We start from the raw sequence: 57,671 nt of genomic DNA on the forward strand, positions 1-57,671 counted from the left end.
AGGTGGTGGCCGTTTGGCGCGAGGCCTATCAGCAGTTCAAGACGAAGAAGGGCGCCCGCTGCTCCATCGAGAACCTGCTCAAGCGCGTGCTAAAGGGCAACCCCGTGGGGGCCATCACGCCGTCGGTGGACATCTACAACACCGTGTCGCTTACCTACGCGCTGCCCGTGGGCGGCGAGGATATCGATGCCATGGACGGCGACATTCGCCTGGGCATCACCGAGGGCGGCGACAGCTTCCTGGCTCTGGGCGACGAGGAGGAGTCGCCCACGCTGGAGGGGGAGCTGTGCTACCGCGACAACGCCGGCGCCATCTGCCGTTGCTGGAACTGGCGCGATGGCGTGCGCACGGCGCTCACCGATGACTCGAGCAAGGCCTTCCTTATCATCGAGTCGGTGGATCCGGCCCGTGCCGCTGATCTGGCCGCCGCCACCGATCAGCTGTCCGATATGGTGCAGCGCTATTTGGGCGCCGACATTTTCGCCAAGCAGATCATCACCCGCGAGAACCCCACCATGGTCATCGACGAGTAGGCTCGTCGTGAATTGGCTCGTTTTAGTAGCCTCGGGGGTCATGGAATCGGTGTGGGCTATCGCGTTGGGGAAGTCGGAGGGCTTCTCCCACGCGGTGCCCACGGTGGTGTTTGCGGTGGCGCTGGTGTTGTCCATGCTGGGGCTGTCGTATGCGGTGAAGACGCTGCCCACCGGTACCGCTTATGCCGTCTGGGTGGGCATCGGCGCAGCGCTGACGGTTGTCTACGGCATGGTTTCGGGCGCTGAGCCGGCCAATTGGCCGCGCATTCTGCTTATTGCCGGTCTGGTCGGCTGCATCATTGGCCTTAAGTTGGTAAGCGGAAACGAGGCGGGATAGCCGCTGTTGAAGGGGACTTGCTCAATCCTGAGTAAAACGATCAGATACGGTTTTGCTGTCTTGTCAACTTACCGTAACAAAGCTGACACATTTTCGGCTGTTTTTGGCGGCAAGTGGTAGACTAGAAAGGTCGCTTTACTCAGGGAGGAAGAATGAATCAACAAGCATCGAAGGACTTGACGGCCACGACGATCGAGAAGCCCCCGTATATGCAAAATCGCGAGCTGTCCTGGCTCGACTTCAACAAGCGCGTCCTTGACCAAGGTGCCGACCCCACGGTGCCGTTGCTGGAGCGCTTGAACTTCATCTCCATCTTCTGGAGCAACCTGCAGGAGTTCTTTATGGTGCGCGTCGGCTCGCTGACCGACCTCTCGCTGCTGAAGAAGTCCATCATCGACCCGAAGTCCGGCATGACGCCGGCTCAGCAGCTCGACGCCATCTACACGCGCTGCCACGAGCTGTATCCCTACTACGAGGAAACCTACCAGAACCTGCGTGGCCTGCTGGCCGACGAGGGCATCCGCAGCGTGCGCAAGGACGACTTGAGCGACGAGCAGCGCACCTACCTGCGTGCCCATATGGAATCGAACGTGCTGCCGTTCCTCTCGCCGCAGATCATCAACACGCGCCATCCCTTCCCACACTTGGAGAACGGGGGGCTCTACATCGTGGTGCGCCTGGACGAGCAGGCCCAAAAGGGAAAGAAGTCCAAGGAGGAGAAGGCCCGCGACAAGGCCGAGGCCAAGGCGGCCAAGAACATGGGCGCCGCCGGGGTTACCCTGGGCATCATTCCGCTGCCGCGTCAGACCGACCGCGTTATCGCGCTGCCCGGCGATGGTCTTACGTTCATGTTGGTCGAGCATGCTATCGAGATGTTCGCCGCTGAAATCTTCTCGATGTACACGGTGAAGCACACCAACGTCATCTGCGTCACGCGCAACGCCGACCTGGACGCCACCGAAGGCGCCGAGGAGCAGGGCGAGGACTACCGCGAGCACATGAAGCGCATTCTGAAGAAGCGCAGCCGCCTGGCGCCAGTCCGCCTGGAAAGCGAGCGCCCGCTGTCTCGCACGGTGAAGTCGCTGCTGCTGGAGAAGCTGGAGCTGCAGGAGCATCAGATTTTCGTCACCAGCGTGCCGCTGAACATGGGCTACACCTGGGGCCTGGCTTCGCGCCTACCTGCCGCCAAGCGCGCGGGCCTCACCCAGGCACCCTTCACGCCCCAGTGGCCGGCCTGCTTGGAGCGCGGCCGCTCCATCATCGAGCAGGTGTCCGAGCGCGAGGTGCTGCTGTCTTACCCCTACCAGTCCATGGACGCCTTCGTGCAGCTGCTGCACGAGGCCGCCTTCGATCCGTCGGTCATCTCCATCAAGATCACCCTTTATCGCCTGGCCAGCCAGTCGCGTTTGGCCGAGGCGCTGATTGCTGCGGCGGAGAACGGCAAAGAGGTAACAGCGCTCTTCGAGTTGCGTGCCCGCTTCGACGAGTCCAACAACATCGAGTGGTCCCAGCGCTTCGAGCAGGCCGGCTGCCACGTCATCTACGGCTTCCGCGATTTCAAGGTGCACTCGAAGATCTGCACCATCACGCGCCAGACGCCCCAGGGCCTCCAGCACATCACCCAGCTGGGCACGGGCAACTACAACGAGAAGACGGCCAAGCTCTACACCGACTTCTCGTTCATTACCACCGATCCCACCATCGGCACCGACGCCGCCGACTTCTTCCGCAACATGGCGCTGGAGAACACCTCGGACAATTACGACATCCTCTGGGTGGCGCCGCTCATGATCAAGCAGAACATCATGAAGAACATCGACGAGCAAATTGCCCGGGCGAAACGCGGCGAGTCCTGCGGCCTGTTCTTCAAGACGAACTCCATCACCGACAAGGAAGTTATCGAGAAGATTGTCGAGGCGTCCCAGGCCGGCGTGCCTACGCACCTGTTCGTGCGCGGCATTTCCTGCCTGCTGCCCGGCGTGGAGGGCTATACCGACAACGTGCGCGAGGTGTCCATTGTGGGGCAGCTGCTGGAGCACAGCCGCGTCTACGGGTTCGGCGATCGAGAGCACTGCAAGATCTACCTGTCCAGTGCCGACCTGATGACGCGCAATATGGACAAGCGCATTGAGATTGCCTGGCCTATCTTGAACGACACCCTGCGCGAGCAGGTGCTGGGCTATCTGGACATCTGCTTCTCGGATACGGCGAAGCTGCGCGAGCTTCTGGCCGATGGCTCCTACACGCCCCTGGGCTTCTTTGCCGAGCGTGATGCCGACGGCGAGGTGGAGCTGTTCGACTCCCAGAAGTACCTCATCGCCGAGGCTCAGCGCATGCACCTGGCCGCCGCCGAGCTGGCGGCGCGCCGCGAGGCCAACGGTCCTGCCGCTCATGTGGTGTTCCCCTTGGGCGTGGTAGACGCCGATGAGGCGGCCGGCCGGGTCACCGAGGAGGAGTCCGAGTACGTGGCCCACGAGCCAGCGGCCCACGCCGAGCGCGACGAGGCCGAGCGCAACGCCGCTGCGGCCCTGGCCGAAGCGGCTACAGCTACGGCGGCCTCGGTGCAGGAGTCGGTGGCGCGCGGCATGGTGCGGGATGACCGCCCCGTGGACGCCGTGGCCGAGCGTGCCCAGATGGACGCCGCCCAGGCGCGGGCGGTCGCCGAGGGGGCAGCGGCGCCGGCTGTGGTGGAGGCGGCTAGTGGGGTAACGCCGGCGGCCGGTGCTGAGGCGTCGGCCGAAGCGGCTGGCGAGGTATCGTCGCGCATGGGAGACGATGCTCCGACGGCGCCTGACGCAGCTGCCCCTGTGGCCCCTGCAGCGCCGACGGAAGCCCCGAGCGAGGCCCCGGTTGCGGCGCCCCAGGCCGAAGCCCCGGCTGCCCAGGTGGTTGACCCCGCGGCTCCGGCCGCCGCCGCTACCAGCCAGTTGGTGCCGGCCGAGGTAGTGGGCGAGAAGCCGCGGGGAAATTTCCTCACGCGCTTCTTCCGCAAGCTGTTCAAGTAAGACGGCGCGCGAGCGAGGGCGACGGAGCGCAGGGGAGCAGGTCCGCATGGCCCGTGGGGGACCGTGCGGACGACGGTGCCTGCGGGCACTCGCGGGCGAAGGCGCCCGCATGGTCGCGGATGAACGGGTGAAGGCGCCCGCATGAATACGGACGAGTTTCGGAGAAGAAGGAGAGATCCATGCTGGAGACCGTGGATTTCGGCAAGAAGAAGATGAAGAAGGCCGCTTACAAGGCCCAGCACGACGAGCTTATTGCGAAACTGGTGGTGCTGCAGCAGCAGGCGCACAACGCCGGCGTGGGCCTGGTGGTGCTGTTCGAGGGATGGAACGGTGCCGGCAAGGGCAGCCGCATCTCGGATTTGATGTACAACTTGGATGCGCGCTCCACCGGGGTGTACGTGGGGCTCGATCTAGACCCGGAGGAGGCCCGCGAGTTCCCGGGGCGCGAAAGCGGCGTGACGGGCTACTATCCCATCATGCAGGATTTCTGGAAGGCTCTGGGCGAGCGCAACTCCATTACCTTCTACGATCGCGGCTGGTACTCGGCGGTTATCCAGAACATGCTGTACAACGCGCCGGCCAAGCTTTTGCTGCCGAAGGAGGACGAGCGCCACTACCTGGACTCCATTCACGATTTCGAGCAGCAGCTGACGGCCGACGGCTACGTGGTGGTGAAGTTCTTCGTGCATATGACGAAGGAAGCGCAGGTGGAGCGTTTGCGCCGCCTGCACGACGACCCCGTCACCCGCTGGCGCGTCACTGACAAGAAGCTGCACAGCCACCATGGCTACGAGGCGGCCTATGAGCTCTATGACCGTCTGCTGGAGCGCAGCGACTACCCCTTTGCCCCCTGGGTGCTGTTGAACGGCGAGGACAAGCGCCGCTCGAACCTGACCATTGCGCGCACGCTGGTGAACGCGCTGGAGGGAGCGCTCAAGCGCAAGGAGGCCGACGACGTGCTGCGCAGCTCCTTCGCCGTGCAGCAGGCCGAGGCCGAGGCGCTAGCTGAGGAGGCGGTGGCCGAGGCTGCTGCGTCCGCAGCGCCCCTGTCTCCCGCGGCTCCCGCCACCGGCGTCCCCATGGCCGGGGAGGCTTCCGCAGCCGCCGCAGCCGCTGCCGCCGCCCCGCTACCCGGGCGCGGCCTGCTGACCGGTGCGGCGTTGGCCCGTGCCCAGGCCCAGGCCGCCGCGGCCCACGACTTAGCACCGCGCAGCTCGCGCTTCGCCATCGTGCCGGACTACCCGCAGGTGGACACCATCGACCACAGCCTGGCCTGCCCTCCCGAGGAGTACAAGCACACGCTGAAGGCCCTCCAAGCGCGTCTGTTCCGCTTGGAGAACATCATGTACCAGAAGCGCGTGCCCCTCATCCTCATGTATGAGGGCTGGGACGCCGCGGGCAAGGGCGGCAACATCAAGCGCGTGGCCCAGGCCCTCGATGCCCGCGCCTACAACATCTATCCGAGCCCGGCACCCACCAAGCCCGAGCTGGCCCATCCCTTCCTGTGGCGCTACTGGACGCGTCTGCCCAAGGCGGGTCACGTGGGCATGTACGACCGCAGCTGGTACGGGCGCGTGCTGGTGGAGCGCGTGGAGGGCTTCGCCACGCCGGCGGAATGGTCGCGGGCTTACGACGAGATCAATGAGTTCGAGCACGATCTGGTGGACTGGGGCGCCATCCTGCTGAAGTTCTGGGTAGACGTGAGCCCGGAGGAGCAGCTGCACCGTTTCCAAGATCGCGAGATCGATCCGAACAAGCAGTGGAAGATCACCGAGGACGACTGGCGCAACCGCGAGAAGTACCCTCAGTACAAGGCTGCTATCGACGACATGTTCCGCCTGACCTCCACCACCTTCGCGCCGTGGATTGTGCTGGAATCCGACGACAAGAAGTACGCGCGCCTCAAGGCGCTGCGCATCATCGTGGAGGCTTTGGAGAAACGCCTGGGCGAGGCGCCGCTGCAGTAAGGGCGAGGCGCGTCCGCGGCCGTGGCTTTGCTGCCGGCGCCGCCGCCCGCACGGGCGCCTTTCCGTTTGGTTTCCGTCTGCCGACGAGGGGTTCCCTCCCTTGCGAAATGGGGGTGTTCGGGGTACTATGAACCCAACATCAAGCACGTCCGCGGGCGAAATGCGCCCGTTGCATTAGAAGGAGTCCTCATGGAATTGTTCGGTTTTCAGGTGCCTATGGAGGCCATCTGGGCTGTTGTGGCCATCATCGTTATCGTCATCGTGGTGTTCATCGCCAAGGGCTTCATGGACGAGATGAAGAAATAAACGGTAACCCGGCCCCCTTCGGGGGGCTTTTTTCATTTGAGGCGGCGCGGGGAAACCGCCGTCTTGCGCGGGCGCCGGCCGGGGGAGGCCCGCCCGCTCGTTCAAAGTTGTGAGAGAGCAAGGGGAGAACCTATGGCTGAGAGCCCGGCCTCCACGGCGGAGGAAAAGAAAAAGAAGAAGAAAAAAGGCGGCCTGCTGTGGCGCATCGTGTTCTGGCTCGCCCTTATCGTGCTCATCGGATCGCTGGGCACGCTGGGGTACCTGTTCTACACCTACTGGCAGGGCCAACACGATTACGATCAGATTTCCGAGCGCGCCTTTCCCGACCCCGAGGGCAAAACCTTGGCCGATCTTGTGGTCGATTGGGATGCCCTGCGTGAAATCAACCCCGACGTGGTGGCTTGGGTGTACGTGCCCGGCACGGTCATCAACTACCCGGTGGCCCATAAAGAGGGCGATAGCGAGTACTACCTGCATCATAACTTCAGCCTGGGCGAGGGCAAGTTCGGCGCCGAATACGGCTCTATCATGCTCTCGGGCGAGAACAGCGGCGACTTCTCCGACGAGGTGAACATCCTCTACGGCCACCACATGCGCAACGGCTCCATGTTCGCTCCCTTCGCTGAGTTCCGCGAAAGCGAGGTGTTCAACAAGCACCGCACCATTTACCTGCTCACGCCCGACGGTAACTACCGCTTGGAAACCTTTGCGGTGGAGCACGTCCCCATGACCCACGCTTCCATCGCCACGCCCAATTACGCCACCGACGCTGAGTTCGCGGAATTCAAGCAGTGGCTTATCGACAATTCCGTGGTGACGGCCGATCCGGACACTTCCGATACCGTGCCCGACGCCACGAAGCTGTTCGGCTTCTGCACCTGCGATGGTGCCGATAACACGTGGCGCTACATTACTTTTGCCGACATCGCCGAGTTCGTTCCCGCGCAATATGTGGGCACGGGTGAGTACAGCGGCGAAAAGGTAAAGGATAAGACCGTGGACAAGATCGCCGATGCCTCTGATGAGCGCGTCGAATAGCCGCGCGCCCCGCCGCAGGGCGGGTGCGCTCCTGCAGCAGTAATGTTATTGGGCCGGTGCCGCCGGTGCCGGCCCGTCAAGGCCCCTCCTCTATGGAAAGGAACCCCATGGAAAACCAGACCAGCGTCACCTATGCCGAGGCCGGCGTCGATATCGTCGAGGGCGCCCGCGCCGTCGACGCCATCAAGGACACGGTGCACTCCACCTATCGTCCCGAGGTAGTGGGCGACATTGGCGGCTTCGGCGGCCTGTTCTCCATTGCGGCGGCCAAGGCTATGGACGACCCGCTGCTGGTGTCCGGCACCGACGGCGTGGGCACGAAGCTCAAGGTGGCCCAGCGTCTGGGTGTGCACGACACCGTGGGCATCGACCTGGTGGCCATGTGCGTGAACGACATTCTGGCCACGGGCGCCGAGCCCCTGTTCTTCCTGGACTACGTGGCCGTGGGCAAGCTGGATTCCCAGGCCATGGCCAACATTGTGGGGGGTATCGGCGAGGGCTGCCGCCAGTCTGGTTGCGCCCTTATCGGCGGCGAGATGGCCGAGCACCCGGGCGTCATGGACCCGGACGACTACGATCTGTCCGGCTTCTGCGTGGGCATTGTCGACCGTCCGAAGATGCTCGATCCCCAGGCGGTGCGCGAGGGGGACGTGCTTATCGGTCTGGCGTCGTCTGGCCTGCACTCCAACGGCTACTCGTTGGCCCGCAAGGTATGCATCGGCGACCGCTCCGAGGAAGAGCTGCGCGAGGCCCGCGAGGATCTGGGTGGCCAGAGCATCCTGGAGGCCCTGCTTACGCCCACGCGCATCTACGTCAAGCCCGTGCGCGCGGTCATGGAGGAAGTGCCCGGCGGCATTCGCGCCCTGGCCCACATCACCGGCGGCGGCATCACCGAGAATCTGAACCGCGCCCTGCCCGCGGGCGTGAACGCCGAGGTGGACTTGGGCTCCTGGCCCATTCCGCCCGTGGTGCGCTTTGCCTGCGAGCAGGCGCACTTGTCCGAGGCGGAGGCGCTGAAGACGTTCAACATGGGCCTGGGCATGGTGCTTATCGTGGATCCGGCCGCGGCCGAGGCCGTGGAGGCCTCTTTGGCGGCTGCGGGCGAGCGCACGTTCCGCGTGGGTCGCATCGTGGCCGGTCAGGGCGACGTGCAGTACACCAACGAGGGAGCGCTGTTCGCGTAGGAGGAGCCTTTTCGTGGCGCAGGGCTTCGAAATGACTGCGGAATGCCGATTTTGGAACGCGGAGCCGCGAATCTGGTTCCAAATCCGACGTTTTGCAGCCAAAAAGAGGCTCTCGCTAGCGATTGGGCGATGCAGGCGTTCCAAAACCGTGCTTTCGCAGCCAAAAGAGCCACTAATGTATTGAGTTCGCAAGCGAGGGTTCCAAAATCGGCATTCCGCAGCCAAAGGAAGGGGTCGCATGACCGAAAAGCTGAAGATTGGCGTGCTGCTGTCCGGCAGCGGCACGAACCTGCAGGCCATTATCGACGAAATTGCGGCGGGGCTGCCCGTAGAAATCGTGCACGTGCTGTCGTCGCGTCCCGACGCCTACGGCATCGAGCGAGCGCAGGCGGCCGGCATCCCCGTTACCGTGTTCGACCGCAGCTGCTATGAAGATCGCGAGGCTGCCGACGCCCGTATTGCCGCCCTCATGAAGGAAGCGGGCGCGGAGTACCTAGTCATGGCCGGCTACATGCGCAAACTTACCCCGGTGGTGCTCGACGCCTTCCCCGACCATGTGCTGAACCTGCACCCGGCGCTGCTGCCGGCGTTTAAGGGGGCGCACGCCATTCAGGACGCCTGGGACGCGGGCGTGAAGGTGACGGGCGTGACGGTGCACCTGGCCAACGAAGATTACGACAAGGGACCGATTGTGGCCCAGCAGGCGGTACCGGTGCTGGAGGGCGATACCATCGATACGCTGGAGACGCGCATCCACGAGGTGGAACACGTCATCTACCCGAACGTTCTGCGGGCCATTGCCGAAGGTCGCATGACCATGGACGAGCGCCGCATTATTCACATCAGCGAGTAAAGGACTTTCATGAAGCGTGAAGTTATTGAAGCAGTTATTGAGGATTTGAAGACGGGGAAGACCCCGACCATTACGGTGGAAGACGTCCCGGCGTTTTCGGAAGAGGCGACGGCGGGCGATCCCCACATTGGGCCCGAGGCGCTTGCGGCTATCGCTGCGTCTCTCACTGAAGCTGACATTCCCACCTTTGAGCGTGCCCTGCAGGCTATGGACGAGGGCGATTTGGCGTGGCTCGGCTTCAAGGTGGTGTACGACCCTGCGGCGGCTGTGGGCAACGTGGACAACGAAGTGACGAAGAAGTACGGCGAGCAGGGCTCGGCCGACGGGCAGTCGCTCGTGTTCTTCTGCAATGACGCGAAGGAAATCGTCGCCTCGCGCGAGCTCAGCCCCCGCGATGTGTTCCAGGCAAAGGACGTCACCCGCGGTCCTTCCATGCACAACGATCAGTTCGATGGTCTCACCTGGGCCAGCGAGCCCTTGTTCGGCAAGGTGCGCGTGTGGTTGCTGGGCGCGTCCGATGCGGCCGTGGAAGTGGCTTCGTTGGCCGATCACGTGGGCTTCCATGTGATTGCGGTGGACTACGACCCGGCCTTCCTGAACGAGGAGCGCTTCCCGAAGGCCGAGCGCATCATGCTGCACGGCGGCAACTTCAGCGAGCTGCCCAACATGCCGGCGCGTCCCGAAGATTACGTGTGCGTGCTGACGCGCGGCCACATGTTCGACCCGGAAAGCTGCATTTGGGCGCTGCAGAACGGTGTGCACTATGTGGGTATGATGGGCTGCGCGGGCAAGAACTCCACGGTGCACGACCTGGTCATCAACGCCGGCATTACCGAGGCGGACTGGGACCGCGTGAAGCGCCCCATCGGCCTGAAGTTCGGCGCGAAAACCCCGGCCGAGCTGGCCATCGCCATCGTGGCCGAGCTGGTGGACGTGCGCTACCAGCAGCGCTACAGCGACGAGGCCCGCGCCCGCCACGAGAAGAGCCTGGGCCGCGCGTAGTCGCGCATTCCGCATAAGCGGATTCGACGAAGAGCCGCTGCTTGCACGCAGCGGCTCTTTTGCTATTCGCGGGAATAAAAACGCCTCAATGAGCAGGTTATCTCTTAAAAACTTTGCAAAAGTGTCGAAAAGTGATCTGAAAAATTGCGCATTTATGTAAGCAAAACTTTGCAAAAGTGTTAATCTTCTAGAGAAAAAAGTACGCAAAAATGTAGATCGGCTGTTCCGTCGTTAGAGGAGGCCCTGCTTTGTTCGAGCGAAAGGCATACCAAGCACTCCTGCAGTGGCGCAAGAATTGCGATAAGACGGCGCTTCTCGTTACCGGTGCGCGTCAGATAGGAAAGAGCTTTCTGGTCGAGAGGCTTGGCCGCGAGACGTTCGATTCGCTCGTGACAATCAACTTTCTCGAGAACGACGAGGCTAAGCAGGCGCTGTCCCAGGCGCATAACCCCACCGACTTGATAGCCCGCCTGTCCTTCTTTGCTGAAAACAAGCTGGTGCCTGGCAAGACGCTTGTTTTCTTCGATGAGATTCAGGAGTTGCCCGACATTCTCACTATGGCAAAGTTCCTTGTTCAGGATGGCCGCTTCGCCTATGCGTTTTCAGGTTCCATGCTGGGAACAGAGCTGAAGAAGGTTCGCTCCTATCCCGTGGGCTTTGTGTCCGAAATTCGCATGTACCCGATGGATTTCGAGGAGTTCTGCTGGGCCAACGATGTGAGCTCCGAGGCGCTGGGAACGGTGGCAGAATGCTGCCGCAACAAGAAGCCTGTGCCCGACTACATTCACGAAAGTTTGCTCGCTTACTTCCGAACGTACGTAGTGGTGGGAGGTATGCCGGCTGCGGTGCAGGTGTTCGTCGACTCGCAAGATTTTTCCCGCGTGCGCGAGACGCAGGCAGGGCTCGTGGTCAACTATGTGCACGACGTCACGAAATATGCGGGCGCTATGGCTCCTGAAGTACGGGCCATCTTCGAGCAGCTGCCGCTACAGCTTGATGCAAAATCAATGCGATTCAAACTCAACTCCCTCGGCGAGGGCGCGCGCTACGATAAGTACAAGCTCGATTTCTACTGGCTGGTCTCAGCGGGTGTGGCTCTCAAGTGCGATGTGGTACGTGATCCCAAGAGCCCCTTGATGGCAACAGAGGTAGCGAGCAGCTTTAAGCTCTACGAGTCGGATACGGGCATGTTGGTGAGTCGCTATCCTTCGAGCGTCGCGCGGGAGGTATTCCTGGACGATCGCAAGGCGAACTATGGGCACCTTTTCGAGAATGTTTTTGCGCAGCAGCTTGCCGCCCTCGGGTGCGATTTGTTCTACTACATGAACAGAAAGCGCGGGGAGGTCGACTTCTTGGTTGAAGACGGCTTGGGAGGGGTTATTCCCCTGGAAATCAAGTCGGGCTGGTCACCGAAGGCGCACGCCGCGCTCAGCGACTTGCTCTCTCGCCCTGACTATCAGGGCCGCACGGGCTACGTTCTCTCCCGCCTCAACGTGGAGCAAGCGGGCCAGGTAGTGTATCTGCCCTGGTACGCCGCCAGCTGCCTGGCCGCCGCGCTCGGGCTTGAGGCACCCTATGCGGCCGATGAGACAACCTTCAAGGTGACGCTGCCGCCGGTATAGACAAGAGCGCGCATAGTTCGTGCGTTCTCTACTTTCCCTGGGAAGACGGCATCACGCTCGTAGGCTCTTCGCCTTTAATCGCTTCTTCGACCATGTCGATGAGCTGCTGTTGGTTGTGCACGTTTAGACTTACGTAGAGCGTTTTGCGATAAGACTTCACGGTATGAGGCGAGAGAACGAGGGCGTTTGCGATATAGGCCGCGTCTCTTCCTCGGGCGAAGTATCCCAGAAGCTCCCGCTGCCGGGGGCTGAGTTGCTTCTCGCTGGCAATAAGATCACAGGCGAAGTCAATGCGATCTCTGGCGGGAGCTTCTTTCTCGATGCTGGCTATAGGCGAAGGATCGCGCTGCTTCTTTCCCATGGCTGCACGGGATACGAGATAGAACGCGGGCACCATCAAAATGTAGAGTAAAAGAAGAATAGTCATATACTGCATGCCGTCCAGCGCCCCTGATTGGGTCAAACGATTGAGTACGTGCTGCAAGACGTCAGACGAGTATACGCACCCTGCAAAGAGTGCGTAAATGGAAACGGCAGAGCAATGGTGCGCGTGGGCTGTGGTGACACTAGTCGACACCATAAGGATGGAAACCAAGAAGAAGCAGAGATCGCCGACGAACAGGGCGAACCAAAGAAAGCTCGGGGAGAATAAGGAGCTGAAGACAACAAGGCTTACGGTGATGGGGAGAGTAACACCGTAGACCTGTACGAAAGAAAGTTCTCGCTTAAAGACGAACCAAATAAGTGAAAGAAGTGCGAGTCCGCACAGGTGGGCGATAGGGGCGATGTAAGACTGAGCGGGGATTGGCCCCACCCAAAGGGCAAACGTTACGCTGCTGATAGGTGCGACAAGAACAAGGGACATGGCACAGGCCACGGAAGGAAGGAGGCTGCGCAAATTGGATCGCGGCGGCCACGGTGGTGCGCTTGACGCGCCGGCGCCCGTGATGCCCTGGTGGAGACCTTCCGTCGAGAGCCCCCTGTCTTGTTGCGCGGTATTGAGGAAGAGGAAAACGTAGGCGATAGGGCAAAATCCAAAGCAGATGAGATTGCTTATGAGGATTGCGTCGCCAGGCAGCGCGAAAAGAAACATTGTTGCGATGGCCACAAAGGACCCGAGCGCGAGCAAAGCCTTGGCCTCGAATGTGGTGAACTTTGAGAGCAGGCAGACCCATTGGCAATAGCCCGTTGCGCAGCTAAGCCCGAGCGCTGTCACTGCGATATAGGCAAGTGCGTCGAAGGGAGCAAGGTAAGCCTTGATCAATCCCAGGGTAAGGAACGCCAGCAGCGCGGCAAGGGCAATGACGGGCAAGAGGTAACGGTGCTGAGACGCAAATCTCCTTTGAATAAAAGCGGCCAGGGGAAAGGAGAGGCAGAAAGCACCGAGGTAAGCGATGTCAATGGCGGCGACTTGGAACGCAGCATGCGGAAAGACGTCGAGGAGCGCATTGCTCGACGAGAACGCAATCCAAAAACTGATGCCGATAAGAAAAACGATGAAACGACGCATGGTATGCGCTAGCCCTCCCCTTTGTTTTCACTTGAATTATATAGCAAATCATTTTGCGGCGGCTTTGGCTCGCTCCTTGTTTACCTGGGGTTATTTCGATTACCCCCTGGCGAGGGGTAGTCAATAAGACCCTCAACCCTTTGCGGAGGGGTATTTTCTGCGCGAATCGACCGCTAAGGTAGCCCCGTTGTTCTTTCAAACGGAGGAAGGGGATTACCATGAACAACCTTGATCGACGCTCGTTTGTTAAAGGGTCGCTGATTACCGGTGGCTTGGCAGCAGCGGGCATTCTGGGCGCTTGCTCACCGCAGGGATCAGGCGCAAGCGACGACCTTGCTGCTACGGGATCGGGCGATGCAACTCAGGACTGGCTGGGCTCTGCGCCTGCGTTGACGCCCCAAGACTGTGCGCAGACGGTCGAAACCGATGTGGTGGTGGTTGGCTCGGCTCTTGCGGGAATTATTTCTGCGTACTCGGCCATTCAGAATGGCGCTAACGTCATTATGGTCGAGCGCAACGGCGCTCCCCATATCAGCGGTAGCGGTATCGGCTTTTTCGACTCGGAATATCAGAAAGCCGGCGGCCAACCTACCCACGACGCTCAAGTGATGATGCACAAGGTGATCAACGAGGGTAACTTGCGTGTGGATCCAAGCCTGGTGGCTCTTTGGGCCTACCACAGTGGCGAGATTCTCGACGAACTGGAGGAGAACGTGCTGCAGCCGGCGGGGTTGCCGGGCACCATCAGCCTGGGCGAGCCGCTCGATGAGCGCGACCTCGATCAGTACGAGGCTCAGTTCCATGTCGACTTTGACCCCGAGGGCAACGACAGCCTTGAAAAATTCGTCTATATCTTCCATGACTGGATTAAAGAGCACGGCGGCCAGATTCTCTTCAACACGTGCGCCCGCGTGCTGGTGCAGGAAGACGATGGCGCGGTGGCTGGCCTTATCGCTACCAATGAAGATGGCGAGTATGTCTACTACAAGGCGAATAAGGGTGTCATCATGTGTGCCGGCTCCTACGGCGGCAACGAGGCCATGGTCGACCACTTCTGCTATCCCTCCATGGCGGAATTCGTGAAGCGTTACAACTCCTATAACGCGAAGTCGTCCGATACGGCCCCCGTTACCACGAAGGAAAACATGGACGACGGCATTGGGCATAAGATGATGTGCTGGGCTGGTGCTATTATGGAAGAAATCGACCCCTCCTATCAGGCTTGGTCGGTGGATGCCTATTCCTTTGCGGCGCCGTTGGCCGTTAACACGCAGGGACGCCGTTTCATGAACGAGTGCATCTCTTCGCTCTCTACAAGCTTCCATATCATGGAGCAGCCTGACCACAGCAATTACGTGTGGCAGATTGTGGGCTCTGACGACTTCGATATGCCGCCGCTGCTGCCGATTCCGGGCATGAATCGCGAGATCATGGACGCTATCGCCAGCAACGCTGAATACTACGAGGCCGACACGATCGAGGAGCTGGCAACCCTCATCGACGTTGATCCCCAGGTGCTTTCCGAAACGGTGGCGCGCTATAACGAGATTTGTGCCGCGGGGATTGATGAGGACTTCGGCAAGGCGCCGTGGCACCTCAATCCCATCGATGTGCCGCCTTTTAAGGCATTCAAGGAGAACTACCACTTCTATGGTATGAGCAGCGGTGTAAAGGTGAATCGCGATTTGCAGGTAGTGGATCAGAACCACAACCCCATTCCGCATCTGTATGCTGCGGGTAACTGTGTTGGCTGGCGCATGGGCAGCGGATACCAGAACGTTATTCCGGGCTTGTGCAATGCCTATGCTGCGTGTCACGGGTATTTCGCGGGCAAGAACTGCGCTACGGCATAAAACTGCCTGATCGGAAACTATGCCCTCCCTCGAAGGACCGTCGCATTGTTTGTGACGGTCCTTTTCGCGCGCTGCGAGCGAGAGATAGCTGTGTTTTTGAAGCCGGAAATTACGTCTCCGAGAATCTAGGAGGAGGGATGCACTCCGAACGCCACCTGTTGCCGTCAGCGGGAAAAGCCGTGGGGAATGGGGTGCGCGGGTCGCGTGCGGAGCTTGGGCGTGGTACCCTGCAATCAATCGAACGCGTCGTGACTGACGGATTATCGTGGGGAACCACGGGGGAGCGACGCGCATACTACGCCGACCGTCTGGGCAAGCCGAATCGTTGGAGCGGCTTGCCCTTTTTCGTTGGGGAAAGGGCGGTTGAGCGGGTGGCGCTTCGCCGCGGCGGCGCGCAAGGCGCGTGGCTCCCTGGGCGTCGTGGCCGATGGTCATCCGGGGCGCAACGCGCTGGGTTGCTACCGGCGCCGCCGCCAGCGGGTCGGTGTAGGAGAGAGCGGCGCCCGGGCGCCAGAGAGAAAGGGATGTGCATGCAAGATCTCGTCGAACTGCTTTCGAACAACCCCTATCCGGGGCGAGGTATTGTGGTGGGGAAGGGAGCTGACGGCGCACCGGTCATCTACTACTTCATCATGGGCCGCTCGAGCAACAGCCGCAACCGCATCTTCGCTCTGGAGCCCGACGGCATCCGCACCGAGGCCCACGATCCGGCGCTGCTGGAAGACCCCAGCCTCATCATCTACCACCCCGTGCGCACCATGGGCGACGCGCTGGTGGTCACCAACGGCGATCAGACCGACACCATTGTGGAGGCGGGCGATTTCCGCGCTGGCTGCATGCAGCGCGAGTACGAGCCCGACGCGCCGAACTTCACGCCGCGCATCTCGGCCATCGTGAACCCCGACGGCACCTTCGAGATGTCCATCCTGAAGCATGCCGACGGCGACCGCTGCACCCGCGAGTTCTTCGTCTACGAAGGTGCCGAGCCCGGCACCGGTTACTTCATCAGCACCTACCAGGGCGACGGCAACCCGCTGCCCACTTTCGCCGGCGAGCCCATCCCCGTCGCGCTGCCCGAGCCCGATGTCCTGTGGGCCGCCCTGAACGACGACAACAAAGTAAGCCTCTACGCCAACGTCAACGGCGACGTGAAGCTGTTCAACAAGAATCTGGGGGATTAAGGAGAACCATGAACGAACTGGAACTCAAGTACGGCTGCAACCCGAATCAGAAGCCGTCGCGCATCTTCATGAAGGACGGCAGCGATCTGCCCATTCAGGTGCTGAACGGCAAGCCGGGCTACATTAACTTTCTGGATGCCTTCAACTCCTGGCAGCTGGTGAAAGAGCTGAAGGAGGCCACGGGTCTGCCGGCGGCCGCGTCCTTCAAGCACGTGAGCCCCGCCGGGGCGGCCGTGGGCCATCCGCTGTCGGAGACTGATCGCGCCATGTACTTCGTGGAGCAGGAGGGCGAGCTGTCGCCCATCGCCTGCGCCTACATTCGCGCTCGCGGTGCCGACCGCCTGTGCTCCTACGGCGACTGGGCGGCGTTGTCGGACGTGTGCGATGCCGACGTGGCTCGCTATCTGGCCAAAGAGGTGTCCGACGGCATTATCGCTCCGGGCTACACCGATGAGGCGCTGGAGATTCTGAAGACCAAGCGCAAGGGCGGTTTCAACGTGGTGCAGATCGACCCGAACTACGTGCCGGCCGAGGCCGAGTTGAAGGACGTCTTCGGCATCACCTTCGAGCAGGGCCGCAACAATTTCGAGATCAACGAGGAACTGCTGGCCAACGTGGTCACCGAGAACAAGGAGATTCCGGCGGCGGCGAAGATCGACATGATCGTGGCGCTGATCACCCTGAAGTACACGCAGTCGAACTCCGTGTGCTACGTGAAGGACGGCCAGGCCATTGGCGTGGGCGCCGGTCAGCAGAGCCGCATTCACTGCACGCGTCTGGCGGGCAACAAGGCCGACACCTGGTGGCTGCGCCAGCATCCGAAGGTGCTGGGCCTGCCCTTCGTTGAGGGCATCCGCCGTCCCGACCGCGACAACGCCATCGACGTGTACGTGTCCGACGAGTGGGAAGACGTGCTGCGTGACGGCGAGTGGCAGCGCGTGTTTACCGAGCGCCCCGAGCCGCTGACCCGCGAAGAGAAGAAGGAGTGGATTGCGCAGCTCTCCGGTGTGACCGTGGGCTCCGACGCCTTCTTCCCCTTCGGTGACAACGTGGAGCGCGCCCGCAAGTCCGGCGTGGAGTACATCGCCGAGCCCGGCGGCTCCATCCGCGACGATAACGTCATCGAGGTGGCCAACAAGTACGGCATCGCCATGGCGTTTACGGGCATGCGCCTCTTCCACCACTAGGAAGGTTCCGCCGGCCTTCGGGGTCGGTGAACCAGCGAGATTGCATTCGCCTTTCAATCGGCGGCCGTCCTTCGGGGGCGGCCGCTTTTGCGTCATAATGGGAGCGTTGTGCAATGGCTCGTCGGGCCGCGGGGTACGGTGCTGGAAGGCCTTGGGAAATGCGGGTGCGAAGCCTGCGCTCTACCAGGAACCGTAAGCGCGGCGCCGTCATCAGCCGGAAGCGGCCGGGGCGCTGGGAAGTCGGAACACCAAGCCGGGCAACCGAGCCCTGGATGGAAAGGATGCAACTATGAACAAGTTCGATTTGACGAAGGCGCGCCCCCAGTGGCTCGTGGCGCTTTTGGCGCTGGCCCTTACGTTCGCCCTGACGGCGACGGGGTGCGCGGGCGATCAGCAGGCGGCTCAGAACGACGCCGCCGACAACGCCGCCACTGAGCAGCAGGCCCAGGAGGCCCCGGCGGCCGACACGATCGACGTGACGGTGGCCATCGATATGCCCGACAACGGCATGGCCGACAGCAAGGTGGTGGAGACTACCATTCCCGCTGGCGGTACGGCCTTCGACGCGCTGGAGAAGAGCGGTGCTACGGTGCAGTCCGAGGACGGCGAGTACGGCAAGTTCGTTACCTCTATCGACGGTATCGAAAACGGCTCCCAGGGCTCGTCCAGCGGTTGGGTGTACACTGTGAACGACCAGCAGGTTAATGAGAGCTGCGACAAGTGCGTCCTCGCCGAGGGCGACACCGTCACCTGGAGCTTCTACGTCGGGTAGTTTTTCGTCATCAGGAGGTACCCATGGTTATTCTCGATGAGCCCTATGCCTCGCCCGTGCTTCTGCAATGGCTTTCGGCCTCGCAGCAGCCGGTGCTGGACAACGCGTTTGCCCGTTGCCAATCGGAGGCGCTGGCGGTTGACGGAGCCGTGCCGCTCAACTTGGTTGATGATGCCGAGGCAGTTCGGCGTCTCGAAGAGGGGGAGCGCATCTGTACCAATTCCGAGAACGCCCTAGCGTGGATTCTCGATCACGTGGACAACCCGACGCTGACGGATGCCATCGAGCTGTTCAAGGACAAGGCCGCCATGCGCGAGAAACTGGCGCCGCTTAACCCGGGGCTGTTCTACACCACGGTCAGCCGTCGCGAGCTGGAGGCCATCAACGTCGACGACCTGCCCCTGCCCGTGGTGCTGAAGCCGGCCGTGGGGTTCTGCTCCATGGGCGTGTACGTCATCGAGGAGCGCGACGACTGGGCCAACGCCGTGGCCGATATCGCGCGGCGCGAGGACGGCTGGCACGAGCGCTACCCGGAAAGCGTGGTGGGCAGCGAGGTGTACGTCATCGAGGGCTACCTGACCGGCACTGAGTACGCGCTCGACGCCTACTTCGACGAAGAGGGCCAGGCGCACATTCTGAATATCCTGCGCCACGACTTCGCAGGTCCCGAGGACACCTCCGACCGTATGTACCTCACGGATAAGGCCATTGTCGACGAGTGGGAGCCGCGCTTTACTGCGTGGCTGAATCAGGTGAACCAGGTGGTGGGCGCCCGCAGCATCCCCGTTCATGTGGAGCTGCGCGTCGATGGCGATGTCATTGCCCCCATCGAGTTCAATCCGCTGCGCTTTGCGGGCCTGGGTGGCACCGACGTGGCTTACTACGGCGTTGGCCTGCGTACCTATCAGGCGTTTCTCGAGGATGCGCCCGTGGATTTGCCCGCGCTGTACGGTGCGCATCCCGGCAAGGTGTACTCCATGTCGCTGCTGAACCCGGCGCCCCAGGCCGATTTGGATCGCCCCTTCGATGGGCCGGCGCTGTTGGAGCGGTTCAGCCATGTGCTGGCCTATCTGCCCTTCGATCCGGAAACCGTGGGTTTTTACGGCTTTCTCTTTCTGGAAACCGACGCGGAGGGCGCCGGCGCGGCCGAGCGCGACTTCCTGCTGCGCACCGACTTGATGGAGTTTGTGCGCTAGCCATTCCAACGCCACGATGACGAAGCCCCCACCAGGTGCGAACAAACGCCAGGTGGGGGCTTTATCTTTGAGCCTTCGACTTATGATTTTCCTGGTGAAGTCGCCATCGTGGCGGCTTGGCGAGGAGCGAGGTGGTCAAGATGGCGAAGGCTCAAATCATGCGAACGAAAACAGTGCTCTGGTGGGTGGCGGGCTTGCTTGCCGTTGTGGCGGTGATGACCGCTGGCGCCTGGTCGCTGTCGGCCGCCACGGCCTTTGCGGCTGAGCCGGCCCAGACGGATGCGTCTGCGGCAGCCGAGCAGTCTGCGGCGAGCACAGCTGCGTCTTCCAGCAAGTCGGACAACTCCGCCACCGTCGAGAAAACCGCCGACGATCCCGCCGACGATCTGCCCGGACGCTATCAGCTGCCGCTGCAGGCGAAAGCCGCCAACCCCGACTCCATTACGCCGGCCACCTTCACCATTTCCGGCAAGAAGTTCCTCTCCGGTCGTCCCCTCAAGGCTGGCGAGTTCACCTTCGTTATTCGCGAAGCCGGCGCCTATGCGGTGCCCGGGGGCTCGTCGCTGGCAAAGCAGCTGCGCTCCGCTACCGTGTCCGACGCCGAGAAGTTCGAGCTGGTGGCCCACGGGGGCTACGACTATTACCCCAACGCCTTGCAGCCGGTGCCCGACCCGAGCACGGTCACCAATGCGGCCGACGGCACCGTCGCCTTCCCCGCCATCACCTTTTCTGGAAAGACGCTCGGCGAAACGGCTACGGCGCGACACGGGGGTGTGGTGTTCTGCTATACCGTAGCCGAGCAGGCGCCGCGCGATGCGGATGGCAAGCTGCTACCCGGCGTGACTAAGGATGCCCTCGGCCGCTATGTCTATCAGGGCGTTACCTACGACGATGTCGTCAAGCGCATCTATATCTATGCCTACGAGAAAGTAGACGCCGACCATCATTCCTCGGTGGCCCTTGTGCCGCTGGGAGACGCCACCTTCGACGCGCCGCCGGTACGCAGCCAGTCGGGTATCGGCGCCGGCTTCCGCAATGCTTTCGGAGGCGCCTTCCTCGACGATTACGATGGCGCGGTCTACCTGGAGGGTCAGCCCATCGCGCGCGGCGAGTTCAACTTCGAGGTACATGAGGTGACCGAGGATGGCTCGCTGCTGAGCAACCAGCAGGTGGCCTGTGAGGCCGGGGCCGGTGGCGAGGCGGGTGCCGAGGTGCCGGTCATCGACGACAAGGTGTTTGACGAGCCCGGTCGCTTCTTCTTCGCGGTGTCCCAGGGCGCCTGCGCCAAAACCGTGGAGGACCAGGTGCAGCTGGACGACACTTCCTATGTGGTGACCGTTGAGGTGGCGAAGGACGGTCAGAACGGCTTGGACGCCGAAGTGACCTACGTGCGCAAGAAGGCGGCCGACAGCGATCAGTGGGTGGATGTGGACCTTGCCGCCAAGCCCTCGCCGTTGGTGTGGGAGAACAAGGTGGCGAAGGACGAGCCGGCAACGCCCGAGGCGCCCGGGGATACGGGGTCGGACAAACCTGTGACGGGGGACAAACCGGCGACGGGCGATGAACCCGATGCGGCCGACAAGCCCGGAGTGGGCGGCGACGAGAAGCCCGGCGATGCCGCCTCTGGCGATCAGGACGGCGCGACGGATGACGGCGCCGGAGATGCCGTGGCGCCAACGCCGGGAACCGACGCCACCGATGGCGCGGGCGCCTCTGATGAGGGCGCAAAGCCCGAAGAAGGCACCGGCTCGACAACAGCCGATACTGCCGCGGAAAGCGCGGGGGAGAACAAGCGTCCCGCGAGCGACGACGAGACCATCGGCACCTACGACAAAGAAGAGCCTTCTCAAGGCGCAACCGCAGCGGACAAGGACGCGGACGATCGGGGCGGCACGCAGATCGAGAAGGCCTGGCGTGCGATTGCCCAGACAGGCGACCCTCTCATTGTTGGTATCGCAATCTTGATCGTTGGTGTCATTGCCGCTGCGATAGTGCTGGTCATCGCCAAAAAGCGCCAGAAATAGTCTTTGAGCAAATGAGTCAATATAAGAGGGAGAGCGAAAAGTAACAAAACGTTTACGCTGACTTTTTACTCATAATTTGATTCATTTAAATAAGTAATTCACTCATTTTCATTAAAACGGCTCTGTTCTCAAAACTGATAAGAGAACAGAGCCGTTTTTCTTTGACAGGTTATCTAAAAAGAGGTTATTCACTTATAGATATGCTATTGGCATAGCATTAATTGCGCGATGAAAACCCTGTTCTTTTAAAACCGAAATTCCGTTGACTACCAGGCAAAATACGGTCAAGATTGCGTTGAAAAACGACCAGATTTTGGGGCTGAGACCATCGTGGGGATGGCCCATCAACGAAGAGAAGGAGGACGCATGCGAGCAGTGGTAAAGCGCAATGCTCAAGCAGCGCTGGCCCTGGCGGTATCGCTCTTGTGCGCCATCAGTTTGCTTGGCACGCCGCGCGTGGCCCTGGCCGAGGGCGCGGAAGCGTCGAGCCCGGACAATGCGCCGGCGGCTGAGGCGATTGCCGTTACCGGCGTGGACTTCATGGAGCCCACGGCCGAGGGCTGGGAGCTGCTGAAGGTGCAGAACGGTGCCGGCAAGAGCATCTACCTGGATATCCAGAAGAACGGCGCCTATCTGGCCCAGCGCATGGCCTACGCAATTCCCGAGGATAAGGATATCGAGCAGGATCGCGATACCGATTACGCGGGCGAAGGTGCGAAGCTGGCCCATATCGTGGCGCTTCAGATGACCGAGAACCGCGCTGGCGACGAGGGTCAGACAGACACGGTCGCCCTCACGCCGAGCGACGCCTTCGGGGTGTTTGCCGAACGCGACCGCTACGAGATTACCGTCCACGACGCCGCCCGCGAGGGCCAGGTGCTCTACGAGGGCACGGTGTACCCCGTCTACGCCAAGCTAACGGCCAGCGACGGCACGGAATCATACGAGCTTCTGGGCCTGCGCACCCAGGGCAAAACCTTGGTAGACGGCGCCCTGGTGGACGAGCCGACGCGCAGCAACGTCGGTGCGGGCGCCACCTACTACACGGCCCTCGATGAGGGCGCCGACCGCGTGGCCTTCGCGCTGCAGCCGGCAACGGCTCAGGACGCCGAGGGCCAGGACGGGGGCGCCGCTTTGGACAATACTTTCGTGCGTGGCAAGGGCTACTTCGCGGTGGCCTACAAGCAGGTTGCCTCCGACGCGGTTTCCGGAGCCATCAACTACGTGGACACCGAGGGCAACGTCGTGCGCAGCGATTCCGTCAGCGGCATTACCGACGAGGGCGTGCAAGCGACGTTCGAGAAGTCCTTCTTCGTGAAGGGCAAAGCGGACGCCGAGGGCAACACGGCTCCCAGCAAGTACTACCGCGTCATCAAGAATCTGACGGGAACAACGGTGACCCTTACCCCGACGCAGCCCACCTACGTGGTGCGCGTCATGGAGGTGGCGGGGGCTGACGCCAACGCCTACGAGGTGGTTATCAATTACGTCGACCAGGACGGCAAGCAGCTGTGGAGCGACGAGGTGGATATCAAGGGCCTGGGCTACCAGTACACGCTGCCCAACACCTTCTCGATGAAGCAGGCTTCGGGCGTGAACTACTACACGCTCGATCGCGTACAGGCCGATCGCCCCCAGCCCGAGAGCGACGACGAGCCGGCGGCACAGGCCGAGGGAGACAACCCCTGGGCCGATGCCAACCCGGTCATCAAGTTCGACGGTAGCATTGCCGATGCCAGCTACGCGAATTCGTTCGGTTCCGAGAACGGCAAGCGCGTGCTGACGGCGGTGTACCAGAACCAGGACGTCGACAAGACCGTGAAGCTGACCATCGTGGAAGTGGACGGTTCCACCAATACCGAGATCGGGCGCGTGGAGAAGACGGTCACCCCCGACGAGGCCGCCGTGTACACGCCGGCTGCCAAGACGGTGGAGGGCGTCGCTTTGGTGCCGTGGTCGGGCAACCAGCAGGAGATCACCTATACCTGGGCCAGTCTGCAGGAGGGCGTTGACCTGCTGCAGTACGTGTACTACGTGCCCGAGGACTACGTGCCGGGCGCGGCCTACGACATTACCGTGCAGTATCTGAACGTGGCTAACAGCCAGGTGCTGCGCACCGAGACGTTGACGGTGGACCCCGAGATCACCGACTTCGTGGAAATTATCGGCGAGGAACGCTTCACCGCCGAGGGCAACGAGTACGTGCGCCTTGACGGCCAGGAGACGGCCATCCGTCACGCCTACTTCTCGCCCACGCGTACCTACACCATTTACTACCGCGACGTGAACGACGTGCTGAGCTCGAACATCACCATCCAGCGCACGCAGATCATCGACACTGAGCGTGTGGTGACCGTGCCGGGAACGACGGTGGTAACGGCGGCTCCCGCCACTACGACGGTGACTGAGGGCGCCCCCGCAGGCGCTGCGCCGGCTGGTGCGGCCGGAGCGGCCGGGGCCGCCGGAGGTGCCGGAGCTGCGGCTCCCACCACCATCGATGCCGGTGTAGGCGCCGGCGATGGCGCCGCCGTGATTGGCGACGATGCAACGCCGCTGGCGAACAACGAGGGTGTCACCACGGGTGAGGAGCGCATCGCCGATGACGCCAACGCCCTGGCTTCCGGCGTTGAGCCGGGCAGCGAAATGGGCGCGGGCACCGTGGCCGGCATCGTGCTGAGCCTGGTGGCCTTAGCCGCGCTGGGCACCGCCGCGTTTTTGTGGCTGCGCTGGCGCAAGAAGAAGACCGCAACCGATTCGACGATCGCGTAAGGAGGGGAGGACACCATGACAAAGCTTCTGAGTAACAAGACATTCAAGCGTTTCCTGGGCATTGCTCTGACCATCCTGCTTGTGGTCACCCTGATGCCCCACATCCAACCCGCCTACGGCGACGGAGAAGCGGCAGCCACCAACGAGAGCACCACGTTCACCGAGGAATTGTCAGACGCGACCGTGGGGGCGGATGAGCCGCAGGCAGCTGACTCTGACCAGGCCGATACTGGTGTTGTGGAGGCAACTTCGACCTCGACGGGCTCCCTTGATGCCGCCGAGGCGGTTGACCGAGAGGCCCTCGAGGCCATTGCCGGCGCGTCGGTTGGCGAGGGCGACGCCGAGGGCGTCGAGCGTCCCGTGGCCCAAGGCACCGTAAACGCCATGCGCTACATGCTGGCGGCCCGCAATATCAGCACGCACCCCATTCCCGCGGGAACGACGGAGCGGGGAACGCTTTCCTATACGGACGGGGGGACGTACGAGCTGGTGGTGTATGGCACCTTCAAGGGCCATATTGACGTAAGCGGTGGCTCCACTCTTACCATTAAGGGCAACGGCATCATTGATGGCGACGGTGTTGGTACAGTTATCCATGTAAATGGAGGCAACAGCACGTTGATTATCGACGGAGATAAAAGCGATGCCAAGAAGATCCTCACCATCACCGGCGGCAACGGTGGCACCAAGCTTAACGACACGAAGAACTTCCCTAACTATAAAGGCGGCGGCGGCATCTTGGTGCAACGGTCTTATACGAATGGTGAAGATAAAAACTATGGAACGGGTGCGACGCTCGAGTTTCGGTACGGCAAGGTTGACGGCAACAAGGCCGAAGCCGGTGGCGGTATCTACATCGATCGCGGCTGCACTTTCATCATGGAAGACGGCATTATTTCGAACAACGAGACGGTTAAGACCAAGTTCACAGGTTCGGTAGCGGATGCGTCGAGCAACGTCACAGACAACGTTCAAGTGATCAGCGCCGGCGAGGGCGGCGGTATCTATGTGGCCGGCGGCTCGGTGTTCAAGGGCTATAAAGATGCGACCGGCACAATCCATGCCGACAAAGGCAGCGGCCGTAGTGAGGTGTGGGAGCAGGCCACTCCCGCTGAGATCAAGGCGGGCCAAATCATCAACAACAAAACTACCACCACCTACGACTGGGGCGGGGGTGGCATCTTTGTCGAGAGCAAGGGTGTTTTGAAGCTGGGAAATTCCTGGATTACCGACAACACGGCCCAGGGCCTGGGAGGTGGCATTGCCGGCTGTCCCCATGCCAGCATCGGTATCGGCAAGATTGAGGACGGCTTTGCGCTGTACGGCAATACGGCCAATCGCGACAAGTGGCCCACGAATAAGTACCTTGATAACCTGACGGTGAGCTACAACGGCAAAACCTATCAAGCGGGCGACCGCTGGGCTAAGGCCGACGGTAACATGACGGCCGCCAAAGCCATGGATTACTACTGCACAAATGTGAGCTACGTTTCCGGCTACGGCGATCGCGCCATTGCCTGGACGGGCTACGCGACGGGCTCGAAAAAGGCTATCGAGGCCCATACGGGCTCTGCAGCCACGGGTACGCTGCCGCGCGATATCGTAATTCGCAACGGAGAGTCTGCGGTGGTTCCCGGCGAGTCGCTGGGTCTGACCAACACCAAGCCGAAAACCGAAGAGGTGACGGGCCGCTCGGTGATCATCAAGGGCAACCAGAGCTCCACTCATGGCGGCGGCATTGGCTGCAACGGCACTATTCTCATCGGCGACCTCGGCACGGGTGATCAGTGCAATGGGCTTTCGTTGTCCATCAACAAGGAGTTCAAGAACAGCGACGGCGACGCCATCAAGCTGAAGGGCGGCGAATTCACCTTTAAGCTGAAGAAGGACGGTGAGGAGCTGGCTACGGCCACCAATGCGGCTGATGGTTCGGTGACGTTTGTCGTGGATGACGAGACCGCTGTGAAATCCCTCCTAGGGGACGAGGGCGGCACGAAGACGAGCTACTTGACTATTGAAGAAGATCGCCCAACTGGAACTCCTATCAAGTACGCGGAAGACGTGAAAGTCACTCTGAAAGTGCGTCATGACGTGCAGACGATCTCCTATCCCAACTCTACCGTTGACGTCACCTATCACACGCCGGTTATCACCGAGATCAAGATGAATGACAAGGCGTACCAAAATGGCGCCTTTACCATGGTGAACACGGTCCAGCTGAAGGAGACGGTGGAGTATAAGCCGGTAGGTTTCGAGGCTACAAAGAGTCTGATTACCTCGCTGAACGATGAGCTAGAGCTGAAGGATCGCGTCTACACTTTTGAAGTCGAAGGCGTTGATGGCAAGAGGAACAGCGATGGCTCCTATCTGGCAAACGGTAAGGTGCAAGCGAGCACTGACGCCGATGGCAAGGTGGTATTCGACACGATTGCTATTGCGTCGTTTCTTCAAAGTACTCCCACCGCGGATTGGAAAGATGGTAGGACCGTTAATGTTGAACTAACGCTGCGCGAGGTCGTTCCTGAGGATACCGGCAACATTTCTTACGATAGGGACGACCACAAGTTGACTTTCCAGGTATGTGCCACCGCCGAGCGCACGGAGGTCGACAACGTGGCTGGTAAGAAAATCACCACGGTGACGCCGCATATTGTCGAGGGCTCGATGAGGCTTGACGGCGAGCCCGTCGTAGAGAAGCCCCGCATCGTCAATACCCTGCAAGTGAAGGGCGAATGGCAACCGACGGCCTCGAAGCACTACTACGGCACTCTGAGTGACGACACCTCCTTCGCTTTCTCGGTAAAGGAAATCGCAGCGGTGGCCGATATCGCCAACGTCGATCTGACGGGCGGGGAGCTGGTTTCGCGGGGCATTGCCAGCAAATTTGACGAGAACGGCTTCTCACCGGTGGCCTTCGATAAAATCGATTACGACAAGATCGAGCATGATCAAGAGGGAGACACGCACTGGTACCTCATGAGCGAGGACAGCGGGCAAGATCCCACGGTGTACGTCTTCGAAGTCAACGTTGCCAAGTCCCAAGACAAGGAGTCGCTCGTCTCCACGGTGAAGAACGTTTACTTCGCCGCCACGGCGGAAGAGACGTCGCTGACTCTGCTGCAGGACAAAGAGGCTGGTGCGCAGTTCTACAACGCTGATACCTCCATGGATTTCGGGCTGTACAGCTACAGCGTGAATGCTATGAGCAACGAGCCGGTGGATCAGCAGTGCTTGGTGGACCCGAAGGTCATCAAGCAGCTGGACGGCCGCACCATCAAGGCCGACGAATTCCGCTTCAAGCTCATTCAGGTAATGGAGAAGGACGACTGGGCCAATACTTCCGGTCCTGAAATTTCCGCTACCACGAACGACGAGTTCGGCATGGTGGACTTCGACAAGGCGAACAACCTGGCTGCCGAGGGCTTGGACCCGTGCTGCCTGCTGTTCACGGCGCCGGGCACCTACCAGTATCGCGTTATCGAGGACGCCGACTACAAGAAGGACCCCTCGGTTACCTATAGCGACCAAGTCATCACCTTCACGGCGGTCATTGAGCTGCAAGACGCCGAGGGCCGCAACGTGCAGACCGACGAGAACGCAGGCCCTGGTGTGCAGCTGGTGTGTACCGACATGTTCTACGGTTACCTGAACGACGAGGGCCAGAATGTGCGCTACAAGGACCAGTACGTGGATGCCGACACCAAGGGGGAGGAGTGGGAGCCGAGCGCCGCTGACTTCCCGCAGCTGAACATGGACTGGCATCCCACCATCGTGAACACCGCCAAGCCCATGGACCTGAAGGTGCGCAAGACGAGCGTGCTCGACCGCGCCGAGGGTCTGGAGGGCGCCACCTACGGCCTGTTCATGGTCAGCGGTGACGGTCAGGGCGACGTATTCCTGGCCAGTGCCACCTCGGACGCCGAGGGCTGGATCTATTACGAGGACGTGAGCCTGAGCGCCGGCAACCTGTACTACTTCAAGGAGCAGGCGGCGCCGGCCGGCCACACGGTGAGCGAGTTCCGCAGCCCGTACTTCTACGTGGAGACGAGCGTGGACCCGGCAACGAACATCACGTCCTGCGTGATGAAGTACACCGACACGAAGCTGGCCCTGGGAGATGCCGTCGAGCCGTTGTCCGCTGAGGCATCCATTGAGCCGCTGGCCGAAGCCGACGGAGCAACCGTCGACGCCGCTGGGGAGGGCGCGGGCGCCGATGACGCGACGGCCGGCGACGCCGCAGCTGACGACACCGGGGCTGGCGATGCCGCCGACGGAGCCACCGCGGCTGATACGGGCTCGACGCCCGAGTTCACCGAGGACGGCACCATGCTCTTCACCTACGACCACGAGGGCGGCGTCTACGACGAGGCCACGCTGGTGGAGTTCAACAAGCTGGACACGCGCACCCACGAGTGGGTCGAGGGCGCGAAGCTGTCGGTTCTCGAAAAGGATACGGGCACAGTGGTGGCCCAGTGGACCTCGGGCAAAGCCCCCGAGAAGCTGCAGAAGCTGCTGAACGTGGGCACTACCTACGTGCTGCGCGAGGACGAGGCGCCTGAGAACTACCAGAAGGCCGCTGACGTGGAATTCGTCATCGACCAGTACGGCAAGGTGGAGATTCTGGCCGGCACCGAGAACGGCAACGCCGTGCTGAGCGACGCCACCATCACGCTCTACGACACCATGCTCGACGCCGAAGAAGTGGTGCCCGAGGAGCGCGAGCGCGTGCGCGAGGTGCCGGAAACGGGCAAGACGGTGCAGGAGCAGCCCGACAAGCTGGCGAAGACCGGCGACACGCTGCCCCTGATGGGCTTGGGCCTGCTGGCCCTCGGTGCGCTGGCGCTGGCCGTGGCGGCGCTCCGCCGCAGCCGTCGCCAGGAAAACCGTGGAGTGCACCGCCGCTAATTTGAACAGCAAGGGGGCTGCCGACGCGCTGTAGGTGCGCGGCAGCTCCTTGGACGGCACGGTGCTGCGCGCCGCCTTCGGGACGCGTCCGTGAGAGCGGGCGCGTCCCGTTGTATAATAGGCGGGTTGTCAGTATGCCGCCTGCGGGCGCTTGCGCGGAAAGGATGCCCCTTGAAGAAGGCTCTCCTGCTTATATTGGGCATCGTCGCCGCGTGCTTCCTTATCGGCAACGCCGACTATCTGGCCTCTTTCGTCGACACCCTGCGCACAGGCGCGTTGGTGCCCCTGGTGTTGGCCGTCATTCTCATGCTGGCGCGTCACTTGGTACAGGCGGCCTCCTACGACGCGGCCTTCGACGCCGTGGGTCATCGCACGGGGTTCTGGCACAACGTCATCCTCATCTTCTCGCTCGTATTCATCAACACGTTCTGCCTGTTCTCGGGCGCTACGGGAGTGGCCTTCATCATCGACGACGCCCACCGCGAGGGCTGCGATGCGGGGCAGTCCACAGGCGGCGCCATCCTCTCGCAGATCGGCTACTTCGCCGCCATCTTCGTCATCTCGGCCATCGGCTTCCTTACCATGCTCATTGCCGGTCAGGTGAACTTCTTGTTCGTTGCGGGCGCCATTGTGCTGGCGGGCACGTTGCTGGCGCTGTCGAGCCTGTTTGTCATCGGGTACAAGAAGCCGCGCCTGCTCTACCGCTTTTTCATGGGGCTGCAGAAGGTGCTCGACAAGATCATCGGCGTGGTGCACAAGGCGCTGCCGAGGGGCTGGGGCCGCAAGATGGCCCACTCGTTCCAGAGCACGGCGAACATCCTGGCCCACAACCCCCAGGGCACGCTCATTACCGTGGCCTACGCCTCGCTGTCGGCCATTCTCAACATGATGACGCTGGTGGCCATCGGGTTTGCCTTCGGCTTCGAGTCGGTGGCGCCGCTGGTGGCGGCCTTCGCCGTGGCGGCCATCTCGGTTATCTTGAGCCCCACGCCCCAGGGTATCGGCGTGGTGGAGGCGGCCATTGCGGCCATCCTTACGGCTTCGGGCTGCTCGCTGGCCACGGCTACGGCCATCGCGCTGGTGTATCGCGGCATCATGTTCTGGGTGCCCTTCTGCATCGGCGCCGTGCTGCTGTCGCAGTCCGGCTTCTTCGCTTCGAAGAAAACGGCGTCCGAGGAGCAGAAGCACAAGGACATCGGTTGGATCTCGGGCACTTTGGTGGCTTTGGTGGGCCTCGTGAACATCGGCCTGTCGTTTATGCCCAGCAGCTTCGCCCCGTATACCATGCTCACCTCGTGGATCGATATGAGCAGCATCTTCGTGGGCGCGCCGCTTATTGTGGGCTCCATGCTGCTTCTGGTATGCGCCGTCGGGCTTATTCTGCGCTTCCGCACCGCGTGGGCCTTCACGCTGTGCCTGCTGGTGCTCATAGCGGGCAGCGAGTTTCTATTCCAGGGCACTATTCATGTGGGCATCGCCGGCATTCTGCTGGCCATTTGGCTGTTCATCAAACGCGCGGCCTTTGACCGTCCTTTCTCGCTTGGTTCGCTGGAGCGCTACGCCAACGACGCTCTGAGCCATGCCCGCAAGCGTATCGACGCCTTTCGCGCCCGTTTGGAGCAGCGCCGTCAGGCTCGCCGTGGCGCGCGGCAAGATTTACGTACGAAAACAGGTTGGGAACAGCAGGCCGAAGAAGGCGTAACGCTGAGTAAGAAGGCCCACGAACAAGGTATGCTGCCCCTAGAGCGCGACACGGACGCGTAATCGAGTGCACCCGCCGCCCGGTCGCTCCCACGAAAAACGGAGGTGGCCGGCATGCGCGGCAATTTGCAGAAAATCATGATTGGCATCGTCGTCATCATTGTGCTGGCGTTCATATTCTTCTCGGGGGATTCCCTCGTCAAGCTTATCGATACCATCAAGCAGGGCATTCCGGCCCTCATCATTGCGGCGGTGGTGGCGCAGGTGTGCAAGTACCTGGCCCAGGGCCGCGGGTTTCAGGCTTGCTTCAACACCGTTAACGGCCATATCAGCTACTCGACAGGGCTCTCGCTGGTATTTGGCACCTTCTTCATGAACACGGTGGCGCCGTCCATGAACCTGGCCGGCACATCGCTGGTTATGGCCACGGCCACGAAGAACGGCATGCAGGCGGGCAAGGGCACCACAGCGGCCCTGCTCATGCAGCTGTCCATCGACACGGGCTTCGTCATTATCATGCTCGTTACCTTCGGTGTGCTTTCCCTGACCGTGGGCTTGCAGCCCGGCTGGCTGGCCGTGGGCGCCGTGGCCATTGCCCTGGTGGGCGGTTTGGTGCTGCTCATTACTGTGGGCGGCCTCAAGCCCAATCTGGTGCTGAAGGTGCTGCATCCCTTCGTGAAGCTGGCCGATAAAATTCTGGCGAAGTTCAAGAAGGGCCCCGTGGACGATGCTGTCGAGCGCACCATCCACAACTTCTCCAGCGCGGCTCACCTCATCACGAAGAACCCGCGCAAAACCGTGCAATCGTTTCTGTGGACCACGCTGTCCAGCGTCTGTGAAATGGGCTGCTTTGTGCTGGTGGGCTACGCCTTCGGCGTCCATCACCCAGAAGCGCTGATTTGCGGGTACGTGGTAGCGACGCTGTTTGCTATGATCTCGTTTGTGCCCCAGGGTGTCGGTGTGGTGGAGGCTGCGGTAACCGTGGCGTTCTCCCTGTTCGGCATTGGCGCTGGCACGGGCTTGGCGGTAGTGATGGTCTACCGCGGCATCGTGTTCTGGTTGCCGTTCCTGGTAGGCGCGTTTGTTATTCAGCGCATGAAGGCCTTCGTGCCCAAAGAGCGCAAGGACCTGAAGAGCCAGGCGCAGCAGCTGGATGCCAGCCTGCCGCCGAAAACCGAGGCTACGGCCAAGGTGGAAGCTGCGGAAGCCGCTAGCGTTCAAAGCCAGATGGCCGCAGCGGCCGCGGCCAAGGCTCAGGCCGAGGCCGAGCGCGCCAGTGCGCGGGCAGCGAAGGCCCAGGCCGAGGCGCAGTCGGCCCAGGCTGAGGCGGCCAGCGTCCTGGATGACGCGACGGCCGCGGGCGGCGTAGCAGCGAAGGATGGCGCAGTGACAGCGATTGGTGCGGCGCCCAGAGCGCGGGGTGCCACGACGGCGCCGGACGACGCGACGGCAACGAAGAAAGGGAGTCATTGATGGCAGAGACGGAACTGACGGGGGCGGCCCTGGAAGTGGCGCAGAAGCGCGAGACCCACGGCTTGAATCACACGCTGGGCGTTCATTTCACGACGGTGGAGAAGGGCCTGGTGGCAGCCGATATGCCCATCACCGAGGATCTGCTGCAGCCCTTCGGCTTTCTTCATGGCGGCGCGACCATTGCGCTGTTGGAATCGGTGGCCTCGGCCGGCGGCGAGCTGGTGTGCGACCTGGAAACCGAGCAGCCCTTTGGCGTCGAGGTGACCATCCGACACAAGAAGAGCGGCAAGCTGGGAGATGTGGCTCACGGCGTGGCGAAGCTCACTGAGCGCAAGCCTTCCAGCAAGGTAGGCTACAAGCTGTACTGGGATGTGGCCGCCTATGACGGCGAGGGCGATACCATCAGCGACGGCGTCATCGTGGTGAAGGTGGTCCCCAAGGCCTACCTGGCCGAGAAGGAAGCCGCCCGTAAGGCTGCCAAGGAAGAGTAAGGCGGCGGGCTTGCCAAGGGGGAGCAAGATGGAGCCCCTCAGTCTTTCAGGGCAAGTGAGATGCTGGCGGCCGGGTCGATATGGACGAGTGAGACGTTGACGGCCCAGTCGACAGCCCCCAAGCCACCGGGCAGGTAGGCTTTAAGCGATATGCGAGGGGGAGCACCGCCCGAGTGGGCGCCCTCCTTGCTTTGCGAATAGTTCGCGAGTTTTCTCTTGCCCGTGTCGGCGTATGTGGTATCATAGCGTTCGCTGTCCGCAAGGGCACACTTCGGGATGTGGCTCAGCTTGGTAGAGCGCTGCGTTCGGGACGCAGAGGCCGCAGGTTCAAATCCTGTCATCCCGACCACGACTGTTAACGACCCTGCCAGGGCAACCCGGCAGGGTCGTTTTGCGTCCAGAGGATTTGAGCCTGCGCGCAGGTTAGCTTCGGAACTGCCCACTGGGCAGTTCCTACGCACGCCGGAGGTGCAAATCCTGTCATCCCGACCATGACTGTTAACGACCCTGCCAGGGCAACCCGGCAGGGTCGTTTTGCGTCCAGAGGATGTCGCCCAAGTGTGCGTAGCGGCGATCCGGTGAGCCGCCGCGCAGCTGAACTTGCTAGCCAGGTTCCAAAAACGGCTGGTTTGGTTCCCGTGTCTGGCGCAGCCTGAAAACCTGACCTGCGGTTTCGCTGTAGCAGGGAACCAAACCGCCCGCTTTTGGTGCGAGAAGGGGAACCAAACCGCCCCGTTCTGGAACCTAGCGGCACCGAGAGGGACCGAAGCGGCCGGTTTTGGCCACGCCGCGGGAACCAAACCGGCCGGTTTTGGAGCCTTTTGACCCTGCGGGACCCAAACCACCCGGTTTTGGCCACGCCGCGGGACCCAAACCACCCGATCTTGATGGTGCTGGGGAACCAAACCACCCCGGCCTGGAACCCTGCACCACCTTTCTCGGGCCTTAGCCGCCCTGCTCGGGCGTCGTGGCGCTTGGACCGGGCTTCGAGCAATCTTTCTCGAACCTTGCGGCGCTGAAAGGAGCCGAAATGCGTCCTACAGCGTCTCTTCCTTTTTGAAGCGATTGACGAGCGCGATGAGCTCTTGGCGAGAGTGGACGTCGCATTTGCGGTAGATGCCCTTGATGTGCGAGTTCACGGTGCTCTCGGCTACGAACAGGTCCTCGGCGATCTCCTTGGCGCTCTTGTTGCGGGCTGCCAGACGCAGCGTGTCCGTCTCGCGACGCGAGAGGCGGAAGGTTTCCTGGATGCGCCGATAGGCGGCCTCGTCGGCGGCCATGGTCATGCAGGGCGGGGGCGCCACGGGTGCCACGGGCGCTGCAGACGCGGCGTCCGAGCTAGCCGTAGGGGCACCGGCGTCCTCGGCGGCAGTCAGCGGCGACCCGGCAGCGGCGGCGTGGGCCACGGGGGCGGCGAAGGCGACCGCTTCGCCTGACGCCGCGGGGGCCGCGCCGGAAACAGCCGGGGCTGCGGGCGGACGCGACTGCTTCGCAACCACCGTCGGAAACACGGCCGCAGGATGGCGCGTGCTCTTGAACAGCATGGCCGCCATAACGGCGATGACGATAGAGACCGCCAAAAAGGCCAGCACCACCGTGGTGATGAGGATGGGCAGCACGTCGATTTCCAGGCTGAGCAAGTCGCGGCTGCCAATGTAGAGCACGCTGACAAGATGGCTCACTCCCACCACCAAAATGAGGTAGGCCGCCGAGGCTTGCACAATGCCCGTGTGCTTGGACTGGGCGTTGCTCAGCACCAAAAGCCAGATGAATACCTCGATGAAGTTAAGTCCGGCGATGGTGGGGAAGTTTCCCAGACTTTGGGACCCCAGCATGCCCATGCCCGTCAGCAGCACCGCACCGATAAGGGTGATAACCACAATGGCGAAAGCCAGCATATTGGCGGAGTTGCGCAGCTTGCCGCGCGGGCGATACAGGATGGCAAGCACGACGGCCAGCAGCCCCAGATATACGTAAATGAGCACCCGAGTGTCGGGCGGATAGTCCTGGGTGGCGCTGAGGGGATTCACCATGCAGCGGCTGGCCGTGGCCAGATACACCAGCAGCACGGATGGGACGATCAGGTTCAGCGGCATCTCCGAGAAGCGCGTGGGGCCGCTGGCGAAGCGGCTCTTAGTGGGGTGCTGCAAGACGAGGTATACCAGCACGGCCGACACCAGCGGGTAGGCAATGGAGAACATCCAGGCGTGCAGTCCTAGCCCGAGTCGCAGGGCTGTAATAATGCAGAAAAGCAGATAGGAAAGCAGAAGGTCGTAGGCCGCCCGCTTCTGGCTGGCGTACACCAGCTGCAGGCTCCAGAACGCGAACATAATGGGCACGAACACAGCCGAGAAGCCAATCCCCAGGCCCATAAGGAGCCACGCCAGGTCGCTGTTGAAGTCGCACAGAACCAAGCATCCAATGCCGATGCTGCCCACGCAGCTGACTCCTATCATGACGGCGCGATTGGACAGCACGCGCTCGGCCTTCCCCTTTCGTCCGGCCCAGAACAGGCCCAAGGTGGCTACGAGCAGAACTGCCGAATAGGCGAGCCAGCAGAGATAGCTGGAAAAAGCGCCGTCTTTATGGAATGAGAACGTAATAGGGTAGAGCAGCTGATTATGGATAGAGGGCCACACCATGGCCATGCCGATAATCGCGATGATCTGTTGGCGCGTTGGTTTGAAACGACGCGTTGCTTGCTCCATAACCTCTCCCTTGTCCCTCTCCTTGCTTCCCTATTATCCCTAACCGCTTTGCGCTGCGCCAGCAGGAAAATCTCCTCAATTTTCCCCAACCTCCCCAAAAACCTCCCCAATCGATGGGGAATGAGGGGGTAAAACGGCTTTCCCCACCACCTGGGGAATACAGGATTTCAACGAGTTGGCAAACTTCTCCTTGTCGTTCGATTCGATTGAAGGGGTCTAGGAATATGGAACGCATTGAGGAGAAGGAGATGGCTGCGGCAAGCGCTGATACCGCGCGCGCTACAGATACTTCTGTAGACGCAGTGGCGCCCGCGAGCGCTCTGCCCACCTCCGCTATGAGCGCGCAAGCGCTCGCCGCTATGGCCGCCGGGCAGGAAATCGATCCGGCCCAGTTTGAGTTCGGCGGCATGCTGGCCAGCCAGATCGGCGCCGATATGTCCGACGAGCGCGACGGGAAGAAGAAGGATCCCGAAGAGCTGGAGCGCGAAGAGGCCATGCGCGCCGCCGCCCGTCCCCAGGACTGGAAGGCGAAGCTGACCGAGATGGACTTCGAGGCCCGCGTCGATGCCACGGTGGAGTGCCTCGGCCGCAAGAACAACCAGAAGGAGATCCTCGGCGATCTGCTGGAGTTCTGCCGCGAGGAGCGCACCGAGGAAGAGACCGAGGCGTTTCTCGAGGGCCACAAGCAGTTTGCCGACGGCTATCACTCTGCAAGCAAGTATCTGTTGTTCATGCAGCGCACCGGCGCCATCGAGGAGCTGGAGTACGACTGCGAGGGCGTTCTCATTACCGACGAGATGCGCGACGAACTGCGCGAGCTGGGTGCTCCCGAAGAGGAGATTGCCGAGCTGGCCGTCGAGTGGCACTACCGCCTCACCGACGCCGGCGCCGAGGCGCTCAGCCGCTTCAATCCGGTTGACCGCACCCGCGCCATGCTGGAAACCCAGGCGGTTTCCCGTCACGCCTCTTGCGCACGCCTGCTCGAGTTCTGCGAAACGCCGCGCTCGCTGCAGGAGATCACCACGTTCATGGCGAACGATCCGGGGCTGGAGAGAGACCCCCGGACGGGCGTTATGCATATGCAGCCCAGTGCCTATATTGGCAAGCTCGACCAAGCAGGAGCACTGACTTGGGAGAACGGCTGGAAGACAACGGCTGGGGGGATGGAGGTGCTTTCAACGATGACTTGGGAGTAAACCCGCCAAGTCGAACCAAGGGAAGAAGAGCCGCGTGCTCTTGTCTTAAAGGAAAGGAGAGGAACTCATGGCATTTGCTGAAATGACGCGCCGTACCTTCACGAAGCTGGCTACGGCCGCCGCTGCTGCCACTGCCGTCGGCCTGGGTGTCGAGGGCAACCTCCTCGAAACGGAAAAGGCCTTCGCAGAAGACGAGGTCATCAAGCAGAAGACGTTCTGCCGCTCGTGCCCGCGCGCTTGCGGCGTCATCGCCCACATCAAGAACGGGCGCGTCATCAAGTTGGAGGGCAACCCCGACGACATTTTCTCCGCGGGCGGCATGTGCGCCAAGGGCCAGTCGGCCATTCAGGCGCTCTATCACCCGAACCGCACCAAGTACCCCATGAAGCGCGTTGGCGAGCGCGGCGTGGACAACACCTGGGAGCGCATTTCCTGGGATGAGGCCATCGACATGATCGCCAAGGCCATGGCCGACATGCGCGACAAGTACGGCCGCAACGGCCTGCTGGAGACCACCGGTGGCGGTGGCAACCCCCGCATCATCGACTCCATCGCCTTCCGCGACTACTGGGGAGCCGGCAACGTGTACGAGCCCGGCGCCGCTCAGTGCGCTATGCCTCGTACCTTTATCCAGAAGCAGATGGACGGTTGGCTGGGCTTCACCTCCATCGGCGACCAGCAGTGCATCGGCTGCTTCAACCCGAACTGGGAGCTCGACGTATTCGTGCAGATGGGCGGCGGCGGTGCGGCCTCCTCGTCCACCATTACGGCCCGCTACTGGAACGAGCTGCGCGATCGCGGCTGCAAGTTCATCAACGTCGACCCGCGCTTCACCCACGACTCCGCCCGCGCCGATCTGTGGATCCCCATCCGTGGCGGTACAGACGTGGCGGCCATGATGTACTGGATCAACTACATCTTCCAGACCAAGTCCTACGACGAGAAGTTCCTGAAGGAATGGTCGAACCTGCCGTTCCTGGTGGACGTGACCGACGAGTCCACCTGCCCCTATGGCGCCGGCAAGGAGCTGGGCCAGCTGCTGCGTGCCAGCCAGGTGAAGGGTCTGGACATGTCCCGCGGCGAGACCTACGTGTACTTCGACGAGAAGACCGGCAAGGTGTCCCGCGCCTTCGCCATGGGCCCCGACAACGAGAAGGACTACAACCCGCAGCTGTTCGGCACCGTTGAGGTGGAGTACGCCGACGGCACCAAGCGCACCTGCAAGACCGCCGGCCAGCTCCTCATGGAGTCGGTGGCCGACATGACCCTCGAGAAGGCCGCGGAGATCTGCTGGGTCGACGCCGAGCTGCTCGAGACTGCCGCCAAGTGGATCGCCGAGTCCACGAAGTTCGGCGGCGTGGGCAACGGCGTGTCCCACGACCAGAACATCCAGTCCGCTGAGGCCGCTATGTGCACCACGCTGATCAACCAGCTGAAGGGCACCACCCAGCAGCCGGGCGCCAACGCCTCCGGCGGCCGTTTCCGCGGCGAGTACGAGACCGGTCGCGAGCGTGGCCGCTTCACCTACTCCATGAGCTACGACGGCCGTGGCTACTTCAACCCGAACGTCGACGACGACGGCAACCCGCGCGGCCCCTACATCGAGCTGCCCGCTGTGGTCGAGCGTCTCGGCTACATCGAGCACAAGGGCCTGGGCGACTGGAAGCACTCTCAGATTCCGGCCGTGTACGACGCCATCATGACCGGCGAGCCCTATCAGCCCCGCGTGTGGTACGAGCGCTCCGGCAACAAGATGGTCACCCTGGCCGACTCTTCGTCCTGGATCAAGGCCTTCCCGAAGCTCGACTTCATCAGCCACACCTACATGTATCCCACCTCGTTCACCTTCGAGGCCGCCGACCTGATCCTGCCGGCCACCGAGTGGCTCGAGATGGACTACGCTCCCGGCGCTCACGGCGACTGCAACGGCTTCATCGTGGCCTGCGCCCTGACCTACGAGCACGTCGATGACCGTCTCATCTACGGCACCATCTTCAAGCAGCTGGCCGACAAGTACGACGACCCCTACGCGAAGAACGTGTACTACGTGGACAAGGAGTACTACACCATCCGCGAGCGCGACCAGTACCTGGCCGACATTGCCATCAAGGGCATGACCTGGGAAGAGACCAAGGCCGTTAACGGCTGGCGCAACTCGACCGCCGAGGAGTTCTGGGAGGGCTACGAGAAGAGCCTCAACCAGCACCTCATTGTGGACGAAGAGGGCATCTACCAGGGCATGGGCTGGAAGGGCCTCGACTACACCACGTGGGCCGAGGACATCGAGGACAACCCGCGCAAGAACCAGATGTACATGGACCGTCTGCTGTACATCTGCCGTCACGGCGACGACCCGGCCGGCGAGCTGCCGCCCGCGTCCGTGGACTACTCCACCGTGCCGTTCTACGTGGAGCCCGCCGACTTCCAGGATGACGAGATCCGCGAGAAGTATCCGCTGGTCATCTCCAACGGCCGTCTGCCCTACTTCCACCACTCCACGCTGCGCAACATCCCCTACCTGCGCGAGACCTATCCCGTGCCGGAAATTTGGATCAGCCCCAAGGCGGCCGAGGAGCGCGGCATTGTGACCGGCGACTGGGTGAAGATCACCTCCAAGCGCTGCGAGGAGAACGAGGTCATCGCCGACGGTATCCGCGCCAAGGCCTTCGTCACCGAGGGCATCAACCCTGGCTGCGCCTACATGGAGCGCTTCTGGAACCCCGAGTTCCTGGAAGAGGGCCAGGACGCCCGCAAGTCGTGGACGAGCTGCAACTACAACGTACTGTCCCGTCGCGAGGGCCCGCACAACCCCGTTATGGGCACCTACAACCTGCGCTCCTGCAACGTGCAGGTAGAGAAGTCGACCCGTCCCGAGGGCGTGTGGTACGACGCCACCGACTTCCAGCCCTGGATGCCCCAGCCCTGCGATAACACCGAAGGAGGTTACGTAGCATGAGCCGCTATGCCTTAGTTGTTGACGTCGACCATTGCACCGGTTGCAAGGGTTGCGAGATTGCCTGCAAGAACGAGAACGCCATCCCGCTGGGAGAGCGCTGGAACCGCCTTCTGCTGTGCGGCCCCTACGGCGAGTATCCGCACCTGCAGCAGTACTACCTGCCCACGCACTGCCAGCAGTGCAAGGACGCCCCCTGCGTGCACGTGTGCCCCACGGGCGCTTCCTACCGTGACCCCGACACGGACATCGTGCTGGTGGACAAGGAGAAGTGCATCGGCTGCAAGTACTGCATGATGGCCTGCCCCTACGGCGTGCGTGCCTGGAATCCCGAGGAGAACGTGGTGGAGAAGTGCACCATGTGCCAGCACCTCACCTCGGCCGGCGAGCTGCCCCACTGCGTGAAGGTCTGCTCGGTTCAGTGCCGCTACTACGGCGACCTGGACGATCCGAACTCCGACGCCTCGAAGGCCATTGCCGCCAAGGCCGACTCGGCTCACAAGCTGCGCGACTTCGGCAATGATCCCTCTTCGGTGTACCTCCTGTCCTCCAAGTACTGCGAGTGGCGCGAGGGAGCCGACGGCGCTCACGATATTACGCAATACGACTAAAGGAGACAAAGACGATGGAAATCCAATGGCCTCTAGCACTCTTTACCCTCCTTACGTCCATGGGCGGCTGCCTGTTCCTGTTCGTGGGCATCAACGAGTTCACCCGTAAGTCCTCCGTCAGCGGCTTCGTGCCGGCCATCGTGGCCCTGGTGCTGGCTGTCGTCGGCGGCCTGTGCTCGGTGGCTCACCTGGCCCACGTGGACCGCATGCTGAACGCCCTGTCTCACCCCACGAGCGGCATTTTCGTCGAGGCGGTGCTCATCGGTCTGCTGGCCGTCGCCGTGATCGTGTACCTGGTATGCGTGAAGCGCGAGATCGCCGGCGGCATCAAGGCCTCTGCGGTGTGCGGCATGGTCTTCGGCGTGGCTCTCAGCTTCATGGCCGGCCATTCCTACATCATGGCTGCCATCGACACCTGGAACACCATGCTGCTTCCGACGGGCTATCTGCTGACGGCGCTGCCCATGGGCTCGTCTCTGTACTGGGCTCTGGCCGGCCGCGAGGAAGCCGCCAGCAAGTTCATGGGTGTGTGCACCCTGGTGTGCGGCGTCCTGGGCTTCCTGGGCGCAGCGGCCTACGCCGCCGTGGCCGGTGCCTTCTCGGGCGAGAGCATGATGCTCGCGGTTGGCGCCCTGGTGCTGGCCGGCGTCGTCCCCGCGGTGATCGGCGCCCTGGGTACCAAGACGGCGAGCCCGGCGCTTCCGTGGGTGGCCTTCGTGTGTGCCGTGATCGGCGCCCTGTGCTACCGCGTGATGATGTGGGTGGTCTTCACCACGCCCTTCAACTTCTTCGGTGTGATGTAGCGCCTTCCGGGGATGCCCTCGGGCATCCCCCTCGGGGTCGTGGCTTCGCGGCGCGGCCCCGCCCCCCCCCTGGGGCATCGGCGGTTCAGGCCGGTGCCTCCCCTCGGGGCGCTTGTCGGCCCCCCCCTCGGCCCGGCAACCCCCTCACTCGACTTATCCCGATGCTAGATGCGAGAACCCCTCCCTCCTCTCCCTGCGCTTTGTGCTGTTTGGCGCGATGCCCTGCGCGCCAGAGTTCCCCTTCCAGCTTCAAGCCTCTAGCATCGGGATGCGCCGAGTGGCCATCTTGCCGCAGGAAGCGGCAATCATCGAAACGATAGGGGTGATATCGTTATGGAAGCAACGACGATGGAAAAAGCCGACGTGGGCCAGCTCATGGCCATGCGCGAGAGCGTGTATCGGCTGCTGTCCTCGCTCTACTTCAAAGAGCTGACGCTTGACCAGATCAAGTTTCTGCGCGAGACCGATCTTTCCGACCTCGACGAGCTCGATCCGCTGCTGGCCGAAGGCGCTAAGAATATGCGCCACGGGTTGCATCGCGTGAACGAGGGCACCCGCGAGGACCTGGCGGTGGACTACGCCCACACTTTCCTGGCGGCTGGTACGACGAAGAGCGAGAATCGCGCCTGCCCTTACGAGAGCGTGTTCACCTCGCGCGACGGCCTCATCATGCAGGAGGCGCGCGACAACGTGTACCGCATCATGCTGGCGGAGCACTTGGAACCCAACCAGAACCTGCGCATTCCCGAGGACCATATCGCCTTCATCTTCGAGTTCGTGGCCAATCTGTGCGCCCGCTACAACGAGGCTGTAGAGGCCGGCGACGAGGCAGAGGCCATGCGTCTGTTCGCCGTTCAGCGCGACTTCTTCAACGACCATATTGCCAGCTGGATCGACCAGCTGTGCGACGCCATCGAGGGCTGTTGCCGCACGGACTTCTACCGCGGCGTCTCTCAGATGACGCGCGGTTTCGTACGCGCCGACGGCGAAATGCTGAAGGAAATGGAGGACGCGCTGGCCTAGCGCGTTCCGGGGGAAGACGAGGAAAGCCATGGAAAAGACCACGCGACGGGAATTCGTGGTAGGCGCCTGCGCCTTGGCAGGTCTGGTAGCTGTGGGTGGGGTGACCCGCGCCTACGCCGAGGATGGATCGCTTTTGCGACCGCCCGGCGGCCAGGACGAGGAGCGTCTGCGGGCGCTGTGCGTCAAGTGCGACAAGTGCCGATCGGTCTGCCCCCAGCATTGTGTGGAACCGGTCTCGGTGACCGAGGGCTTTTTGGATGCGCGCACGCCCAAGCTCAACTTCCATAAGGGCTATTGCGATTTCTGCGACAAGTGCATCGACGTGTGCCCGACGGGCGCGCTGGTGGCCTTCGATCCCGCGGTCGAGAAAATCGGCATCGCGGTGATCGACCACGAGAAGTGCATTGCCTACACGCGCGGCCTGTGCGAGATGTGCCGCGACTCCTGTCAGTTCGAGGCGTTGACCTTCGACGAGGCCGGGCACCCGTCGGTGAACAGCGACCTGTGCAATGGCTGCGGCGAGTGCGTGATGGCCTGCAAGGTGAACGTGAATCGTACCTTCGACGGCTCGTTCGATCGCGCCATCGAAGTGAGACTGGGGGTGTAGGGCATGACGAAGAAGGAAACGTGCGCGGAGGAGACGGCGGCTGCAGTCGTGGAAGCCGAGACGGTGGTTGAGGGTGGCGAGCCGACGGCGGCTGCAAAAGCCGGAGTTGCGACAGCGTCTGGAGGGGCTGCTGAGCCAATGGCGCCCACTTCCAGGGCAGCGGAGAAGGCCCCCAAGAAGAAGCGCCCCACCATTGTCAAGGTGCGCCGGAGCGCCGTGCTGATCATCTTCGCGTCCGTTGTGCTGGGTTTGCTGTTGTCCAATGGCTGGGGCACGTTGTCCGCCATGGGCTATGGTGCCATTACCTACCTGTGCCCCGTTGGTGCGCTCGAGACGCTGTTCGCCAGCCATACGTTTATTCCCCGGGTGGTTATTGCCCTGGTGGTTGCCCTGGTGGTCATTGCGCTGCTGGGCCGCATGTTCTGCGCATGGGCCTGCCCGGTGCCTCCGTTGCGCCGTCTGTTCCGCGGCGATAAGAAGAAGCATGGGGCGATGGCCGGGCATGGTCCGGAGGCGACCGCGGCTGGCGCCGAGGGTGCAACGTCGGATGAGACGTGCGGCGATGCCGAGGGCGCTGGTTGTGGCATGACGAGGGACGCGTCCGCGGCCCTCGCGGCGACCGAGTCCGGGGCTGCCGCCAAGGAGGCGGCGCATGCCGCAAGCGCCCCGGCGATGGCCGCATCCGGTTGTCACTCGTGCTCTACCTGCGGCTCGTGCAAGCTGCCCCCGGTGGGCGGCAAGCGCGACGGCCTGCAGATCGACTCGCGCCACGGCGTGCTCGCCGGCGCGGTTATCTCCAGTGCCATCTGCGGCTTCCCCGTCTTCTGCTTGGTATGCCCCGTGGGACTGACCATTGCCTTGGTGGTGTGCCTGTTCCGAGCGGTGTTCCAGCAGGACCCCACGGTGTCCATCCTGGTGTTCGCCGCCATCTTGTTGGTAGAGGTGGTGTTCTTCCGCAAATGGTGCCACAAGTTCTGCCCCATTGGCGCGCTGATGAGCCTGGTGGGCGCTAAGGCGCCGGTGCTTAAGCCCCAGGTGGATGAAGAGAAATGCCTGCGCAGCCATGGCATCGACTGCAAGGTGTGCGTGCAAAGCTGCCCCGAGGAGCTTGACCCGCACAGCGCGCGTCTTTCCGAGTGCACGCGCTGTGCCGAGTGCGTGCAGGCTTGTCCGGCCGGCGCCATCAAGCTGCGCACGCGCAAGCCGGTGGCCGAGCGGGTCGCCAACCCAGTGACGACTCCTCCCGTGAGGGACGCGGCGCCGAAGTGCTTGAACTTCCCGAGGACGCCCTGCCCGAATAGGCAGCGGCGCTGAGAGCGGATGCCCTGCCCGCATAGGCGGAGGCGCTGATAGCGGATGCCCTGCCCGCGTAAGCAGCGGCACTGATATGTGGAGGCGGCTTTCGAATCACCCCTTCGGTCCAGCCGCCTCCGCGCCCGTTGAGTCATTTTATGCAGATAGGGGATGAGATCTCATGAAACCAAGAAAGCTGTATGCCGGTAATCCCGGCGTTGAATATCACGTGGCCGCCCAGGGCGCCTCCAGCGATGTGGCCGAGTTCGTCGGTATGATCCAAGAGGCGGGGCTCGATACGCCGGTGGCGTGGTTCAGCCACCAGCACCAGGAAGCTCGACCGGGCCTGTGGCTGACCGAGGGCAATTTCCGCTTGAAGAACGGCTCCTTCGTCGACCCATGGAGCCTGGACTGCTATGGCGCTCAGTATTACGAGCCCTGGTCAAGCGGTCGTCACACCTGCTTGCGCATCGGCTACACCGAAACAGTGCCGGCCGAGGCCAAGCCCTTTGCGACGGTAGGGGAGTTCCTCGATGTGCTCACCGAGTTCGTGCCCGAGGTGGCCGCCGTGGTGGCCGCCAACGAAGCGACTGGTCAAGAGGCGGCCGCCACGGATGAGGAGGCTGCGGGCGCGGATGCTGCGGATGCTGCGGGCGAGGGCGTCCCCGTCGAGGATGCCGCGGATGCGGACGGCGCCCCTGCGGGTGCCGCGACGGCCGAGGCGTCGGAAGGCACGGAAGCTGCGGCTGTGTCCGCAGTGCAGGTGATGGCAGCGATTGCAGGCACCGATCTGACGGCTGAGGTTGTGGCTAGCGTGCCGGCGGATGCGAATGGCCAGGAATCTGAGTTGCCTACGGACGGCAACCTTGCGGAAGCGGTGGCGACGGAGCCCGCCGGGAACCCTGCCACCGAGGCTAAAACGAGCGGTGACGCTGCCGCAGACGCTGCAGCCGAGGCTGAAGCGAGCGGTGACGCCGCTGCAGGCGATGTCGAGGACAGCGAATCAGCCCTTCCGGTCATCGAGTGCAGCCGTCTCATCCAGCCCGATGCCGACTTCGAGAAGCACGGCGCCCTGACGCGCGGCTGGCACATCCAGGTATGGGAAGCCGACGACGAGAACACCCCATACCTGGTAGTATTCGGCTAAAGCGCTCGTGTTCCTCCAGCCCGTCGCGTCTCAGGTTCCAGAAACGGCCGGTTTGGTTCCCTTGTCGCGTATCGCAGCAAAATCTGACCTGGCGTTTTGCCGCGACGGGGAACCAAACTGCTCGATTTCGACAGGGAACGGGGAACCAAACTGCCCCATTCTGGAACCTCAGGGCGTCGAGGGGAGCCAAAGCGCCTGCTTTTGGCAACGCCGCGGGAACCAAATCGCCCGATCTTGGAACCCGGTGTCCTAGGCTCGGAACCAAATCGCCCGATCTTGGAACCCGCTGCCCTGGGCTCGGAACCAAACCGCTCGCTCTTGGAGCCCGGCAGCCCGACTCCGCAGCCAATTCCCCGTGCTCGGGAACAAAACCCGCAAATCGTGGAACCTCGCGGCTCCCTAAGCTTCCTGTACTCGCGGGCGACCAGCGGGGCGGCGAGTGGCTTGGTAGGCTTCGATGCTGGTCAAAGTCACGTTTGTTCCATCGAGTGTGCGTCGACCGTCGAGCTTCTTCTCGCGAATCAGCTGAGAGACGCGCCCAGGAGTGACGTTGAGCATGCGCGCTGCCTCGGCGGCGCTGACCGAGGACTCGCCGAGGCGCGTTTCGTCGGTGTTGGCGTAGAGGTACACAACGCGGGCGTCGTCGCTTTTGAGAGAGGTTGCCTCGGGGATAGGCAGTCCGTAGTCGGCGAGTGAGGCCAGATGGGTTTCAAGGCTGTCCGAGATGCTTTCAATAGCCTCCATGAAGGTTGCGCCTTGGCCAAAACACCCGGGAAGATCGGGGATTTCCGCCCACCAACCGCCTTCTTGCTCCTGCCGAACGAGTGCGCCATAAACATATTTCGCCATGGGGTGACCCTCCTGTTCACTGTTGCTAGCGCCAGCCCGCCAGCTTCGCAATTTTTTGGTAAATGGACGGAAGCACTTCTTTCTTGCCGGTGTCGATGGTGATGAGCGCTGGCACATCTGGCTTGAAGAAGTTGATGTGGTCGCCCTTGCCGTTACGCATGATCCATCCTTCGCGGTTGAGGCGCGCCATGACTTTGCGAGTGCTGTGTGATTCGCGGGATTGCTTTGGCATAGCAGAGCCTTTCTTGCATGCCCCGAAATCGTCTTAATATTAAACTATTTAGAATTAATACTCAACGGCTTCGAGGGCGGCGATCGAGCAGATTGCGCCATTGTGGCACGCCGCGCTTGCGACCTGTTTCCTCATAAACGAACCGCGTGGGAAAATGATATGCATGCAGCGTAAACGACCAGTTCAAATTTATTCGTTCATAAATATAGTGGGTTTTACGGGACGGCTATTTTGACGATAAATCGCTCCAGCATCATGCAATTCCTTTGTTATGGAGGATGCGTTGAATGCGCGCCATTTCTATGATTGCCCTCGGCTCGTAAAGATAATGATGTCAACAGACGGGCCATGATCGAATAGAGGAGGATCACATGGCTAGCGATGGACTGAAGCGGGTGAGCGGGGGCTTGTCCCGTCGTCGTTTTCTCCAAGGGCTTGCGGTAAGCACCGTGGCGGCGGCAGGGCTGACCAGTTGCGCCCCGCAGGCGGACACCGGCGAAGAGTCGCTTTCCGATACCGGGGAGGGCAAGGCTGCGGGGTATCAGTACGACTGGGAAACGGCCGAGGGAGAGATCGTTCACGGCGTCTGCCCGAAGAACTGCTATGACACGTGCCGTATCTGCACCAAGGTAGTGGACGGTGTGGCTGTTCAGATCCGCGGTGACAAGGACAACCCCTACACGGCAGGCAGCCCCTGCGTGAAGGGCCAGACCTACTTGGATTACCATTACTCCGAGGACCGCATCATCTACCCCATGAAGCGCGTGGGGGCCAAGGGTCCGGGCGCGCAGTTCGAGCGCATCTCGTGGGAAGAGGCTGTGCAGACCATTACCGATCGCTTCAAAGAGATCATCGCCAATGAGGGTTCCGAGGCCATTGTGCCCTACACGTTCTCGGGTACTTTCGGTCTGATCAACGGCTGCTTCTTCAGCGGCGTTTTGCGCTTCTTGTACCGCATGGGTGCTTCGGCTTTGATGCCGAACATGTGCGAGGCAGCCGGTGTGGCGGCTCTGCCGTACACCTACGGTGCGCAGAAGGACGTCGATCCTGAGCAGTACGCCAACACCAAGCTGTACGTTTCCTGGGGCAGCAACTTGTCGGCCACTTCGGTTCATGCCGTCAAGTATGTGAAGCAGTGTATTGAGAACGGCGGCAAAGTGGTCGTCATTAACCCCTTCCGCATCCCCCTGTGCGAGTGGGCCGACCAGTGGATCAAGATTCGCCCCGGCACCGATACGCCGTTTGCCCTCGGTGTGGTGAAGATTCTGCTGGACGAGGAAATTTACGACAAGGAATATGTCGGCAAGTACTGCATGGGCCTCGACGAGCTGAGAAAGGCGGCCGACGAGTGGCCGGCCGAGCGCGTTGCCGAGACCTGCGACTGTACGGTAGAGGAGCTGCAGACGTTCGCCCGCACCTATGCCGAGGCGGAGACCTCTATCATCCAGATGGGAATGCAGGTGAATCGCGATTCCAACGGTGGCTCGAAGATTCGCGCCATCAGCTTCCTGCCCGCGCTGACGGGTCAGATCGGCACCAATGCGGCCGCGGGCTATCAGTGGCTCACGTGCGGCTACTGGGCGCTCAACTTCGACAACGTGTCCATGGGTTCCCAGTTCCTGGGAGCTCCCACTCCTGGCGGCGGCTATGTGACTACCTGGGACCAGATCGAGGCAGGCGACTACAAGTACCGCGTCATTAACATTGCCGATTACGCCGACGTGCTGAACGAGACCGGTCGCTATAAGGGCCAGCCCTGCCGTGCCATCTTCGTCTACAACGGCAACCCGCTGGTCAGCGTTCCCAACAATAAGCGGGTGCGCGAGGGCTTCGCCCGCGACGAGGTGTTCGTGGTGGTATCCGACAAGTGGTACACCGACACCGCTGACTATGCCGACATCATTCTGCCCTGTACGGACATCCTGGAAACCGAGGACATCCACCAGGACTACCACGGCTGGTACCTCAACCACAACACGCCGGCGGTGGCGCCTGCGGGCGAGGCCAAGACCAACATCGAGATGGCCAACACCCTGGCCAAAGCCATGGGCTACACCGACCCGTGCTTCGACGAGGATATCCCCACCCTGGCTAAGGCTCTCATCGAGGGCACCGACGGTGCGAACCCCATCTACGGCCCCGATATGAGCTACGAGACGCTGAAGAAGGAGCATTGGCGCAAGCTGCCCGATTTCGTTCCCTATGCGGACGACCTTGCCAACGGCTTTGGCACGCCTTCGGGCAAGATCGAGTTCTACTCCGAGCAGCTGAAGGATTTGGGGCTGCATCCTGTCGTCGAGTACATCCCCTCCGCCGAGAGCAAGGACGGCACCCCTGATTTGGCGAAGACCTATCCGCTCAATTTCCTGACGGTCACTTCGAAGAACCTGTGCGGTTCGAACTGGCACAACATTGGCAAGATTCGTCTGCTGCACGGCGATCCGCTGCTGTACATCAACGAGGCGGACGCGGCGGCCCGCGGCATTGTCGATGGTGACGATGTCGAGGTGTTCAACGATCGTGGCGTGTGCAACTCACTGAAGGCGCTGGTCGTTGGCGACGACGTTATTGCCGCTGGTAATGTGGCCGGCCTGAAGAGCGCTTGGCCGAAGGTCATGGATGGCAAGAACAATGTGAATGTGACCACGCCGAGCTATACGTCCGACTATGGCATGGGCACGTCCTTCCAGTCCAATCTGGTCGACGTGCGCAAGGCGTAACGGCACCCGTCAAGAAGAAGGAGCTATCTAATGGCTAGTCAAATGGGATTTCTCTTGGATCAAAAGTGGTGCATCGGCTGCCAGTCCTGCGTAACGGGCTGCCAGATGCGCCATCGTACCCCCGACGATATTCAGCTGCGCAAGGCTACCAGCTTCGAGCAGCAGCCCGTGGGCCCCTGGATTTCCACGGCCTGTAACCATTGCGAGGATCCGGCCTGTGCCAGCGTGTGCCCCACCGGCGCCACCATGAAGCGCGAGGACGGCATTGTGGTGCACGACCCCGAAGTGTGCATCGGCTGCCAGTCCTGCGTAAAGGCCTGCCCTTACGAGCATCCCGCGTATCTGGAGGAGGAGAACCGCATCATCCGCTGCGATATGTGCGCGGCCCGCTTGGATGCCGGCGATATTCCCGCCTGCGTGGAGGCCTGCCCCATGAAGATTCTGACGGTGGACACCGTCGAGAACAACGAGGCCGCCGGCGGCGTGCCTGAGGGCGTGGGCTTTACCGTGGAGGCAACGGTGCCTTCTACACGCTTCATTCCCATCGCGTAACCGCGCATCATTCAACCATTAAGAGAAGGGCCGTCGCCGGGGAAGGCGACGGCCCGCTGGGCAGGACGCGTGGGCGGCATTTCGCCGACCCCTCCCTGGAATGTCGCCCACGCGTCTTTGAGAGGAGAAGCACTATGGAGAAGCAGGCAGCTCTGGATGCCATACAAAGCGAGTTGCAGGAGCGCGCGAGCACGGTGGATGTTCGTCGCGTTGTGTACAGCCACGACATGGGCACCTTGCCCGATGTGGTGAAGAAGTTCATCACCACCATGCCCGACATGGTGGTGCAGCCCGAAACCCAAGAAGAGGTGCGCCACCTGGTGACCCTGGCCAAGGACGGCGCCGTACCCCTGGTGCTGCGCGGGTCAGCCTCGGGCGGCTACGGCGGCGCGGTGCCCGCTGCAGGCGGCGTGGTAGTCGACCTCTATCGCCTGCGCGGCGTGGTGGATCTTGACGAGGCGGCTGGTACGGTCACGGTGCTTCCCGCCACCACCATGGCCGACCTGGACGAAGAGTTGCGCCAGCGCGGCTTCATGATGCCGCTCATGCCTACGAGTTCGCCTTCGGCCACTATCGGTGGTTTCGTCGCTCAGGGTGGCGCTGGTATTGGCAGCGCCCGCTCTGGCGCGATGCGCGATAGCTTGGTGGCGGTAACCCTGGTGCTCGGTGACGGCAGCGTGCGCACCCTGACGGGGGACGATGTGGATTTGGCCTATGGCATGGAGGGCATTACGGGCATCATCACGGCCATTACCTGCCGTGTGATTCCCGCAGCCGAGATGGTGCCGGTCGCCTTTGCGTTCGAGGGGGTGGAGCCGGCCCAAGCCTTCGCCCATGAATTGGCGGGCAAGCTGTGGCACGTGAATGTGCAGCCGCCCAACTATGTGGCTCTGATGAATCGCGCTTCGGGTACGACTCTGCCCGAGCAATGGATTGTGCTGGCGGCATCGTCGGCTGACGAGGTGGCGGCCGTGGCTGTGCCAGCGACGGCCACGTCGCTGAATTCCGAGATGGCGCAGCAGCTTTGGGAGGATCGCTACTACCCGCTGCGCGGCAAGAAATTCGGCCCCTCTATCATTCCCGTCGACGTGCTGGTGCCCCAGGCTAAGCTCGACCAGTTCAACAAGGTCATGATCGATAAGTACGAGAATTCTTTCGTTTACGAGGCCACGGCCGTGGGCACCGAGATGTTTGCCCTTATCGGCTTTTTGCTGGCCGACGAGCGCAAGGACGACTTCACCATGGCCTTCGCCAATTCGCTGGTTATTGCGGAAGTGGCCAAGAAGCTGGGTGGTCGTGCCTACGCATCGGGCATGTACCTGACGGCGGAATCGGAGGACATCTTCGGCAAGGACTTGCTCGAGCGCGTTGCCGCGTTCAAGGCTGCCACCGACCCGGCGGCCATCATGAACCCGGGCAAGGTGCTGCCGCCCGCGCTCGATCCGAAGTCGCCGGCCAAGCTCATCGCCCGCGCCATCGGCTCAGCCCGGGGCGTGGCGGGCATCGGTGCGGCGCTCGGGCGTGTGCTGGGCGGTCGCAACCGCGAGGTGAAGCCCTTGACCGATCTGCCCAACAACATGGAGGAAAGCGCTTTCGCCTGCGCCGAGTGCGGCTTCTGCCGCAGTAAGTGCACGGTCTTTTTGCCCGATCCCTGGGAGGACAACTCGCCCCGCGGTAAGTGGTATCTCATCAAGGAGTACGCCAAGGGCCATATCCCCTTCGATCTGCCGATGGTGCATAAGCTGAATATCTGCACCACCTGCAAGCGCTGCGAGCAGACCTGCGAAGTGTCCCTGAAGATGGCCGACGAATATCTGGGCGCCAAGCCCTACTTCAAGGAAAAGGGCTTCTCCAACGCCGGTTTGGCGGCACTGCGCGGCAATGTGCTGAACACGGGTAACTTCTGGGGTGCCGATGCCGAGGGCTTGGGCTGGCATACTGAGGACATGCGTTTCAAGGAAACAGGCGAAATAGGCTTTTGGCCCGGCTGCTGGACGCAGACTATCTCGAAGAATGCGGCGCAGAACGTGGTGCATTTGCTGAACGCCGCAGGCATCGAGCCGGTGGATCTGGGCGACAACGGCTCGGATATCTGCTGCGGCTTCTACCTGTTCCTGGGCGGCTATGCCGAGGACTTTGAGGCGCGGGTGGTGGAGAACATCAAGCGCATGAACGCCGCTGGCGTGAAGCAGGTGATTACTCCGTGCCCTGCGTGCTTGGCCGCCTTCGCCGAGCTGTATGGGGGCATTGCCGAGAAGCATGGGCTGCCCTTCGAGATTGAGTTCGTCCACTCCATCGTCGTGCTGAACGACTTGGTGGCCCAGGGGAAGCTGAAGTTGGGCGAGGGCCAGAAGGTGGACGCCAAGGTAACCTACCACGACCCTTGCCATCTGGGCCGCTGGTTCAACGTGTACGAAGAGCCTCGCGATTTCATTAAGGCCATTCCCGGGGTCGAGTACGAGGATATGAAGCACAACCGCTCGGACTCGCTGTGCTGCGGCCTGGTGAACGCCTTCTACGAGATCGGCAGCGTCCCCACTTCGGGCGTGGCGCGCGTCACGGAAGCCGATGAGGTCCAGGCTGATTACATCCTGACGGCCTGTGCCGGCTGCGGCGTGCAGGTGAACAACATGTGCGTGGCTGCGCAGACCCATGCGCGACAGATGGACATTACCGATTTGGCGGCGAAGTCCCTGGGCTTCGAGGTGTACGACTCCAACGAAGCGGCCCAGGCCTACTTCGCGGCGGCCGTCGATCTTTTGAGCACTTCCACGACCGTCCAAGATCAGTAGCAGATACCCGTTGGCGAGGTGGGCGATCAAAGGTTTCGTCCGCCTCGCCGCTGAGGAGTTGGTTCCCATGGAAACCGTTTCCATCCCCAGTACGGCGGCCGAAAGGCTGTTGGAAGCCTTGCAGGTGCGCCGCGATCGTTTTGCGGTGACCGCCGCTGTGTTCTCGCACGAGTCGCCCGAAGAGTCCGTGCGCCAGATGGTGACCCAGGCCGCTCGGGCAGAGGTCGTGCTCGACGATGCGCCGGAGCGCGCGCTGAGCGCGGCTTTGGCGTCGCTAGCCTGCGAGGACATGGCCGCTCTGGCCACCAAGACGCGTACGGAGTATGCGCGTCTGTTCTTGGGCCCACGCACGGTGGTGGCCCCGCTGCATGAGTCGGCCTATCTCTCGGGCACGCCGCGCATGTTCACCGCCGACACCCTGGCTGTGCGTAAGTGCTACGAGGCCAATGGCTTTGTCATGAAGGCGAAGAACCGCGAGCCCGAGGACGCCATCGGCACCGAGCTGGAGTTCCTGCGCAACCTGGTCGATCGACTTATTGGGCAAATTGAGGGCGACGGCTTGACGGAAGCTAACTGTCTAGAGGTGCGGCGGCAGCTGGATGTGGTGCGCACCTTCAAGGAACAGCATCTCGATCGCTGGGCGCCTTTGTTCGTCGAGCGCGTGGCCGACAACGATGAAAGCGGGTTTTATCGAGCATGGGCTCAGTATTTGGCTGCTGTGTTGGCCGAGGACGAGGCGCTGCAGGCACGCTGCGAGGACGAGGTGGCGATAATGGCCGATAGCGCTGCCCCTTCGGGCACTCTTGGAGATCGAGGCTGACATGACGTTCCTGTTTATTTTGGCGGGCACCTCCGTGCTCGTGGGGCTGGCTGCCCCCTCCATTCGCCGTACGCCAGTGCTGTGGTACGGCGTGGCCTTGGCTCTGGATTTCGTCTACGCCTACGGCATGATTGTTGGTCTGCCGCCAGGCGTACTGCAGCTGTTAACGCCTTTGGTTCAGCGAGGCATGTTGGCTACTTCGTTATTTGTCGTTGTCATGTACTGCGGCGTGTTCCCCGAGCATTCGGCTCCGCGCCGTCTGATCGCCCCTATCCGAACTGAACTGTCGCTTATGGCCTGCCTTTTGGCCGCAGCGCATTGCCTCAACTACCTTAGCTCTTATGTCGGCGTCCTGCTCATGCGGGCCAATGTGCTGAGTGGCAATCAGCTGGCTTCGCTGATCATCGCACTGGCTTTGGCGGCGCTGCTTGTGGTGCTGGGCGTCACGTCGATCAGGGCTGTCAAGCGGCGCATGAGGGCGGCGTCATGGAAGAACCTCCAGCGGCTGGCCTATGGGTTTTTCGGTCTCATCTACGTCCACGAGGTACTGATTCTCTACCCGGCCGCGTTTAAGGGTTCGGGAGATGCGGCCGCCACACTGGCAGTGAGCACCGTGGTGTTCGGAGCCTATGGGGTGCTACGCATCGCCCGGTATCTGAAGGATCGACACGGGCGGCCAGTTCATTCGGCTGAGGCGGAGTTTGAGGAAGAGGTCGGCTATGGTTGCGCAGGCTAAAAAGAGCATTTCGGTGCAGCCGGAGGCGCTGGTGGACTCTGAGCGGCGTGTGGCCGATGGCACGCGTACGGTATTTGGCTACTGCAGCGTCAACTGTGAGGGCCGCTGCGTGTTGAACTTCCACCTGAAGGGCGACGAGCTTTTGTGGGTGGAAACCGATCGCTCCGTCGAGGACGGCGCGGATGCACGGCAGATTCGAGCCTGCCTGCGCGGGCGCTCCATTCGCGAGTGGATTAACCATGCCGATCGGCTGAGCTACCCCCTGAAACGCGTGGGCCGTCGCGGCGAAGGTGCGTTCAAGCGCGTCAGCTGGGATGAGGCCCTTGACGAGATTGCCGCCAACTTGAAACGCGTGGTGGAAACCTATGGTAACGAGGCGGTGTACATTAATTTCGCCAGTGGGGTCATGAGTGCCAACATCATGGGGTTCCTCCATCGGTTCATGAACCTGTACGGGGGGTGCTTGGAAGGCTATGGCGACTATAGCCACTCGCAGATCGATGCCGCGCTGCCGTACCTGTACGGCGCGCGCGACGCCAATACGCCGACGGATGTGAAGAATGCGAAGCTGCTGGTGCTGTTCGGCGACAACACCTTCGAGACCAAGATGTGCGGGGCGGGTGGTTCGGTTCACCTCAAGGACGCTATTTTGGAGGCGGGGGTGCGCACCATTGTTGTCGATCCGCGCTATTCCGAGACGGCAGCCAATTGCGCTGACGAGTGGATCGCCTTACGTCCCGGAACCGACGGTGCCCTGGCGGCCGCTCTGGCCTATGTCATGATCGAAGAAGACCTCATCGACCATGAGTTTTTGGAGCACTATTGCATCGGTTTTGACGAGGATACGTTGCCAGCCTCTGCCCCGACCGGCTCCAGCTACCGCTCCTATATCCTGGGCCTTGGCGCCGATGGAGTTGCCAAGACGCCGCAGTGGGCCGCGGCCATAACAGGCGTGCCGGCGGCATCTATCGTGAAGCTGGCTCGCGAGATGGCCGCAGCGAAGCCGTGTGCCATTTACCAGGGCAAGGGTCCGCAGCGTCATGCCAATGGCGAGCAGACGGCCCGGGCTATTGCCATGCTGGCCGTGCTCACGGGCAATGTGGGTTTAGCGGGCGGTGGCACGGGTTCCGACTTCGAGACGTTCCGCTTCTTCGAGGCCGATGTGCCGGGTCCTGATAATCCGGTGACCACGGCCATCCCCGTGTTCTTGTGGACCGACGCCGTGGCGCGCGGTCCTCAGATGACGGCCTCTGAAGACGGCGTGGTGGGCACCGACCGTCTGAAGACCGGCATTAAGTTCATCTGGAACTATGCGGGCAACACCCTCATCAACCAGCACTCGAACATCAATCGCACCCACGACATTCTCGCCGACGAGAGCAAGTGCGAGTTCGTCGTGGTTATCGACACGTTCCTGACCTCTTCGGCGCGCTATGCCGATATCGTGCTGCCCGATCTGCTGCCCGTGGAGCAGCCGAGCCTCATTGCCAACGATTGGGCGGGCGACTCCGGCTACGTGCTGATGAACTCGCAGTATCTCCCTCAGCGTGGCGAGCGACGCACGCTGTATTGGATGCTCTCCCAACTTGCCGAGCGCCTGGAATTTGCCGAGGCCTTCACTGAGGGGCGCAGCGAAGAGGAGTGGCGCCAGGTCATCTACGAGCAGGCTCGCGAGGCCGATCCGGAGCTGCCTCCCTATGAGGTGCTGCTGGAGCAAGGTCTGTACCGTAGAAGCAACCCCGATGGCTGTCATGTGGCATTTCGGGAATTTCGCGAAGATCCCGAGGGACATCCCCTGGCAACGCCGTCGGGCAAGATCGAGATCTATTCGGAGAAGATTCTGCAGGACACGGCACACTTCACCCTGCTCGAGGGAGAGGTTATCAGCCCGCTGCCCGTATACGCGGCACCGTTCTTTGAGGAAGGCGCCGGTGATTCCGAGCGCTACCCCTTGCAGCTCATTGGATTTCATCATCGCAGTCGCGCCCATTCGTCTTACGGATCGCTTGACGCCATCAAGGAGCGGGCGCGCCATCAGCTGTGGATCAACCCGCTTGACGCTGCCCCGCGGGGGGTGTGCCCTAACGAGATGGTGGAGGTGATTACGGCCTACGGCCGGGTGATGGTGGAGGCAAAGGTGACCGAGCGCATTATGCCTGGGGTGATCGCGCTGGGCGAGGGGGCCTGGCACCGGGCCGACATGGAGGGCGACCGAGTGGATTGGGGCGGTTGCATCAACACGCTCACGTCGAGCCGCGCCACACCGCTGGCCAAGGGCAACCCTCAGCACAGCAATCGCGCACAAGTGAAGAAAGCGGGGTGATAGCCATGAGCAAGCAGTACGGCTTCCATGTGAATGCCTCTCGGTGTACCGGATGCAAAACCTGCGAGATGGCCTGTCGTGACGCCTATCAGCTGGGAGACATCTCCTCGTTTCGCCGCGTGTGCGAGGCGTCGGGGGGCAGCTGGGTGAAAGAGGGGGAGAGCTGGTGGCACGACGTGTTTGCCTATTACCTTTCCGTGGCCTGCAACCACTGCGACGATCCGGTGTGCCAGCAAGTGTGTCCTTCGGGGGCGCTGCGCAAGCATGACGACGGATTTGTGGTGCTCGACAGCGATCGCTGCATCGGGTGCGGCAGCTGCGCGTTCGCTTGTCCCTATAAAGCACCGAGCTACAGCCGCAAGCACCGTGCCATGCGCAAATGCGATGGATGCCGTGCGCGGGTGAGCGAGGGGAAGGACCCCCTGTGCGTTGAAGCCTGCCCTATGCGTGCTTTGGAGTTCGGCGATATCAACGAGTTGCGAGACCGCTATGGAAGTGTGTGCGATGTGGCACCCCTGCCGGAAAGCACTTACACGCAACCCAACCTGGTGATCACGCCCCATCGCTGCGCCCGCCACTCGAGCGAGTCAGGCGTGGTGCTGGCCAACGAGAAGGAGATCTGACATGAGAAGCGTTGCCTCGGAGTGGCCTTTGGTGATGTTCACCGTTTTGGCGCCGCTATGTGCCGGCATTTGGATGGTGGCGGGATTTCTGGCTCTGATCGACGCCTTTCCCGGCGCAGTCGACCTGACGACGGGCTACGCGGGGGCCTTCCTGTGCGTTCTCTTGCTGGCAACCTTAGCGTGCTCGACGCTGCACCTCGGCAAGCCGCTTAAGGCGCTTCGGGCGTTCATGCGGTTGGGCAACTCGTCGGTGTCCAACGAGGTGTTCGTGGGCGCTGTGTTTGCTTTGTGCTCGTGCCTGTACGTGCTCGTGGCCCAAAGCCTCATTGAGGCGGGGAGCCTCTGGAAGATCCCCCTCGCCTTTGTGGCCGGATTCGCTGGACTATTCGTTCTGTTTCAGTGCTTGGCTTACCGCATGCGCACAGTGAGCACCTGGAATAGCCCTTCATTTTCCGTCGAGTTTGCCGTGCTTGCGCTTTTGGGCGGCGTAGTGGTCGAAGGTGCCATGCTGTGCCTCGTGCCAGCGGTTACGGCGGCGGTCAAAATGGGTTTGGTCGTGGCCGAAGTGGCGTGCGCCCTAGGGCTGCTACTGGTAGTTCATGCTCAGGGCACGGCAGTTGCTTGCGGCGTCCAAGGCCATCGCCAAGGCGGTCAGATGATGAGGACATGGCATCGGCTCAGCTTCGCGCGCATCGCATTTCTGGTGACTGGCTCGGCGTTGTGGGCCTATGGCCTGCTTTGTGTGCCGAGTCGGCCCGGTTGGGCCTTGGTCGG

Annotated in this window: 40 protein-coding genes, 1 tRNA gene and 1 riboswitch (1 of these 42 running past the window's edge); of the genes, 37 read left to right on the forward strand and 4 right to left on the reverse strand. The window is 62.0% G+C overall.

Annotation, left to right across the window (positions count from 1 at the left end):
• The 9 genes from QZ307_RS01255 to QZ307_RS01295 all read left to right on the forward strand — a co-directional run.
• Positions 1 to 533: phenylalanine--tRNA ligase beta subunit-related protein (locus QZ307_RS01255; RefSeq protein ID WP_295994586.1), on the forward strand; the 533-nt coding region annotated here is incomplete at its 5' end.
• A gap of 7 nt (positions 534 to 540) precedes the next feature.
• A complete protein-coding gene (locus QZ307_RS01260; protein ID WP_295994589.1) occupies positions 541 to 870 on the forward strand; it encodes a multidrug efflux SMR transporter in 330 nt (109 codons plus the stop codon).
• 152 nt (positions 871 to 1,022) lie between these two features.
• Complete coding sequence (gene ppk1 / locus QZ307_RS01265; protein WP_295994592.1) at positions 1,023 to 3,875, forward strand: polyphosphate kinase 1; 2,853 nt, start codon at positions 1,023 to 1,025, stop codon at positions 3,873 to 3,875.
• A gap of 179 nt (positions 3,876 to 4,054) precedes the next feature.
• Complete coding sequence (locus tag QZ307_RS01270; protein WP_295994595.1) at positions 4,055 to 5,842, forward strand: polyphosphate--AMP phosphotransferase; 1,788 nt, start codon at positions 4,055 to 4,057, stop codon at positions 5,840 to 5,842.
• Positions 5,843 to 6,280: 438 nt separating this feature from the next.
• A complete protein-coding gene (locus tag QZ307_RS01275) occupies positions 6,281 to 7,186 on the forward strand; it encodes a class B sortase (RefSeq protein ID WP_295994625.1) in 906 nt (301 codons plus the stop codon).
• A gap of 107 nt (positions 7,187 to 7,293) precedes the next feature.
• Positions 7,294 to 8,370, forward strand: a complete 1,077-nt coding sequence (purM, locus tag QZ307_RS01280) for a phosphoribosylformylglycinamidine cyclo-ligase (RefSeq protein WP_295994630.1) — start codon at positions 7,294 to 7,296, stop codon at positions 8,368 to 8,370.
• A gap of 238 nt (positions 8,371 to 8,608) precedes the next feature.
• Positions 8,609 to 9,223: a phosphoribosylglycinamide formyltransferase gene (gene purN, locus QZ307_RS01285; protein WP_295994633.1), complete on the forward strand. Its 615-nt coding sequence runs from the start codon at positions 8,609 to 8,611 to the stop codon at positions 9,221 to 9,223.
• Positions 9,224 to 9,232: 9 nt separating this feature from the next.
• On the forward strand, positions 9,233 to 10,225 hold the full coding sequence (locus QZ307_RS01290) for an XdhC family protein (protein WP_295994635.1): 993 nt from the start codon (positions 9,233 to 9,235) through the stop codon (positions 10,223 to 10,225).
• Between the two features lie 248 nt (positions 10,226 to 10,473).
• Positions 10,474 to 11,847, forward strand: coding sequence for an AAA family ATPase (locus QZ307_RS01295; protein ID WP_295994638.1), 1,374 nt, complete (start codon positions 10,474 to 10,476; stop codon positions 11,845 to 11,847).
• A 28-nt stretch (positions 11,848 to 11,875) separates the two neighbouring features.
• Here the strand turns inward: QZ307_RS01295 and QZ307_RS01300 are convergent, their stop codons facing one another.
• Positions 11,876 to 13,357 carry a LuxR C-terminal-related transcriptional regulator gene (locus QZ307_RS01300; protein WP_295994641.1) on the reverse strand — a complete coding sequence of 494 codons (1,482 nt, stop codon included), beginning with the start codon at positions 13,355 to 13,357 and terminating at the stop codon, positions 11,876 to 11,878.
• A 218-nt stretch (positions 13,358 to 13,575) separates the two neighbouring features.
• Here QZ307_RS01300 and QZ307_RS01305 point away from each other — a divergent pair, with 218 nt between their 5' ends.
• The 12 genes from QZ307_RS01305 to QZ307_RS01360 all read left to right on the forward strand — a co-directional run bounded on the left by QZ307_RS01305 (position 13,576) and on the right by QZ307_RS01360 (position 33,258).
• Positions 13,576 to 15,210, forward strand: coding sequence for an FAD-dependent oxidoreductase (locus tag QZ307_RS01305; protein ID WP_295994645.1), 1,635 nt, complete (start codon positions 13,576 to 13,578; stop codon positions 15,208 to 15,210).
• A gap of 238 nt (positions 15,211 to 15,448) precedes the next feature.
• A riboswitch (ZMP/ZTP riboswitch) is annotated at positions 15,449 to 15,531 on the forward strand.
• A gap of 209 nt (positions 15,532 to 15,740) precedes the next feature.
• Positions 15,741 to 16,391, forward strand: coding sequence for an IMP cyclohydrolase (locus tag QZ307_RS01310; RefSeq protein ID WP_295994649.1), 651 nt, complete (start codon positions 15,741 to 15,743; stop codon positions 16,389 to 16,391).
• 8 nt (positions 16,392 to 16,399) lie between these two features.
• Positions 16,400 to 17,578: a phosphoribosylaminoimidazolecarboxamide formyltransferase gene (locus QZ307_RS01315; RefSeq protein WP_295994652.1), complete on the forward strand. Its 1,179-nt coding sequence runs from the start codon at positions 16,400 to 16,402 to the stop codon at positions 17,576 to 17,578.
• Positions 17,579 to 17,867: 289 nt separating this feature from the next.
• Positions 17,868 to 18,350: a DUF4430 domain-containing protein gene (locus tag QZ307_RS01320; protein WP_295994655.1), complete on the forward strand. Its 483-nt coding sequence runs from the start codon at positions 17,868 to 17,870 to the stop codon at positions 18,348 to 18,350.
• A 23-nt stretch (positions 18,351 to 18,373) separates the two neighbouring features.
• Positions 18,374 to 19,546 carry an ATP-grasp domain-containing protein gene (locus tag QZ307_RS01325; RefSeq protein WP_295994658.1) on the forward strand — a complete coding sequence of 391 codons (1,173 nt, stop codon included), beginning with the start codon at positions 18,374 to 18,376 and terminating at the stop codon, positions 19,544 to 19,546.
• Positions 19,547 to 19,704: 158 nt separating this feature from the next.
• Positions 19,705 to 21,570, forward strand: coding sequence for an FctA domain-containing protein (locus tag QZ307_RS01330; protein WP_295994661.1), 1,866 nt, complete (start codon positions 19,705 to 19,707; stop codon positions 21,568 to 21,570).
• A 366-nt stretch (positions 21,571 to 21,936) separates the two neighbouring features.
• The gene (locus tag QZ307_RS01335; protein WP_295994663.1) at positions 21,937 to 24,339 is read left to right on the forward strand and encodes a MucBP domain-containing protein; all 2,403 of its coding nucleotides are present in this window, start codon (positions 21,937 to 21,939) and stop codon (positions 24,337 to 24,339) included.
• Between the two features lie 15 nt (positions 24,340 to 24,354).
• Positions 24,355 to 29,244: a SpaA isopeptide-forming pilin-related protein gene (locus QZ307_RS01340; protein ID WP_295994665.1), complete on the forward strand. Its 4,890-nt coding sequence runs from the start codon at positions 24,355 to 24,357 to the stop codon at positions 29,242 to 29,244.
• Positions 29,245 to 29,415: 171 nt separating this feature from the next.
• Positions 29,416 to 31,008: a lysylphosphatidylglycerol synthase domain-containing protein gene (locus QZ307_RS01345; protein WP_295994668.1), complete on the forward strand. Its 1,593-nt coding sequence runs from the start codon at positions 29,416 to 29,418 to the stop codon at positions 31,006 to 31,008.
• A 51-nt stretch (positions 31,009 to 31,059) separates the two neighbouring features.
• Complete coding sequence (locus QZ307_RS01350) at positions 31,060 to 32,418, forward strand: lysylphosphatidylglycerol synthase transmembrane domain-containing protein (RefSeq protein WP_295994671.1); 1,359 nt, start codon at positions 31,060 to 31,062, stop codon at positions 32,416 to 32,418.
• Positions 32,418 to 32,909, forward strand: coding sequence for a PaaI family thioesterase (locus QZ307_RS01355; protein WP_295994674.1), 492 nt, complete (start codon positions 32,418 to 32,420; stop codon positions 32,907 to 32,909). The genes QZ307_RS01350 and QZ307_RS01355 overlap by 1 nt, the downstream gene beginning before the upstream one ends.
• A gap of 272 nt (positions 32,910 to 33,181) precedes the next feature.
• Positions 33,182 to 33,258: transfer RNA gene (locus tag QZ307_RS01360), tRNA-Pro, on the forward strand.
• Between the two features lie 688 nt (positions 33,259 to 33,946).
• On the opposite strand, the gene QZ307_RS01365 is transcribed toward QZ307_RS01360, so the two are convergent.
• Entirely contained in the window at positions 33,947 to 35,617 is a 1,671-nt protein-coding gene (locus QZ307_RS01365; RefSeq protein ID WP_295994677.1) for a LuxR C-terminal-related transcriptional regulator, read from the reverse strand.
• A 224-nt stretch (positions 35,618 to 35,841) separates the two neighbouring features.
• Between QZ307_RS01365 and QZ307_RS01370 the strand changes: the two genes are divergently transcribed.
• The 8 genes from QZ307_RS01370 to QZ307_RS01405 all read left to right on the forward strand — a co-directional run bounded on the left by QZ307_RS01370 (position 35,842) and on the right by QZ307_RS01405 (position 45,250).
• Complete coding sequence (locus QZ307_RS01370) at positions 35,842 to 36,813, forward strand: hypothetical protein (RefSeq protein ID WP_295994680.1); 972 nt, start codon at positions 35,842 to 35,844, stop codon at positions 36,811 to 36,813.
• A gap of 67 nt (positions 36,814 to 36,880) precedes the next feature.
• Positions 36,881 to 39,769: a molybdopterin-dependent oxidoreductase gene (locus tag QZ307_RS01375; RefSeq protein WP_295994682.1), complete on the forward strand. Its 2,889-nt coding sequence runs from the start codon at positions 36,881 to 36,883 to the stop codon at positions 39,767 to 39,769.
• On the forward strand, positions 39,766 to 40,377 hold the full coding sequence (locus QZ307_RS01380) for a 4Fe-4S dicluster domain-containing protein (RefSeq protein WP_295994685.1): 612 nt from the start codon (positions 39,766 to 39,768) through the stop codon (positions 40,375 to 40,377). The genes QZ307_RS01375 and QZ307_RS01380 overlap by 4 nt, the downstream gene beginning before the upstream one ends.
• A 14-nt stretch (positions 40,378 to 40,391) precedes the next feature.
• Complete coding sequence (locus QZ307_RS01385) at positions 40,392 to 41,180, forward strand: DmsC/YnfH family molybdoenzyme membrane anchor subunit (protein WP_295994686.1); 789 nt, start codon at positions 40,392 to 40,394, stop codon at positions 41,178 to 41,180.
• Between the two features lie 348 nt (positions 41,181 to 41,528).
• On the forward strand, positions 41,529 to 42,203 hold the full coding sequence (locus tag QZ307_RS01390; protein ID WP_295994689.1) for a molecular chaperone: 675 nt from the start codon (positions 41,529 to 41,531) through the stop codon (positions 42,201 to 42,203).
• A gap of 28 nt (positions 42,204 to 42,231) precedes the next feature.
• Positions 42,232 to 42,810 (forward strand): 4Fe-4S dicluster domain-containing protein, encoded by a 579-nt coding sequence (locus QZ307_RS01395; RefSeq protein ID WP_295994693.1) that lies wholly within the window; start codon positions 42,232 to 42,234, stop codon positions 42,808 to 42,810.
• A 3-nt stretch (positions 42,811 to 42,813) separates the two neighbouring features.
• Positions 42,814 to 44,124 carry a 4Fe-4S binding protein gene (locus QZ307_RS01400; RefSeq protein WP_295994695.1) on the forward strand — a complete coding sequence of 437 codons (1,311 nt, stop codon included), beginning with the start codon at positions 42,814 to 42,816 and terminating at the stop codon, positions 44,122 to 44,124.
• Positions 44,125 to 44,284: 160 nt separating this feature from the next.
• Positions 44,285 to 45,250 carry a hypothetical protein gene (locus tag QZ307_RS01405; protein ID WP_295994698.1) on the forward strand — a complete coding sequence of 322 codons (966 nt, stop codon included), beginning with the start codon at positions 44,285 to 44,287 and terminating at the stop codon, positions 45,248 to 45,250.
• Positions 45,251 to 45,649: 399 nt separating this feature from the next.
• Here QZ307_RS01405 and QZ307_RS01410 read toward each other — a convergent pair whose 3' ends face one another.
• The gene (locus tag QZ307_RS01410) at positions 45,650 to 46,216 is read right to left on the reverse strand and encodes a type II toxin-antitoxin system HicB family antitoxin (RefSeq protein WP_366778677.1); all 567 of its coding nucleotides are present in this window, start codon (positions 46,214 to 46,216) and stop codon (positions 45,650 to 45,652) included.
• Positions 46,125 to 46,331 (reverse strand): type II toxin-antitoxin system HicA family toxin, encoded by a 207-nt coding sequence (locus tag QZ307_RS01415; RefSeq protein WP_295994702.1) that lies wholly within the window; start codon positions 46,329 to 46,331, stop codon positions 46,125 to 46,127. The genes QZ307_RS01410 and QZ307_RS01415 overlap by 92 nt, the downstream gene beginning before the upstream one ends.
• 371 nt (positions 46,332 to 46,702) lie before the next feature.
• Between QZ307_RS01415 and QZ307_RS01420 the strand changes: the two genes are divergently transcribed.
• From QZ307_RS01420 to QZ307_RS01455, 8 genes are all read left to right on the forward strand, one after another.
• Positions 46,703 to 49,051: a molybdopterin-dependent oxidoreductase gene (locus QZ307_RS01420; RefSeq protein ID WP_295994705.1), complete on the forward strand. Its 2,349-nt coding sequence runs from the start codon at positions 46,703 to 46,705 to the stop codon at positions 49,049 to 49,051.
• Positions 49,052 to 49,081: 30 nt separating this feature from the next.
• Complete coding sequence (locus tag QZ307_RS01425) at positions 49,082 to 49,603, forward strand: 4Fe-4S dicluster domain-containing protein (protein WP_295994707.1); 522 nt, start codon at positions 49,082 to 49,084, stop codon at positions 49,601 to 49,603.
• A gap of 134 nt (positions 49,604 to 49,737) precedes the next feature.
• A complete protein-coding gene (locus tag QZ307_RS01430; protein ID WP_295994709.1) occupies positions 49,738 to 52,395 on the forward strand; it encodes an FAD-binding and (Fe-S)-binding domain-containing protein in 2,658 nt (885 codons plus the stop codon).
• Between the two features lie 67 nt (positions 52,396 to 52,462).
• Entirely contained in the window at positions 52,463 to 53,215 is a 753-nt protein-coding gene (locus tag QZ307_RS01435; protein WP_295994713.1) for a molecular chaperone, read from the forward strand.
• A 1-nt stretch (position 53,216) separates the two neighbouring features.
• Entirely contained in the window at positions 53,217 to 53,951 is a 735-nt protein-coding gene (locus QZ307_RS01440) for a hypothetical protein (RefSeq protein ID WP_295994716.1), read from the forward strand.
• Positions 53,935 to 56,274 carry a DMSO/selenate family reductase complex A subunit gene (locus QZ307_RS01445; RefSeq protein ID WP_295994718.1) on the forward strand — a complete coding sequence of 780 codons (2,340 nt, stop codon included), beginning with the start codon at positions 53,935 to 53,937 and terminating at the stop codon, positions 56,272 to 56,274. The genes QZ307_RS01440 and QZ307_RS01445 overlap by 17 nt, the downstream gene beginning before the upstream one ends.
• Positions 56,275 to 56,279: 5 nt before the next feature.
• Positions 56,280 to 56,897 (forward strand): DMSO/selenate family reductase complex B subunit, encoded by a 618-nt coding sequence (locus QZ307_RS01450; RefSeq protein WP_295994720.1) that lies wholly within the window; start codon positions 56,280 to 56,282, stop codon positions 56,895 to 56,897.
• Between the two features lies 1 nt (position 56,898).
• Positions 56,899 to 57,671 carry the 5' portion of a DmsC/YnfH family molybdoenzyme membrane anchor subunit gene (locus QZ307_RS01455; protein WP_295994723.1) on the forward strand. 85 nt of this gene lie beyond the right edge of the window, so only the first 773 of its 858 coding nucleotides appear in the window; it begins with the start codon at positions 56,899 to 56,901; its stop codon lies off the right edge, out of view.

Origin of the sequence: uncultured Adlercreutzia sp. (assembly GCA_910585575.1) — a bacterium.
Classification (GTDB): Bacteria; Actinomycetota; Coriobacteriia; order Coriobacteriales; family Eggerthellaceae; genus Adlercreutzia.

What these genes read in the sequence shown, in the direction of transcription:
- ppk1 (WP_295994592.1), top strand. Translation starts at nt 1,023, where the DNA reads ATGAATCAACAAGCATCGAAGGACTTGACGGCCACGACGATCGAGAAG.
- QZ307_RS01270 (WP_295994595.1), top strand. Translation starts at nt 4,055, where the DNA reads ATGCTGGAGACCGTGGATTTCGGCAAGAAGAAGATGAAGAAGGCCGCT.
- QZ307_RS01275 (WP_295994625.1), top strand. Translation starts at nt 6,281, where the DNA reads ATGGCTGAGAGCCCGGCCTCCACGGCGGAGGAAAAGAAAAAGAAGAAG.
- purM (WP_295994630.1), top strand. Translation starts at nt 7,294, where the DNA reads ATGGAAAACCAGACCAGCGTCACCTATGCCGAGGCCGGCGTCGATATC.
- purN (WP_295994633.1), top strand. Translation starts at nt 8,609, where the DNA reads ATGACCGAAAAGCTGAAGATTGGCGTGCTGCTGTCCGGCAGCGGCACG.
- QZ307_RS01290 (WP_295994635.1), top strand. Translation starts at nt 9,233, where the DNA reads ATGAAGCGTGAAGTTATTGAAGCAGTTATTGAGGATTTGAAGACGGGG.
- QZ307_RS01300 (WP_295994641.1), bottom strand. Translation starts at nt 13,357, where the DNA reads ATGCGTCGTTTCATCGTTTTTCTTATCGGCATCAGTTTTTGGATTGCG.
- QZ307_RS01305 (WP_295994645.1), top strand. Translation starts at nt 13,576, where the DNA reads ATGAACAACCTTGATCGACGCTCGTTTGTTAAAGGGTCGCTGATTACC.
- QZ307_RS01310 (WP_295994649.1), top strand. Translation starts at nt 15,741, where the DNA reads ATGCAAGATCTCGTCGAACTGCTTTCGAACAACCCCTATCCGGGGCGA.
- QZ307_RS01315 (WP_295994652.1), top strand. Translation starts at nt 16,400, where the DNA reads ATGAACGAACTGGAACTCAAGTACGGCTGCAACCCGAATCAGAAGCCG.
- QZ307_RS01320 (WP_295994655.1), top strand. Translation starts at nt 17,868, where the DNA reads ATGAACAAGTTCGATTTGACGAAGGCGCGCCCCCAGTGGCTCGTGGCG.
- QZ307_RS01325 (WP_295994658.1), top strand. Translation starts at nt 18,374, where the DNA reads ATGGTTATTCTCGATGAGCCCTATGCCTCGCCCGTGCTTCTGCAATGG.
- QZ307_RS01330 (WP_295994661.1), top strand. Translation starts at nt 19,705, where the DNA reads ATGCGAACGAAAACAGTGCTCTGGTGGGTGGCGGGCTTGCTTGCCGTT.
- QZ307_RS01335 (WP_295994663.1), top strand. Translation starts at nt 21,937, where the DNA reads ATGCGAGCAGTGGTAAAGCGCAATGCTCAAGCAGCGCTGGCCCTGGCG.
- QZ307_RS01340 (WP_295994665.1), top strand. Translation starts at nt 24,355, where the DNA reads ATGACAAAGCTTCTGAGTAACAAGACATTCAAGCGTTTCCTGGGCATT.
- QZ307_RS01350 (WP_295994671.1), top strand. Translation starts at nt 31,060, where the DNA reads ATGCGCGGCAATTTGCAGAAAATCATGATTGGCATCGTCGTCATCATT.
- QZ307_RS01355 (WP_295994674.1), top strand. Translation starts at nt 32,418, where the DNA reads ATGGCAGAGACGGAACTGACGGGGGCGGCCCTGGAAGTGGCGCAGAAG.
- QZ307_RS01365 (WP_295994677.1), bottom strand. Translation starts at nt 35,617, where the DNA reads ATGGAGCAAGCAACGCGTCGTTTCAAACCAACGCGCCAACAGATCATC.
- QZ307_RS01370 (WP_295994680.1), top strand. Translation starts at nt 35,842, where the DNA reads ATGGAACGCATTGAGGAGAAGGAGATGGCTGCGGCAAGCGCTGATACC.
- QZ307_RS01375 (WP_295994682.1), top strand. Translation starts at nt 36,881, where the DNA reads ATGGCATTTGCTGAAATGACGCGCCGTACCTTCACGAAGCTGGCTACG.
- QZ307_RS01380 (WP_295994685.1), top strand. Translation starts at nt 39,766, where the DNA reads ATGAGCCGCTATGCCTTAGTTGTTGACGTCGACCATTGCACCGGTTGC.
- QZ307_RS01385 (WP_295994686.1), top strand. Translation starts at nt 40,392, where the DNA reads ATGGAAATCCAATGGCCTCTAGCACTCTTTACCCTCCTTACGTCCATG.
- QZ307_RS01390 (WP_295994689.1), top strand. Translation starts at nt 41,529, where the DNA reads ATGGAAAAAGCCGACGTGGGCCAGCTCATGGCCATGCGCGAGAGCGTG.
- QZ307_RS01395 (WP_295994693.1), top strand. Translation starts at nt 42,232, where the DNA reads ATGGAAAAGACCACGCGACGGGAATTCGTGGTAGGCGCCTGCGCCTTG.
- QZ307_RS01400 (WP_295994695.1), top strand. Translation starts at nt 42,814, where the DNA reads ATGACGAAGAAGGAAACGTGCGCGGAGGAGACGGCGGCTGCAGTCGTG.
- QZ307_RS01405 (WP_295994698.1), top strand. Translation starts at nt 44,285, where the DNA reads ATGAAACCAAGAAAGCTGTATGCCGGTAATCCCGGCGTTGAATATCAC.
- QZ307_RS01410 (WP_366778677.1), bottom strand. Translation starts at nt 46,216, where the DNA reads ATGTGCCAGCGCTCATCACCATCGACACCGGCAAGAAAGAAGTGCTTC.
- QZ307_RS01415 (WP_295994702.1), bottom strand. Translation starts at nt 46,331, where the DNA reads ATGCCAAAGCAATCCCGCGAATCACACAGCACTCGCAAAGTCATGGCG.
- QZ307_RS01420 (WP_295994705.1), top strand. Translation starts at nt 46,703, where the DNA reads ATGGCTAGCGATGGACTGAAGCGGGTGAGCGGGGGCTTGTCCCGTCGT.
- QZ307_RS01425 (WP_295994707.1), top strand. Translation starts at nt 49,082, where the DNA reads ATGGCTAGTCAAATGGGATTTCTCTTGGATCAAAAGTGGTGCATCGGC.
- QZ307_RS01430 (WP_295994709.1), top strand. Translation starts at nt 49,738, where the DNA reads ATGGAGAAGCAGGCAGCTCTGGATGCCATACAAAGCGAGTTGCAGGAG.
- QZ307_RS01435 (WP_295994713.1), top strand. Translation starts at nt 52,463, where the DNA reads ATGGAAACCGTTTCCATCCCCAGTACGGCGGCCGAAAGGCTGTTGGAA.
- QZ307_RS01440 (WP_295994716.1), top strand. Translation starts at nt 53,217, where the DNA reads ATGACGTTCCTGTTTATTTTGGCGGGCACCTCCGTGCTCGTGGGGCTG.
- QZ307_RS01445 (WP_295994718.1), top strand. Translation starts at nt 53,935, where the DNA reads ATGGTTGCGCAGGCTAAAAAGAGCATTTCGGTGCAGCCGGAGGCGCTG.
- QZ307_RS01450 (WP_295994720.1), top strand. Translation starts at nt 56,280, where the DNA reads ATGAGCAAGCAGTACGGCTTCCATGTGAATGCCTCTCGGTGTACCGGA.